General features: G+C 50.1%; 50 protein-coding genes and 1 pseudogene (1 of these 51 running past the window's edge). 11 read left to right on the top strand and 40 right to left on the bottom strand.

What is annotated here, in order from left to right; translation table 11 throughout:
• The 16 genes from IKQ95_00905 to tig form a co-directional block, all read right to left on the bottom strand.
• Nucleotides 1-271, bottom strand: the 5' portion of a protein-coding gene (locus IKQ95_00905) for a signal peptidase II (GenBank protein MBR4195253.1). Its footprint begins 113 nt before the window's first position; only the first 271 of its 384 coding nucleotides appear in the window; it begins with the start codon at nt 269-271; the stop codon falls past the left edge of the window.
• Entirely contained in the window at nt 253-1,086 is an 834-nt protein-coding gene (locus IKQ95_00900; protein MBR4195252.1) for an HAD family phosphatase, read from the bottom strand. The genes IKQ95_00905 and IKQ95_00900 overlap by 19 nt, the downstream gene beginning before the upstream one ends.
• Nucleotides 1,074-2,870 (bottom strand): oligoendopeptidase F, encoded by a 1,797-nt coding sequence (gene pepF, locus IKQ95_00895; GenBank protein ID MBR4195251.1) that lies wholly within the window; start codon nt 2,868-2,870, stop codon nt 1,074-1,076. The genes IKQ95_00900 and pepF overlap by 13 nt, the downstream gene beginning before the upstream one ends.
• Entirely contained in the window at nt 2,867-3,442 is a 576-nt protein-coding gene (gene coaE, locus IKQ95_00890; protein MBR4195250.1) for a dephospho-CoA kinase, read from the bottom strand. The genes pepF and coaE overlap by 4 nt, the downstream gene beginning before the upstream one ends.
• Complete coding sequence (locus tag IKQ95_00885; protein ID MBR4195249.1) at nt 3,402-5,429, bottom strand: UvrD-helicase domain-containing protein; 2,028 nt, start codon at nt 5,427-5,429, stop codon at nt 3,402-3,404. The genes coaE and IKQ95_00885 overlap by 41 nt, the downstream gene beginning before the upstream one ends.
• Nucleotides 5,422-5,784 carry a hydrogenase maturation nickel metallochaperone HypA gene (locus IKQ95_00880; protein MBR4195248.1) on the bottom strand — a complete coding sequence of 121 codons (363 nt, stop codon included), beginning with the start codon at nt 5,782-5,784 and terminating at the stop codon, nt 5,422-5,424. Before IKQ95_00880 ends, IKQ95_00885 begins: the two co-directional genes overlap by 8 nt.
• Nucleotides 5,785-5,790: 6 nt before the next feature.
• Complete coding sequence (locus tag IKQ95_00875; protein MBR4195247.1) at nt 5,791-6,594, bottom strand: protein-glutamate O-methyltransferase CheR; 804 nt, start codon at nt 6,592-6,594, stop codon at nt 5,791-5,793.
• A gap of 19 nt (nt 6,595-6,613) precedes the next feature.
• Entirely contained in the window at nt 6,614-7,168 is a 555-nt protein-coding gene (gene frr, locus IKQ95_00870) for a ribosome recycling factor (protein MBR4195246.1), read from the bottom strand.
• Nucleotides 7,169-7,173: 5 nt separating this feature from the next.
• Nucleotides 7,174-7,890 (bottom strand): UMP kinase, encoded by a 717-nt coding sequence (locus IKQ95_00865; protein ID MBR4195245.1) that lies wholly within the window; start codon nt 7,888-7,890, stop codon nt 7,174-7,176.
• Between the two features lie 70 nt (nt 7,891-7,960).
• The gene (locus tag IKQ95_00860; GenBank protein ID MBR4195244.1) at nt 7,961-8,833 is read right to left on the bottom strand and encodes an elongation factor Ts; all 873 of its coding nucleotides are present in this window, start codon (nt 8,831-8,833) and stop codon (nt 7,961-7,963) included.
• 5 nt (nt 8,834-8,838) lie between these two features.
• Nucleotides 8,839-9,654, bottom strand: coding sequence for a 30S ribosomal protein S2 (rpsB, locus tag IKQ95_00855; GenBank protein ID MBR4195243.1), 816 nt, complete (start codon nt 9,652-9,654; stop codon nt 8,839-8,841).
• A gap of 188 nt (nt 9,655-9,842) precedes the next feature.
• Nucleotides 9,843-10,763, bottom strand: coding sequence for a GNAT family N-acetyltransferase (locus tag IKQ95_00850; GenBank protein ID MBR4195242.1), 921 nt, complete (start codon nt 10,761-10,763; stop codon nt 9,843-9,845).
• Between the two features lie 154 nt (nt 10,764-10,917).
• Entirely contained in the window at nt 10,918-11,544 is a 627-nt protein-coding gene (locus tag IKQ95_00845; protein ID MBR4195241.1) for a YihA family ribosome biogenesis GTP-binding protein, read from the bottom strand.
• Nucleotides 11,537-12,898, bottom strand: a complete 1,362-nt coding sequence (gene clpX, locus IKQ95_00840) for an ATP-dependent Clp protease ATP-binding subunit ClpX (protein ID MBR4195240.1) — start codon at nt 12,896-12,898, stop codon at nt 11,537-11,539. The genes IKQ95_00845 and clpX overlap by 8 nt, the downstream gene beginning before the upstream one ends.
• 3 nt (nt 12,899-12,901) lie before the next feature.
• Nucleotides 12,902-13,486, bottom strand: a complete 585-nt coding sequence (clpP, locus tag IKQ95_00835; GenBank protein ID MBR4195239.1) for an ATP-dependent Clp endopeptidase proteolytic subunit ClpP — start codon at nt 13,484-13,486, stop codon at nt 12,902-12,904.
• A 6-nt stretch (nt 13,487-13,492) separates the two neighbouring features.
• The gene (gene tig, locus IKQ95_00830; protein ID MBR4195238.1) at nt 13,493-14,875 is read right to left on the bottom strand and encodes a trigger factor; all 1,383 of its coding nucleotides are present in this window, start codon (nt 14,873-14,875) and stop codon (nt 13,493-13,495) included.
• Nucleotides 14,876-15,051: 176 nt separating this feature from the next.
• Here tig and IKQ95_00825 point away from each other — a divergent pair, with 176 nt between their 5' ends.
• From IKQ95_00825 to IKQ95_00810, 4 genes are read left to right on the top strand one after another with little or no spacing between them, the layout of a single operon-like run.
• Nucleotides 15,052-15,735 (top strand): precorrin-2 C(20)-methyltransferase, encoded by a 684-nt coding sequence (locus IKQ95_00825; protein ID MBR4195237.1) that lies wholly within the window; start codon nt 15,052-15,054, stop codon nt 15,733-15,735.
• Nucleotides 15,732-16,607 carry a hypothetical protein gene (locus IKQ95_00820; protein MBR4195236.1) on the top strand — a complete coding sequence of 292 codons (876 nt, stop codon included), beginning with the start codon at nt 15,732-15,734 and terminating at the stop codon, nt 16,605-16,607. Before IKQ95_00825 ends, IKQ95_00820 begins: the two co-directional genes overlap by 4 nt.
• Nucleotides 16,604-18,145, top strand: a complete 1,542-nt coding sequence (locus IKQ95_00815) for a diguanylate cyclase (GenBank protein MBR4195235.1) — start codon at nt 16,604-16,606, stop codon at nt 18,143-18,145. Before IKQ95_00820 ends, IKQ95_00815 begins: the two co-directional genes overlap by 4 nt.
• Nucleotides 18,146-18,196: 51 nt before the next feature.
• Nucleotides 18,197-19,486, top strand: a complete 1,290-nt coding sequence (locus IKQ95_00810) for a cation:proton antiporter (protein MBR4195234.1) — start codon at nt 18,197-18,199, stop codon at nt 19,484-19,486.
• Nucleotides 19,487-19,543: 57 nt separating this feature from the next.
• Here IKQ95_00810 and IKQ95_00805 read toward each other — a convergent pair whose 3' ends face one another.
• The 16 genes and pseudogenes from IKQ95_00805 to IKQ95_00730 form a co-directional block, all read right to left on the bottom strand.
• Entirely contained in the window at nt 19,544-21,667 is a 2,124-nt protein-coding gene (locus tag IKQ95_00805) for a glutamine synthetase III (GenBank protein ID MBR4195233.1), read from the bottom strand.
• A gap of 172 nt (nt 21,668-21,839) precedes the next feature.
• Nucleotides 21,840-22,061, bottom strand: coding sequence for a DUF2922 domain-containing protein (locus IKQ95_00800; protein ID MBR4195232.1), 222 nt, complete (start codon nt 22,059-22,061; stop codon nt 21,840-21,842).
• A gap of 35 nt (nt 22,062-22,096) precedes the next feature.
• On the bottom strand, nt 22,097-22,321 hold the full coding sequence (locus IKQ95_00795) for a hypothetical protein (GenBank protein MBR4195231.1): 225 nt from the start codon (nt 22,319-22,321) through the stop codon (nt 22,097-22,099).
• A gap of 201 nt (nt 22,322-22,522) precedes the next feature.
• On the bottom strand, nt 22,523-23,827 hold the full coding sequence (locus tag IKQ95_00790; GenBank protein MBR4195230.1) for an NCS2 family permease: 1,305 nt from the start codon (nt 23,825-23,827) through the stop codon (nt 22,523-22,525).
• A 39-nt stretch (nt 23,828-23,866) separates the two neighbouring features.
• Nucleotides 23,867-25,594: an adenine deaminase gene (gene ade, locus IKQ95_00785; GenBank protein MBR4195229.1), complete on the bottom strand. Its 1,728-nt coding sequence runs from the start codon at nt 25,592-25,594 to the stop codon at nt 23,867-23,869.
• On the bottom strand, nt 25,585-25,989 hold the full coding sequence (locus tag IKQ95_00780; GenBank protein ID MBR4195228.1) for a GtrA family protein: 405 nt from the start codon (nt 25,987-25,989) through the stop codon (nt 25,585-25,587). The genes ade and IKQ95_00780 overlap by 10 nt, the downstream gene beginning before the upstream one ends.
• 37 nt (nt 25,990-26,026) lie before the next feature.
• Nucleotides 26,027-27,124: a DNA-processing protein DprA gene (dprA, locus tag IKQ95_00775; GenBank protein MBR4195227.1), complete on the bottom strand. Its 1,098-nt coding sequence runs from the start codon at nt 27,122-27,124 to the stop codon at nt 26,027-26,029.
• A gap of 44 nt (nt 27,125-27,168) precedes the next feature.
• Nucleotides 27,169-28,254, bottom strand: coding sequence for an amino acid ABC transporter ATP-binding protein (locus IKQ95_00770; protein ID MBR4195226.1), 1,086 nt, complete (start codon nt 28,252-28,254; stop codon nt 27,169-27,171).
• On the bottom strand, nt 28,247-35,020 hold the full coding sequence (locus tag IKQ95_00765; protein MBR4195225.1) for a transporter substrate-binding domain-containing protein: 6,774 nt from the start codon (nt 35,018-35,020) through the stop codon (nt 28,247-28,249). Before IKQ95_00765 ends, IKQ95_00770 begins: the two co-directional genes overlap by 8 nt.
• 201 nt (nt 35,021-35,221) lie before the next feature.
• Nucleotides 35,222-36,289, bottom strand: a pseudogene (locus IKQ95_00760) (transposase).
• On the bottom strand, nt 36,286-36,678 hold the full coding sequence (gene tnpA / locus IKQ95_00755) for an IS200/IS605 family transposase (GenBank protein MBR4195224.1): 393 nt from the start codon (nt 36,676-36,678) through the stop codon (nt 36,286-36,288). The pseudogene IKQ95_00760 and the gene tnpA overlap by 4 nt, the downstream one beginning before the upstream one ends.
• A 230-nt stretch (nt 36,679-36,908) precedes the next feature.
• The gene (locus IKQ95_00750; protein ID MBR4195223.1) at nt 36,909-37,664 is read right to left on the bottom strand and encodes a hypothetical protein; all 756 of its coding nucleotides are present in this window, start codon (nt 37,662-37,664) and stop codon (nt 36,909-36,911) included.
• Nucleotides 37,664-38,461, bottom strand: coding sequence for a hypothetical protein (locus IKQ95_00745; protein MBR4195222.1), 798 nt, complete (start codon nt 38,459-38,461; stop codon nt 37,664-37,666). Before IKQ95_00745 ends, IKQ95_00750 begins: the two co-directional genes overlap by 1 nt.
• 15 nt (nt 38,462-38,476) lie before the next feature.
• A complete protein-coding gene (locus IKQ95_00740) occupies nt 38,477-39,865 on the bottom strand; it encodes a hypothetical protein (protein MBR4195221.1) in 1,389 nt (462 codons plus the stop codon).
• 6 nt (nt 39,866-39,871) lie between these two features.
• Nucleotides 39,872-40,915 (bottom strand): hypothetical protein, encoded by a 1,044-nt coding sequence (locus tag IKQ95_00735; protein MBR4195220.1) that lies wholly within the window; start codon nt 40,913-40,915, stop codon nt 39,872-39,874.
• Nucleotides 40,912-42,099 (bottom strand): hypothetical protein, encoded by a 1,188-nt coding sequence (locus tag IKQ95_00730; protein ID MBR4195219.1) that lies wholly within the window; start codon nt 42,097-42,099, stop codon nt 40,912-40,914. The genes IKQ95_00735 and IKQ95_00730 overlap by 4 nt, the downstream gene beginning before the upstream one ends.
• Nucleotides 42,100-42,382: 283 nt before the next feature.
• On the opposite strand from IKQ95_00730, the gene IKQ95_00725 reads away from it, so the two are divergent.
• Together IKQ95_00725 and IKQ95_00720 are read left to right on the top strand one after the other, a co-directional pair.
• The gene (locus IKQ95_00725) at nt 42,383-42,607 is read left to right on the top strand and encodes a thioredoxin fold domain-containing protein (GenBank protein MBR4195218.1); all 225 of its coding nucleotides are present in this window, start codon (nt 42,383-42,385) and stop codon (nt 42,605-42,607) included.
• Nucleotides 42,608-42,610: 3 nt separating this feature from the next.
• Nucleotides 42,611-42,952: a thioredoxin family protein gene (locus IKQ95_00720; protein ID MBR4195217.1), complete on the top strand. Its 342-nt coding sequence runs from the start codon at nt 42,611-42,613 to the stop codon at nt 42,950-42,952.
• Nucleotides 42,953-43,410: 458 nt separating this feature from the next.
• Here IKQ95_00720 and IKQ95_00715 read toward each other — a convergent pair whose 3' ends face one another.
• The 4 genes from IKQ95_00715 to IKQ95_00700 form a co-directional block, all read right to left on the bottom strand.
• On the bottom strand, nt 43,411-43,740 hold the full coding sequence (locus tag IKQ95_00715) for a DUF1622 domain-containing protein (protein ID MBR4195216.1): 330 nt from the start codon (nt 43,738-43,740) through the stop codon (nt 43,411-43,413).
• Between the two features lie 147 nt (nt 43,741-43,887).
• The gene (locus IKQ95_00710) at nt 43,888-44,028 is read right to left on the bottom strand and encodes a hypothetical protein (GenBank protein ID MBR4195215.1); all 141 of its coding nucleotides are present in this window, start codon (nt 44,026-44,028) and stop codon (nt 43,888-43,890) included.
• A gap of 156 nt (nt 44,029-44,184) precedes the next feature.
• On the bottom strand, nt 44,185-46,260 hold the full coding sequence (locus IKQ95_00705) for a sel1 repeat family protein (GenBank protein MBR4195214.1): 2,076 nt from the start codon (nt 46,258-46,260) through the stop codon (nt 44,185-44,187).
• Nucleotides 46,261-46,296: 36 nt separating this feature from the next.
• Complete coding sequence (locus IKQ95_00700) at nt 46,297-47,592, bottom strand: hypothetical protein (GenBank protein ID MBR4195213.1); 1,296 nt, start codon at nt 47,590-47,592, stop codon at nt 46,297-46,299.
• 65 nt (nt 47,593-47,657) lie between these two features.
• On the opposite strand from IKQ95_00700, the gene IKQ95_00695 reads away from it, so the two are divergent.
• The 5 genes from IKQ95_00695 to IKQ95_00675 all read left to right on the top strand — a co-directional run bounded on the left by IKQ95_00695 (nt 47,658) and on the right by IKQ95_00675 (nt 52,726).
• Nucleotides 47,658-48,185: a cupin domain-containing protein gene (locus tag IKQ95_00695; protein MBR4195212.1), complete on the top strand. Its 528-nt coding sequence runs from the start codon at nt 47,658-47,660 to the stop codon at nt 48,183-48,185.
• 111 nt (nt 48,186-48,296) lie between these two features.
• The gene (locus IKQ95_00690) at nt 48,297-49,220 is read left to right on the top strand and encodes a sugar ABC transporter substrate-binding protein (protein MBR4195211.1); all 924 of its coding nucleotides are present in this window, start codon (nt 48,297-48,299) and stop codon (nt 49,218-49,220) included.
• A 68-nt stretch (nt 49,221-49,288) separates the two neighbouring features.
• Nucleotides 49,289-50,803: a sugar ABC transporter ATP-binding protein gene (locus tag IKQ95_00685; GenBank protein ID MBR4195210.1), complete on the top strand. Its 1,515-nt coding sequence runs from the start codon at nt 49,289-49,291 to the stop codon at nt 50,801-50,803.
• Nucleotides 50,793-51,764 carry an ABC transporter permease gene (locus IKQ95_00680; GenBank protein MBR4195209.1) on the top strand — a complete coding sequence of 324 codons (972 nt, stop codon included), beginning with the start codon at nt 50,793-50,795 and terminating at the stop codon, nt 51,762-51,764. Before IKQ95_00685 ends, IKQ95_00680 begins: the two co-directional genes overlap by 11 nt.
• A 647-nt stretch (nt 51,765-52,411) precedes the next feature.
• Complete coding sequence (locus IKQ95_00675) at nt 52,412-52,726, top strand: SHOCT domain-containing protein (GenBank protein MBR4195208.1); 315 nt, start codon at nt 52,412-52,414, stop codon at nt 52,724-52,726.
• Nucleotides 52,727-52,847: 121 nt separating this feature from the next.
• On the opposite strand, the gene IKQ95_00670 is transcribed toward IKQ95_00675, so the two are convergent.
• Genes IKQ95_00670 through IKQ95_00655 form a run of 4 tightly spaced genes read right to left on the bottom strand, consistent with a single transcriptional unit; the run spans nt 52,848 to nt 57,599 of the window.
• Nucleotides 52,848-53,063, bottom strand: coding sequence for a type II toxin-antitoxin system YafQ family toxin (locus IKQ95_00670; protein ID MBR4195207.1), 216 nt, complete (start codon nt 53,061-53,063; stop codon nt 52,848-52,850).
• Nucleotides 53,026-53,325 carry a hypothetical protein gene (locus IKQ95_00665; GenBank protein MBR4195206.1) on the bottom strand — a complete coding sequence of 100 codons (300 nt, stop codon included), beginning with the start codon at nt 53,323-53,325 and terminating at the stop codon, nt 53,026-53,028. Before IKQ95_00665 ends, IKQ95_00670 begins: the two co-directional genes overlap by 38 nt.
• A 16-nt stretch (nt 53,326-53,341) precedes the next feature.
• Nucleotides 53,342-54,109 (bottom strand): DUF1275 domain-containing protein, encoded by a 768-nt coding sequence (locus IKQ95_00660; GenBank protein MBR4195205.1) that lies wholly within the window; start codon nt 54,107-54,109, stop codon nt 53,342-53,344.
• On the bottom strand, nt 54,081-57,599 hold the full coding sequence (locus tag IKQ95_00655; GenBank protein ID MBR4195204.1) for a UvrD-helicase domain-containing protein: 3,519 nt from the start codon (nt 57,597-57,599) through the stop codon (nt 54,081-54,083). The genes IKQ95_00660 and IKQ95_00655 overlap by 29 nt, the downstream gene beginning before the upstream one ends.
• Nucleotides 57,600-57,671 lie beyond the last annotated feature (72 nt).

Genomic DNA, 57,671 nt, shown 5'->3' with positions numbered 1-57,671 from the left:
GAATTAATTTCTCCGCGCAGTTCGACAAAGCCCCGCCAAGCATGACAGAATACCCGACACGCTCGCCCCTGCTCAGGTCAACAAACAGCAGCACCGCAATAATCATCAGGCAGGCTATCCCCGAAAGCCACGCCGCTAATGACGGATAACCGCTCAACATGCTGAAGGCCATTCCGTAATTCAGGACGATGGACACAGGGTCAGACAGCAATATCCGCCCGATATGCTCAAGATTGATACAGATTGCCGTGATTATTGCCGACTGAAGCAAAATTCCTTTATCCCTTCCGCGACTCCGTTGTGATTGTTGTCCGGGGCGATGTAGTCCGCTATGGCTTTAAGTTCCGGGACTCCGTTCGACATGGCCGCGCCGATCCCCGCATACTGTATCATTGTCATGTCGTTCAATCCGTCCCCGAACGCTAACACATCTCCCATATCAATGCCGAGATGAGACGCAATAAATTTCAGCCCCCCGCCTTTATTGGCTTGAGGGTCGTTGATTTCTATGTTGTTCGGGACTGATGACGTAAATAACAATTTAGGGAAGACAATCGGCAATGACTTCAGGAGATTTTCACGCAGGGCAGCGTCAAGCGTATATATCTGCATTTTCTGAACACCTCCGGCATTCCTCACAGCCTCATAGACATCATCAACAGGCGAGCGCATATCACGGACAATTTTCACCTGCCATTCGCCTATCATGACATCCGCGAGACGTTCATATAAATCCCGCCTCATGTAACCGTTTCCCCCCGCAACAAAGTCATAAATCACGCCCAAATCATCAAAGACACGGCACAAAGTCTCAGCCCTCAAAGCCGGAATCGCAAACTCCGCAATCGTTTTCCCGGCCATGACATCAAATATTGCCGCTCCGTTGAGAGTCAGCGCGTAACGTACAAATTTCAGGCTCTTGATACTTTCGGGGACAGCGTTCCAGAATCGTCCGGTTGACGGCACAATCTCAATTCCCATATTTGCGGCACGCTCAAGAGTCGCGAAAGTCTCAGGGGTAATTTCCTTATTGTCGTTGAACAAAGTCCCGTCCAAGTCAAACGCAACGAGCTTTATTTGTCCCATGCGTCTAACCTCTCATCAAAAAATTTCATTGTCCTCTCGAACGGCTCATCACTCGTTAAATCAACACCTGCACGGCGCAAAATATTCAGGCTGTAATCACTTCCCCCGCTCTTGAGGAATCGCAAATATCTTTCTACCGCTTTTTCCTCCCCTGAAAGTATCGATGACGCAAACGCATTAGCCGCCGTGAACCCCGTAACATATTTATACACGTAAAACGCCGTGTAGAAGTGAGGAATCCGCGCCCATTCCGCGCAAAGCTCCGTGTCAATCACCATTTCCGGCCCGTAATAGTCCGCGTTCAGTTTCTCCCACAAAGAGCAGAGATAATCCGGCGTGAGGACTCCGCCCCCCTCAGCGTATGAGTGAGTCTCCCGCTCAAATTCCGCGAACATTGCCTGACGGAAGAACGTTGCCCGAACCATGTCATAATAGTAGCTCAGAAGCCATTTCCGATTTTCGGGACTGGGCGAATTTCTGAGAAGGTACTCTAACAGCAGGGCTTCATTTGTTGTTGACGCGACTTCAGCCAGCAATATCGTGTAATCGGCGTAAACCTGCGGCTGAGTCTTTCGTGAATAATAGCTGTGCATACTGTGTCCCATCTCATGGACGAGCGTGAAGACATCGTGAATTGTCCCGTCATAGTTCAGCAAAACATACGGCTGTGTACCGTAAGCACCCCATGAATATGCGCCCTTGCGTTTGCCCTTGTTCTCGTAAATGTCGATCCAACGCTCCGAAATCCCGCGCTTAAAGTCAGCAATGTACTCATCACCGAGCGGGGCTAATGCTTTCACGGCAATGTCAACAGCTTCCGGGAAATCGATTCGCGTCTCAGGCTCTGCGGTCAAAGGCGCGTTCAAGTCGTAGAAGTGAAAATCGCTGAGTCCCAAAACTTTTTTGCGGAGTGCTGCGAGTCTGTGCAGTGAGGGCGAATATTTCCGGGCTGTGTCTACAACATGGCCGTAAACATCTTCCGGGACATTCTCCGCGAACAGTGCCATGTCGAGCGAGCTTGCGTACTTTCGCGCCTGTGATGTGAATATGTCCCCCTTCACCGAGCCGGAATAAAGCGCGGCGATTGCGTTCTTGAATTTCGCGTAAGTCCCGTAAACACCCATGAAGGCATCATGACGCACCTGCCTGTTACGGCTCCTGCTGAACCTGTACCATCTTTCCTCTGTAAGCTCTGACGTATTGCCGTCCTCGTCCGTGATGTCGGGGAACTTCATATCCGCGTCAGTAAGGAGGGTGAATGCGTTTGACGGTGTAGACATGACTTCCCCGGCTTGGGCTAAAAGTATTTCCTGCTCATGCGGCAAAATATGCTCACGTTCGCGCAGTAACTTGCGGAAGAAAAATTCATAGCGGGTAAGCTCATGCTCATTCTTTATGCAGTCATTTATATAGTCATGCGGGAGGGCTAAAATTTCCGGCTCAAAGAACGCCACAGCCGCAGAATATTTCACCATGAGGGACTCGGCCATCCCGGCAAGCTCCATAGGCTTTGCCTCGCGCAGGTCTTCATGGCTCTTCATGTTCGCGTAGACGTAAAGCCGCTCAAGCTCAAGCGATACTGCCTCATCTGCCTTAATGAACGCAAGAAGAGTCGCCGACCCTCCGCCGAGTTTCCCGGCGTAATCCTTCAGGGCTTCAACTTTTGCTGACGTGTCATCGTATGATTTCTGCCATGCGTCAAAATCGGGGTATATAGCCTCAAGATTCCATCTGAATTTTTCGGGAATGTCTTTCCTTTCGGGAACTTCGTTTTTGTTGTTCATGTTTCAATCTCCTGTAATAACTTCACAGCCTGAGCGCGCAAATCTGACAGGCTGCCTTCTGTCCGTATAACATAGTCGCAAACCGCAAGCCTTTCACTTTTCGGGAGTAAAAATTTCTCGCGCCGCCTCAGCTCGTCATAGCTCCATCCGCGGGACTTCCTGCACCTTTCAGCCCTGACGACAAAATCAGCCTCAGTATAAATCACACGTGAAACCCATTCAGGCCGCCCGGCTTCCGGCAAAAGGGGAATTTCGGCTACAGCGTCAATATTTTCTGTGAGACGGTGAATCTCAGCCATCACAAGCGGGTGAATCACAGAGTCGCAGAATTTGTGCTCTTGGTCGTCCGTGAAAATGTGCTGCGCGATTACTGGCCGGATAATATTTCCGTCAGCGTCAAGAATATCACTGCTCCACCTGTCAGCAAAAATCCCAATAACGTCCGGGCGAGTCCAAATTTCAGCGGCGATTTTGTCCGCGTCAATCACAGCGCACTTCATGAGGCGTGATAATATCCGTGAAAGGGTAGATTTACCAGCTCCGATTTCCCCTGTAACCGCCGTAACCGCCATATTTCCGCCCCCGTTGGTAAAATGTCCTGGTATTGTCCCGGAATGATGAGCTTCTGCCCCTGTCATCGGTCTGCTTGCATTCGTCCGGGATCTCAAAAAGGAAGCGCGACAATTCATTATGCTGAACACCGCCGTAAAGCCCACGCGAACGCGCCGCCGTAAGGTAGAGCCTTTCTTCCGCCCGTGTCATTCCGACGTAGCACAGCCGCCGCTCCTCTTCTAGTTCGTCTTCATTGTCCTTTGAGCGCGAGTGAGGGAAAACATCTTCCTCCATTCCGACAATGAACACAACGGGAAATTCGAGTCCCTTTGAGGCGTGGAGGGTCAATAGTCCTACAGCGTCATTGTCTGCGGCTTCCTTGTCCGCGTCCGTGAATAGTGCTGCTTCCGCGAGTGTCTCGGACAAATCACCGTCAGGCACAATAGATTTCAGCTCCCGGACATTTTCGAGCCTCTCACGGTAATTCTCAGGGTCATAATTTTTGATGTACGCTTCATATCCCATGTCTGCGAGAACGTAATCTATTGCAGGCTTTATGCCGTCTCCGGCCATATCAACAACCGCGCACATGTGGGACGCAAACACCCTCATGTTTTCCCCTAACGCACCCTTAATCGGCCATGCTCCCCCGGCAGTGAGGCTCCATACTTTAGCGGGGTCATCGCGGACATCTTCAGGCAGATCCGCAAGCCACTTGTACCAGTTTTCACGCCGCGCCGCTCCCATTCCCTTAATGCTGAAACCTGCCGCCCTCGTGAATGCAGGATTGTCGAAAGGATTAACCGCCGTCCGTAAAACCGACAGAACATCGCGGACTTCCATGCGGTCATAGAATGACAGCCCACGTATGATTCTGTAGGGTATATCCTCCTGGAGAAATTTGTTCTCGTAAACCCGGCTCATAGCATTAGCGCGGTATAGTATCGCTATGTCGCTGTAGCTGTAACTGTAGACTTTTACGAGGCGTTCTATTTCCTGAACGAGAAAATCGGCCTCCTGAAAGTCTGACTGCGCCATGAGGGTATAAATCTTTTCGCCCTTACCTTTTGCCGTGTGAAGATTTTTCTTGAGGCGGGCTTTATTGTTTCGGATTAATGCGTTTGAGGCCGCTAATATGTTTCCTGTTGACCTGTAATTTTCATCAAGCACAATCGTTTTCGCGCCGTCAAAATCTTTCGTGAAGTTCAGAATCATTCCGATTTCCGCGCCACGCCAGCCGTAAATTGACTGATCCGGGTCTCCCACAACATTCACGACACAATTCGGCCCGGCAAGATAGCGAATCAGCAAATACTGCGGGTGATTCACATCTTGGTACTCATCGACAAGAAGCCATGATATTCTCTCCTGCTCGCGCCTGCGTGTGTCAATGTCCTGTTTCAGAATCTCAAGCGGGAGAATCATCAAGTCGTCAAAATCCGCCGCGTTAATCTCCCGGAGCCGCCTGCGGTATTCTTTCGAGAGTTTGTAGACGTTCTCATCTTCAAGCGTGCTGTCGTGCGGGATTGGAGTCCACGTCATATAGTCGCGTGATACAAGCTCAAGCATTGCGCCGGGCGTTGTCTCTTTCTCCGGGAAATTCATTTCTCTCATAATCTCCTGCACAAGAGAGCGGCTTTCCCCCCGGTCAAGAACCGTAAAATCCCGCCTAAGCCCGGTAATTTCCTCTGTCTGTTCCGGGTGCCTGAACAGGAATTTCAGCCCGTAAGCGTGGAATGTCCCGGCGTAAATCCCTGCTGCGTTCGGGACAAGGGCATTAATTCGGGACTTCATTTCGCCCGCGGCCTTGTTGGTGAAAGTTACGGCCATGATGCTATGAGGGTCAGCGATATTTTCCGCCGTAAGCCATGCTATTTTGTGCGTCAAAACACGGGTCTTGCCGCTCCCGGCTCCCGCGAGAACAAGCAAAGGCCCGTCAACATACTGCACCGCGTCCCGCTGAATCTTAGAGAGGGAACGCAGTATATTTTTTCCGTTTTCAGTCATCGTTGAAATTATTGCTTTCTACTTCGAGGGCTTCAATGTTGAGTTCAAGCCCTGACAATATCTGAACATTTCCGCTTCCGCAAAGTGGGCATACAAAGTCTGAGTCCTCACGTGTCGAAATTTTCCCGCATGAATGGCACTTCACCGTAACAGGAAGGAGCATCACCGACAGCAAAGCACCTTCAGCGGGAGTATCTTTCGAGACAGCCGAGAATATGAACGACATTAATTCAGGGTTGACATTTCGGACACCGCCGACTTTCACCATGACACGGCGGATTTTCTTCCACCCGGTTTGCCGGCATAACCTCTGAATAGCGTCATTCACGGAATTTGTGAGGGTGAACTCAAACATTGCCCGCTAGTTTTTCGTGTAAAGGAACGGGCCTGCCGAAACAAATCCGATTTTCTGATAGCCGAATATCTGCTCAGTTGAGCCGACAAGGAAATAACCGCCGGGGGCGAGAGCGTCATAGAATTTGTGATACAGCTTGTCTTTTGTCTCAGCCGTGAAATATATTACGACATTCCGGCAAAGTATTATGTCGAAATTCGCGCCGAATGCGTCCTCTATCATGTTCATGCGCTTGAAGGTTACGCGGCGTTTGATTTCGGGGCTTACATCGTATGTTGCTCCCGCGTCCCTGCTGGTGAAATATTTTGCGAGATATTCTTTCGGGACGTTGAGAAGCTGCGCTTTGCGGTAATTGGCCTTCTGAGCGAGTGAGATTGCGCCCTGATCAATGTCGGCGGCGAGAACGGGATTCATTGTGTCGAGTCCGCAGACTGCCGAGAGAATCGCGAGTGAGTACGGCTCTTCCCCTGTGGCACATCCCGCGCTCCACAGCTTGAGGCGTTTTGTCTTGCGCTTCTGTATGAGTTCGGGAATGATTTTGTCGCGGAGCTTCCACCACTGAGAGTCGTTGCGGAAAAACTCTGAGACGTTGATTGTGAGGTGGTCAAGGAACTCGCGCAACTTCTTCTCGTCCTTGCTCATCATGTCGTAATACTCATCATACGTCTTGCAGCCCCAGCGGGACATAAGCTCGTGAGTCCTGCGGTGAATCTGCTCTTTGTACGAGTTGAGATCTATGCCGATTAGCTTCTTCAGCTTCATTTTGAACGTTGTGTAACCGGGTGAATTGTACTGGCTGACTTCTTCCATTTATGAAATTTCCTCCTCTCTAATCTTCAAGCACTTCTTTTTCTTTGACCTTGTAGACCTCATCAATTTTCTTGATATAGCCGTCTGTTATGTCCTGAACGTCTTTTGTTGACTTCTTGAGGTCATCCTCTGTGATTTCTGAGGCTTTCTCCTGCTTCTTGAGGGCCTCTATTGCATCGCGCCTGTAATTTCTGATGACGACTTTCGACTCTTCTGCCTTCCTCGCTAGTAATTTCGTCAGCTCAACGCGCCTGGCTTTAGTGAGTTCGGGCAGTGTCAGGCGAATCACAGTGCCGTCATTCTGCGGAGTCATTCCGATATTGGCGGCGAGAATGGCTTTCTCCATCGCCTTTAACACAGTCTTGTCGAACGGGGCAATCTGAATCGAGCGGCTTTCGGGGATTGTTACGTTCGCGAGGCTCTTTATCGGCGTGGGTGTTCCGTAGTAGTCAACTTTGATGTCGCTGACGAGTCCGGGGTGCGCTCTTCCTGTGCGTATCGAGAGAAATTCATTCTGCAAAAACGATACTGCCTTGTCCATATTTCCGCGTAACTCCGATAATACATCCGGCATGATGATTAATCCTCCTTTACGATCGTTCCGACATTAACGCCGTCAATGATATTCCTTACCCACGCGCCCGAATCCTGTACATTCATTACCCAGACGGGAATCCTGTTCTCGCGGCACAAGGCAAACGCGGCTGTGTCCATGACATTGAGATTCCGAGAAATAGCCTCGCTGTATGTCAGCTCCGGGAAAAATTCTGCGTCCGGGAATTTCACCGGGTCTTTGTCATAAATCCCGTCAACCTTTGTCCCTTTGATTACGCAGTCAAGCCCTAATTCTGACGCTCTCAGAGCCGCGGCTGTGTCTGTCGAGAAAAACGGATGACCCGTTCCCGCACCGAACATCACAATATTCCCGGCCTTCAGGTATTCACGCGCTGTTTCACGGCTGTAAAGCTCCGCAATCGGTGATATTGATACTGCTGACAGGACTTTAGCGGGGACATTGAGACTGTCGAGGGCAGTTTTCACCGCAAGTGCATTCATGACGGTGCCTAACATGCCGATACCGTCAAGACTCACGCGGTCAAGCCCGTAATCCTCAGAGTCGCGCCCGCGAATCATGTTCCCGCCTCCGATGACCAGCGACAATTCGATTCCGGCGTTGCGAATCTCAGCAAGTTTCACCGCAAAATCTCTCACAGTCCCGAAATCAATCCCGATATGCCTATCGCCCGCAAGGACTTCCCCCGACAGTTTCAGAAGCACACGCTTGTATTTGGGCATAATATCGCCTCCGTTATAAGAAAATACCCCCGGCGCAAAGTTATTCACACCGGGGATATTGCGTTCTTGATTACTCGCCTATTGCGAAACGCTCAAAACGCCTCACAGTAATTTTTGTGCCGAGCTTTTTCCCGGCTTCCGCGATTACGTCCTTCACCTTTTTGTCGGTGTCGCGGATATATTCCTGCTCAAGAAGGCATACTGTCTCAAAATACTTCCTGAGCTTGCCGGGGATAATTTTCTCTACCTTGTCGGCGGGCTTTCCCTCGTCAATAAGCTGCTGGCGGTAAACGGCCTTCTCACGGTCTAAGACATCCGCAGGGACATCATCAGACACTAAATACTGAGGAGCGGCGGCGGCAATCTGCATACAAATTTCATGGCCGAGTTCGTCAAATTCAGCTTTCGACATCGCGGACTTGTCATCGGCTTCAAGCTCAAGAAGTGCGCCTACTTTGTAGTTGCTGTGAATGTAGCAGAAGGCTTTACCGTTAGCGGCATCATAGCGGGCAAATCTCTTCAGCACGATATTTTCACCGAGCTTTGCGATTATCGCCGTAACAAGGTCATTAACCGTGCTTCCTGACTCGTGAACGCTGGCAAGCAGTGAAGGAACGTCATCATATGATTTAGCGGCAAGGTGAGCGGTGATTTTGTCGCCGAGTCCGTTAAATTCGTCAGTCTTTGCAACAAAATCGGTCTCGCTGTTAAGCTCAATCATGACTCCTAATTTGCCGTCTTTGCTCAGAATGTGGAAGATCCTTCCATCAGCGGCTGTGCGTTCTGCTTTCTTTGCGGCTTTTGCGAGTCCCTTTTCGCGGAGGTAGTCAATTGCTTTCTCCATGTCCCCGCCGGTCTCAGCAAGTGCCTTCTTGCAGTCCATCATTCCTGAGCCTGTGCGTTCGCGTAATTCCTTAACCTTTGCGGCTGTAATTTCTGCCATTGTAATTAATCCTCTCTAGTTTCGTCGTCAATGTTGCCTTCGTATTTCTCGTAGAGCCTCTCGCTTGCGGCTATAAGCTCCTCGTTGCTGATTGCTTCCGGCTCGCTGAGTTCCTGAACGGGGATAATCACAGCGTCCTCGCCCTGCCTGCCCTCGATTACGGCGTTTGCCATAAGGCCGGTGATGAGCTTGATTGCGCGGATTGCGTCATCGTTGCCGGGAATCGGGTAGTCTATCATTTCGGGGTCGCAGTTGGTATCGACGATTGACACGACCGGGATATGAAGTTTGCGTGCTTCTGCGATTGCGTTTTCTTCTCTGCGGGGGTCAATGAGGAATATTGCGTCAGGAACTGCGGCCATGTTAGCGATACCGCCGAGATATTTCTCAAGTTTGAGCTGCTCTTTCCTGAGCGCGGCGATTTCTTTCTTGTTGAACTCTTCCCATGTCCCTTCCTCATCGTATTTCCTGAGTTCAAGCATACGTGAAATCCTGCGCCTGATTGTCGGGAAGTTCGTCATGAGTCCGCCGAGCCATCTCTGATTGATGTAGTACTGCCCGCACCTTGTCGCCTCATCGCGGATTGTGTCCTGAGCCTGTCTCTTTGTGCCGACAAAAAGAACATGCCCGCCCGCCGCGGCTGTCTCGCGGATGAAATCATAAGCGCGGTCGAGTCCTTTGACGGTCTTCTGAAGGTCGATGATGTAGACTCCGTTGCGTTCTGTGAAAATGTAGGGTTTCATTTTGGGATTCCAGCGGCGTGTCTGATGTCCGAAATGGACTCCGCATTCGAGCAACTGCTTCATGCTTGCTACTGCCATAAAGTATAAATACCTCCTAAAGGTTGAAATCTTGCGCTCAAAAATAAATCACATGAACAATCATATGACACCTTTACGATAAATTGAGCGTGTGAGATTAAAGCATGGTTAGTATATCACAAGGGACTGCAAAAGTTTTCCGGGCAAAAAAAATCAGCCCTCCCATTTCTGAGAAGGCCGACAATATTTTACAGGCTGTATTTTAACTTTGTGCCGCGCTTTACTGACCTTATGACGGCTACAAGTTTCCAAGGAAGGAGTGCCTTTATGAACATCCTGAAGGCGTGAGCGGCTTTGCGCCTGATGTGCTCCGTGAAGCTCCTGTATATTATTCCGTTGTAGGCTGTCTCCTCTATGCTATTGAAATGCTGTTTGTATGTCCGCTGACCCGTATAGCTTGAGTCGCCGAGATAAAGTTCTGCCTTTCCTTTCTTGGTAAGCTCTGATAATAAAGTGTACTGCATAATGATACCAAGATAAAATTTTGCGTAGTCTATGCTGTAACTTGTATTTTCACCGCCGACTATCGGGCATTGTTTGCACGAGAGCTTCACCGCTATAATTTCCCCGTCACAGCGGAGTGCGTAAATATCTGAGACTTGGTAGACCTGTATATACTCTTTGGGTGTGAGATTGTAATTTTTGCCGTGGGTGATTTTCTTGAACTCAAAAAATTTATTAACTGCATCGACTGAATCAGGATTATTACAGTCTGCTTTGTAGTCGTGAAGGGTTATATTTCCTGCTTCATTCAGCCTTCTTTGACGGTTATTCAGTTTTTTGCGTTCATGCTTGGACATCCTTGCTAATATTTCGTCCTGCGTTCCCGGCAATTCTATCCTGAAATGATTAGTCCTCGTATACACTCCGAGAGGCACCCGGCTGTACCTGTAACCTATTCGCCTGACCTCGCTGTGAGTCCTGAATATGAATTTCACCGCCTCAAGAAGAACTGTGCGCGGAATATTACTCAGCCATATTCCCAGCTTTGCATTATCAGCGTTGTACAGAACCTCGAAATAGTAATCATCATCCCCGCATTTGGCGTGAAGAGTCTCACATGTCCCGTCCCTGAGACAGTAATCACTCCAACTGTAAGGACGGCTCATCAATTCGGGGTCGCATTCCGTCCACAGGTCAAAGCGGTTGTATATCAGATTGGGTTCAACAAGGTGTGATTTGTCATTCTCAACGGTAATAGTTATGCATGGCTCGTGGCTTGGTTATGGCCGCCATTTTGGAAATTGTCAAGCTCCTTTCTGCTTATTTTTCCGAGATTGTATCATAATTTTTCACGAACTTCACGAGAGACTCCGCCAGCGCGTCAATGCCTTCCCGTTTTTCGGCTGACGTTATGACGGGAACATCATACGAGTACATTCCATCACGTATATAGCTTTCCCGTGTTGACCGCCATTTTCCCCGCGAAATCTTGTCGCCCTTCGTGAAGACTACGAGAATATTTCTCCCCTCAGCCCGTATCCACTCCTGAAGCTCCCTGTCATTCTTCAGCAGGCCATGTCGGAAATCGACGAGATGACACACAAGCCGCAGGGATTCACGCCCGGACATATACGCCCCGACAAGCCGCCGCCATAATTCGCGCTCGTCCTTGCTCCTTTTCGCGTAACCGTAGCCGGGAAGGTCGGCAATCCTCAGAGTCCCTGCGGGAGTCTCTGCCCGGTAAAAGTTTATGCTGCGAGTCTTTCCGGGAGTCTGTCCTGTTTTCGCGAGGCGAGTCCCTAAAAGCGCATTGATGAGCGAGGATTTTCCCACATTTGAGCGTCCTGCTATCGCTATTTCGGGAATGTTATTATCTCCGGGAATGAGCTGGCCCGGTGTGAAGCATGTCGCCTCAAGCCGGGCTTTTGTGATTAATTTCTCAGTCATGCAATAATTCTTTCAGCGGGGTAACAGGATTGTTGACGTATTCAGGAGTGATGATTAATTTCCGGCCGGATTTCTCCGCGTCAGGGATTGACGGAAGCTCAAACTCAATATCAAGCATCATGTTCTCCATTATTGAGCGCAGACCCCTCGCGCCCGTCTTGCGTTTCACGGCCAATTCAGCGACTCTCTCTAGGGCTTCCGGCGTGAATGTGAGCCTCACTCCGTCCATCTCAAAAATTTTCGTGTACTGCTTGACGAGGGAATTTTTCGGCTCCTGCAATATTCGTATGAACGCTTCCCGGTCTAATTCCTCTAGGCTGACGATTACGGGAATACGCCCGACAAGCTCCGGGATAAATCCGTATGTTACGAGGTCTTCCGGCTCTGTCTTGCTGAGAATCTCATAGCCTCCCGATTTCCGCGCCAATTCTCCGCCGAATCCCATCGACTTTTGCAGCTCTCTTCTTGCGACTATAGGCTCTAATCCGTCAAACGCCCCCCCGCAAATGAACAGTATATTTTCCGTGTTAATCTGTATGAAGTCCTGATGAGGGTGCTTGCGTCCTCCTTTCGGGGGAATGTTGGAGATTGTCCCCTCAAGAATCTTCAGTAGTGCCTGCTGTACCCCCTCGCCTGAAACATCGCGTGTTATTGACGTTGACTCGGACTTTCGCGAAATTTTGTCGATCTCGTCAAGATATATTATTCCGCGTTCGGCAGCCTTCAAATCATAGTCAGCCGCCTGCAGCAGCCTCACCAAAATATTCTCGACATCCTCGCCGACATAGCCCGCTTCCGTCAATGTAGTAGCGTCAGCAATGGCAAACGGAACATTGAGCTTCCTCGCCAAAGTCTGAGCTATAAGAGTCTTCCCTGAGCCTGTCGGGCCTAGAAGTAACACGTTGCTTTTCTGAAGCTCTACATCCGCGTTTTTCTGGTCAAGATTATTCCGTACACGCTGATAATGATTGTAGACGGCGACAGACACGACTTTTTTCGCACGGGACTGCCCGATAACATACTGGTCTAAATACTCGCTTAACTCACGGGGCTTTATCGGGGCGGGAGGAATTTTGGCGGACTGAGTTTTTCCGGCTGACGCTGGCGGAGTCGCTCCGGGGTTCTCCATGAGAATGCTGTTGAGATTGGCGAGGGGGTCAGGGTCGTGATAATCCTGCTGAACGGGCATATTCTGCCGCGGCTTTCCTGCCATCATGATATTGCAGACGGCTATGCACTGGTCGCAGATTCTGACATTTCCGCCCGGCCCCTCGAAAAGGTCATCAACCATTGAGCGCGGTTTTCCGCAGAAAGAGCAGCGTTCTTCCTCCGGGGGATTCTTTTTGCCTGGCATCGTCTATCTTGCCTCTATTATTTTGTCGACAAGGCCATACGCTAACGCCTCGTCCGCTGTCATGTAGTTGTCGCGGTCAGTGTCGCGGGCTATTGTCTCGTAGTCCTGGCCTGTGTGGGACGCTAATATACGATTCATGCGCTCTTTTGTCTTGATGATGTTCTTTGCCTGAATCTCTATGTCGCTGGCCTGGCCTCTTGCGCCTCCTAGGGGCTGATGTATCATCACTTCAGCATTCGGGAGCGCGAGACGTTTCCCCTTTGCGCCTCCTGCGAGGAGTATTGCTGCCATGCTTGCGGCGAGTCCAACGCAAATTGTTGACACCTGCGGCTTTATGTACTGCATTGTGTCATAAATCGCAAGCCCTGCCGTAACGCTTCCGCCGGGGCTGTTGATGTAAATGTTTATGTCCTTGTCGGGGTCTTCACTCTCAAGAAAGAGCATCTGCGCGACAATGGAATTTGCTACGTCATCTACAATTTCTGAGCCGAGGAATATTATTCTGTCCTTCAGCAGACGGCTATAGATGTCATAGCTTCTTTCACCGCGCCCGGTCTGCTCGATTACGTAAGGTATATAGTACGCCATGAGGATTTATTCTCCCTGATTCTGACTCTCTGTTTTCTCTTCAGGCTTTGAGAGTTCTTTGACTTCCTTCACGGCCATGTGTGAGAGTGCTGCTTCCGCTGTCTTGTCCCATCTCATTTGATCCGTGAGTCGGTCAAGCTGATTCTTGTTCTCGTAGAAATATTTTGCCACGAATCCTTTTGACACATGGAGCTGTTCAGCACGGCGGGCAAATTCGGCCTCTAAGTCTTCCTGCTCTATGTGGATGTCATACTTCTTGGCTAATTCCTCGATGACAAGGGCTGTCTTCACTGCTGTCTCTGCGCGTGATTTGAGGAGAGCCTCATACCCTTTGCGGCCTTCCTCCGTCCCAATCCCGAACGCCGTATTAAGGTCTATCCCGTTCGACTGCGCCCAGTTTGCGTCTTCCTGCCTCATAGAGACTATCTGCCGGGCTATGAATTTGTCGGGCAATTCTACGGCTGACTTTGACGCGATGAGGTCTATAGCGCGGTTCATAAGGTCGGACTGATTTTCCTGCGTAACCTCGCCGATTATGTCCTGCCTGAGCCTTTCGCGGTATGCGGCCTCGTCCTTTATGTCAGTGTCCTGCCCGAAAACATTGCGGTAAAATTCCTCGTTCACTTCCGGCAAAATGTATTCTGAAACTGTGTCAACCTTCATTTTGTAGCTGACATGTTTCCCCGCTAATGCTCTGTCCGCGTGTCCTTCCTCAACGTCAAACACCGCTGTAACTTCCTCGCCTTTCGTTTTCCCGATGAGAGCCTCGCGCACTTCTTTCCGCACGGTCTCGTCTGCAAGGTTGATTTTCTCGCGGGTTGTTACGGGCTTGGGCTGCTCTTGCGCTTCTGTGCCGTCGGGATTGAGGACTCTTATCGTCAAATCCATGTCGACTAAATCGCCGTCCTGAATGGCTCTGTCAGCCTCTTTGATGTCGGCGAGCTGTACGCGGATTCTTTTGGCGAGCTGGTCAACTTCAGCATCTCCGACTTCAGTAACAACTTTCTCGATTTCCATCCCGTCAATTTCCGGCAGGGTAACTTCCGGCTTGACCTCGAATGTAAGCTCACAGACAACGGGCTTTCCTTCCTCGATTTTCTCGGTTACATTGAGAGTCGGTGTATCGATTAAATCAAGCTCGTAGTCGGTTACAATCTGCTGTAATTCCCCGCCCATAAGTTTCTCGATTGCCTCATTGTAGAGTGCCTCGCGCCCGAAACGCATTTCGACTATCCTGCGGGGTGCGTGTCCTTTCCTGAAGCCGGGAAAATTTCCCTGCTGTGATAATTCTGCGATTGTCTTGTTGAGTGCTTTGGTGAAATCGGCGGCTTCTATTTCGGCTTTGATTCTGACGATATTTTTCTCCTGCCCCAGCAATTCTGTTCTCATTGTGAAATCAGGACTCCTTCTGTGAATTGTGAAATGTAAGATTGCCCTGAACCACTAAAGCAGGGCGTAATTACGCGAAATTCTACCACAAAAAGCCCTCAAAGTGTGAACCGCCGCGCTTGTGAGAGGGGACAGCCCGAATGATATAAACGCCGTATGATATTATTTCTGTCATTATGACAAACCTGACTATAGCCGGAGTCGGTCCGGGGAATCCTGAGCTTGTTACGCTTGAGGCACTCCGCGAGGCTGAAATCTCCGATGTGATTATCGCTCCGCGTTCGCGCAGGGAAATCCCCGGAATCGCCGAGGGGATTATGTCTCATCATTTCCCGGAAAGAATCATAACCCCGGTATATTTTCCCATGACGAAAGACGAGAGTCGCCGCGACAAAATCATACGTCAGCAAGCCGAGTCCATGAAGGAAAATTTAGAGGGCAGGAGGATATTTTTCCCCGTAATCGGAGACTCGGTATTATATTCGACAGGGGCATACTTTCTTGACGCATTGAGGGAGTTTATGACGGTCAGAGTGAAATTTGTCCCGGGAATTTCGGCTCATTCTCTCGCGGCCTCGTGCGCCAAAAGATTCCTGGCCATGTCCGACGAAATACTAGCCATAATACCCGGCACAGCTTCACCCGAAAAAATCAGCGCGGCAATCCGTCATTCAGACTCAATAGCAATCTATAAGCCGTCAGCAATTCACGACATACGCGCCCTCATTGCGGGCGAAAATTTCGGGACAGTAATACGTGTTGACCATGCTGGGAATCCTGAGCGCGAGAGGATACACGAGGGATTAGCGGCACTTGATGATATTGATGAATATTTGTCGGTGATACTTCTGCACAGATGAGCGGGCTTCTGAAGGGTGAAATTCTGCTTACGGCTGATATATTTCTCGGCCTGATTATCGCTGAAATCATCATACGTCTGAGACTGCCCGAAATCCTCATGAAACGCATTATTCCCCGGAATATTCCTGCAGTTACGGCTATGGCTGTGGCGGTTAGCGCGGGATCGTCAAAGGCCGGGGCGGCTGTCCTCTCGTCAGCACTCTCACGCGGTGAAATCTCTGAACGCTGTGCGGTATGGTCGGCACTCATGCTCCCGCTACCGTCATACCTGCGGCGATGGCCTGCGACTTTCGCATTGTCCGTGAGCATGGCCGGACTCGCCGGGGGAATTTTCGCCGTCTCTCTCATAATTCGGAGCATAATGCGCTTCATGTTCGCGATGTCCATGGCAGGGCGTGAGGGGTGCGAATCATCATCACAGCGCGAAATTTCCGGGAAGACATACGGCGGCGGAGTGTGGCGGAATTTTCTGCGGACTCTTCCGGCGGCGTGGGTCATGTTCGGGATTGCGTATAGCGTAGTGCCATATGCTGAAGGATTCCTGCGGGGAGCCTTTGCGGGGGGATTATTGCCGCTTTCGGGGTGGACTGTGGCGGCGGCGAGTCTGGGACATGTTCGGGGTGCGCTGGCTCTTGCGGGCGGGTCAATAGAGGCCGGGACTCTGAGCGTCAGTCAGGGAGTGTTCGCGCTGGTATTAGGGTCAGGGCTTGGGACTGTTACGCGGGTATTGCGTCAGGACGCGGGATATTATTTCGGACTTTTTCCGCGCTCAACAGCCGTAAAATTATTGCTGATGAATATTGCTACAATACTTCCGTTAATCATGATAAATTTGCTTTTTGCCGGATTAGCTTTATTATTATCGTCATGAACAACTCCATAAATATATATGTTGCAGGAAAGAATATCGCGGGCATTCTCGAATCTGTCGCCTCTCCTCCGGGGATAAGCTGCCGTGTTTTTGCGCTTGAGACAGGAACGCGCATAACCCCTCATGCGGTCAATGTCTTCATACTCAGGAGGCTTCCCGGAAAAATCATTAGCGGCGCGAAATATATACTATGCAGCAAGAGTCATGATTCGCTCACGCCTGAGACACTCGGCACTCTCTATGATTTGTGGCCTGAGCCGATGACACCCTCCCTGCTGAGATTCCATTACGCGAAATTATTGGAGCGGATAGCACTTGAACAGCTCACAACGTCTGAGGAAACAGAACATCAGAAACGCATTCTCGAAATGGCGAGGCAGGATTATCTTACGGGGCTTGCTACAAGATGGTATCTACAGGAATATATACGCCGGAATCAGGACGAGCAGAATGTTACGTGCATATATTTAGACCTCGACAACTTCAAGAAAGTGAATGACACCTACGGGCATCAGGCGGGCGACAGGGCATTGGCGGCCACAGCGGAAATGATGCAGCAGAAATTCTCGGACGGCTTCTGCGCTCGAATGGGCGGGGACGAGTTCATGATTGTATTGCTGGGAATGCGTGAAATCTCAGACGTTGCGGAGAAAGTCAGCACCTTCATGGCCGGATTGATGGAATATTACGCAGGCACAAAAACTATGCGGGCTTTGTCCGTCAGCGCAGGTATCTCGCAGAAGACTCACGGGGACGGGAAATCTATCGACCAGCTTATTCACGAAAGCGACATGGCACTGTACGAGGCGAAAAAGTCCGGGCGCGCCTGCTGCAAGGTCTACAATCCTTCACTTGAGGAACGCAATAATGATGAGAGTGATACGGAGGGCAGGAAGTATTATCTTGTTGACTTTGAGAATGTACACTCGGCTGGGCTTGACGGGATTCACAAACTTGACGCAGACAGCACCGTTTGCATATTCTACAGCCGTAATGCAAGCAATGTTACATCAGGGCTAAATTTTGGGATGATGGAGTCCAAAGCCGAAATAAAATACCAGCACGCCGAAGCCGGAAACAAGAACGCACTAGATTTTCAGCTCTCGTCATATTTAGGGGTAATCATCACGGAAAACGCCGGGAAAAACTGCAAGTATTACATTGTCTCAAGGGACAGCGGATATTCAAGCCTGATTCCGTTCTGGAAGGACAAAGGGATTACCGTCGAAATAATTTCGGACATCTCCGGCCGGGGTCTTTTCGCTCAAAACTCACTGGCGCATAAAGTCTCAATACTCACCGGGGAAATGCAGCTTGCCCCTCAGATAGCGGGAATAATCCGGCACTGCAAGACGAAAATGGAAGTCAATCACGCACTGCAGAAATTATGCCGGGGGACAAGGAAGAACAGCCATATATACCGCGCAATAAGGCCGCTGATTGACGACAAGCCCGGAGACATCGCAAAGCCCCGCGAAACTCAGCCGGCAGAAATCACGACAAAGGAGGCAGGGCAGGAGTCTCAGTCTCAGGAATAGTGCTATAATCCGCGACTGTAACAACAATTCACGGAAAGAGGCATCATTCTTTTGACATTACTACTCAGCACCGCTTTTGCATTGTCAGCCGGGCTTCTCATGACACGCGTATTCAAATACACGGTCGGCAGAAGGGGAATAATGTTCCCGGATGTTACAGCGTTCCTTGTAGCGGGGGTTATTGTCGGGCCTTACGCGCTCGGAAAATTCGGTATCGGTTTCGGCTCACCGTCAGAATTATCATCAGTCAATATACTTTCAAGCATTGCGCTGGGATTTATCGCGTTCGACATCGGCAGCGAATTTCGTGCGGCAAGCCTCAAAGAAATGGGAAAGTCAGCACTCTTCATCGGAATATTTCAGGCTGTTGCGGCGACAGTTTTTGTTGACGGGGCATTAATCCTCCTGAGCGTGAAACTTGGCGCGGACGTTCTCCCGCTTCCTGCGGCTGTAACTTTAGGGGCTATTGCGTCTGCCACTGCTCCTGCGGCGACCCTGATGGTAGTCAGACAGTTCAAGGCAAAAGGCCCTGTAACGGATTTGCTACTTCCGATTGTCGCGCTTGATGACGCTGCGGGGCTTGTGATTTTCGCCGTCTCTATAGGAATCGCGCAGGCCATGACGGGCGGGGCATTGAATCTCGTCTCAGTCGTAATAAATCCCATTGTTGAAATAATATGCTCTGTCGTTCTCGGCTCATTGATGGGATATGTTCTTACCATGCTGGAAAAATTGTTCTTCTCCAATTCCAACAGGTTATCCATGACAATATCATTTGTGCTTATGACGATAGCCCTATCATCGCGGGAAATGTACATAGGGCAGGTGAGAATAGCTTTCTCGTCCCTGCTTGTGTGCATGACGCTGGGAACAGTTTTCTGCAACATGTGCGAATATTCCGGGGACATAATGGCGCGTTCACAGAGATGGTCGGCACCTCTTTACGCGGTGTTCTTTGTGCTTTCCGGGGCGAGGCTTGAGCTTTCTGTTCTTGCTGACAGCGGGGTGATGCTCGTGGGAATGGTGTATATCCTCGTGAGGTGCGCGGGGAAATATTACGGTGCGCGTTTAAGCTCTACGATGATGAAATGTTCTGAGAATGTGAAAAAGTATCTCGGCATAACTTTATTCCCGCAGGCTGGAGTTGCTCTCGGAATGGTGGTATCGGCGCAGAGTCTCGGCGGTGAGATCGGCGGGCTGATTCGGAATATAGTCCTGTTCAGCGTGTTAGTGTATGAGATTGCCGGGCCTATGCTGACGAGAATGGCATTGACGGCGGCGGGCGAGATTGAGCAGAAACAGCCGGAGCATGTGAACCGGGCGAGATTCCAGAAGAAATAGAGTCAAAAGTCAAAAAAAATCCCCCCAGCCATTTTCGACAAGGGGGGAATATTTTTCTTACGCCGACAGTGAAAGAAGATTCCTGTAAATCGGGTACGGCCAAATGTCAGCCGCTATAGTCAGCTCGGCCATGTCGCATTTTGCGCGTATCTCATCCATAAGGGGAATGATTGTCCCTGTGAGGAAGTCAGAACGCTCGCGGGCATTCATTCCGGCGAGTCGGCCTTTCAGCTCGTACAGGTGATTCGCGTCCCGGATGAGCGCATTTTTCGCCCGTCCGAGTCCGCCGACATAATCGCGCCACGGGGTCATGTCGCCGAAATCGACATTCTCGAAATACAGCATTGACTCGCGCTCTAACGTGAGCTGCTTTGAGATTGCCGGCAAAACTCCTTCCCACAGCATGTCATAAAGCACAGCCGCTTCAACCTCAAGCCCTGTGGCAAAACTTTCCATCCTCACCGCCCGTAGATTCTCAAGCTCATGCGCCCGGTAAACTCCGAGAGACTCTAACATCTCTTTGTTCTCCGGCTTCATGAACAAGTCTATTCTGTCGGGCATAGTCTCAGCCTCAACAAGTCCGCGCTGCCTGGCCTCGCTCTGCCATTCCGCCGAATATGCGTCGCCCTCAAACAGGACATTTCCGCCCATCCTGAACGCTTCTTTTGCCGCCTCAAGTACCGCGTCAATGGGATCTTTTCCCTCTGCGATTCGTGCCTCCGTCATGGCCGTAACCTGGTCTATTCCCCATGCCCAGAGAGACGCGAACATCGTAACGGGAAGTGCTATGCTCTGGCTTGCACCGGGGGCGCGGAACTCGAATTTGTCGCCCGTAAACGCTACGGGACTCGTCCTGTTCCTGTCTGAGTCGAACGGGATAATGTCAGGAAGTTTCGCCAGTCCCAGATCCATGACTCCTTTTTCCGGCAGTGAGACATCAGCATTATCGAGCCTGCGTATTAAGTCCGTGAGGGCGGAGCCGAGATACACGCTTATGATTGACGGGGGTGCCTCATGTCCGCCGAGCCTGAAGAGATTTCCGGCTGTGGCGACTGAAGCCTGCAATAAGCTGTGGAATTTCGACACTCCCAGCACTACAGCCGACAGGAACGCAAGAAAGACTACATTCCGACGGTGAGAGTTTGACGGCTTGAGGAGGTTGCGCCCCTCGCTGTCGACAAGCGAAATGTTCGTGTGCTTTCCGCTTCCGTTCATGCCCGCAAAAGGCTTCTCATGGAACAATAAGCGCAATTCATGCTGACGGGCTAATTTCCTCATAGTTTCCATCAAGATTTGATTCTGGTCGCAGGCTCTGTTAGCGTCTGAATAAAGGTGTGCGAACTCAAACTGACACCGGGCAACCTCATTGTGCCGTGTCATGACGGAAACGCCGAGCCGGGCTAAATCCCTCTCTACGTCCTCCATGTAGCGCAGTACACGGCCATGAATCGCGCCCATATAGTGATGGTCTAACTTCTGATCTTTCGCAGGCTGTGCGCCGATTAACGTCCTTCCGCAGAAACGTATATCCGGCCTCAGCTGCGCCCGCGGTCTGTCAAGAAGGAAATACTCCTGCTCCGCCCCGACTGTCATTTTCACGTAGCGTATTCCCCTCTGTCCCAGTGTCCGCAGAAGTTTGAACGCTCTGCCCTCCACAGCGTCAAGAGCGCGCAATAACGGCGTTTTCAGGTCTAACGGCGTTCCGTCAAACGAGAGAAATACAGACGGAATGAAGAGAGTCCCGCCCTTGGGAGTCTTCACGATGAACGCAGGACTCGAAATGTCCCACGCGGAATAGCCGCGAGCCTCGAACGTTGAGCGCGTCCCGGCTGAGGGGAACGATGACGCGTCCGGCTCACCCTGTGAGAGGTTATGCCCCCTGAATGTCTCGATAGGATTTCCGTCCGTGTCAGAAACGGTGAAGGCTAAATGCTTCTCGGCGGTTAATTCTGTCTGAGGCTGGAACCAGTGAGACCAGTGAGTCGCGCCTTTGGCGATTGCCCAGTCTTTCATAGCGTTTGCTACAATGTCTGCGGCCTCTGCGGATAAGTGCTGGCGGCCCTCCATAGCGTCAATGACCTGCGCGAAAATATCAGGATTGAGCTTTTCCCTCATCACGCGCCTGTCAAATAGCATTGAGCCGAATATCTCATGCACCGTCTTGTACTCTTTTTCCGGCATTATGCAGTACTCCCTTCATGTTTAAGCGGTAATTTCGTGTATGAATTTTGCTTGACGGCGGAATATTCTAGCTTATGAATGTTAATGTGTCAATTTTTGCGGAAAATCAAACATGCAGAAAAAATCCCCCGGGAGTATAATTCCTCCGGGAGATTCTGTTATGGGTCTCTGCTTATGCGCTGAGGTCGTAGACGTTCTCGCTGGTCGTTACGGTCTTTGCGCTCTTTGCTGTCAGCGGCACATTCTCGTAGATTGCGCCGTTTACTATTATCGCTGTCATCAGGGCTTTCACGCTGGCCAGTGTCGCGCCCGATTTCGCGTAATTGAATGTTAATGAAGCTGTCTTGTCGCCGTTTGTCCCGAATGTGCAGACTAATTTTGTTCCTGCCGCCATATTTCTCACCTCCTTTCATGATATACCCTGTCCGCCTACGCCGCCGCTATCGTGCTGGTTTCGGTCTTCTCCACCGTGCTTACTGTCTTGCTGAGGCACGGTTCTAACGCCGCTACTACCGCTAATGCCTTGTCAGCGTCAAAATTGTCCTTGCTGAGTGTTCCCAGTGAAATGCTGACTGTTCTTGCTCTTCCCTCAGTGTCGATTCCGTTGTCGAGCTTGATATTCACGCTGACTTTTTTCAGTGTCGTTGTCGCCATATTTCGGTCTCCTCCTTTCTTTGTCGTTTTCTTTGCCGTTTTTGTCTCCCGCGTTCGACAGTGAGAATTATACAGCATAAATGATTTATGTCAAGCATAAAAATAAAATCAATCATAAAGCCTTTATCACCGCTCAGATTTCAGGCAACAAAAAAACCGCCCGCATGTTTCACGGACGGCCTTATATGCTGTAATGCTGTGTTATACGAGTAATTCTTTTGCTATGAACAGGGCAGAAAGTGCGACCATCAGGAATGATATATCCTTCATTTTTCCTGTCAGCAGTTTTATTGCGACGTAAAGGACTATGGCGAACTCGATTCCCGTAGCAATGCTATACGCGAAAGGCATCATGAAGAATCCCACGATTGACGGGATTAATTCTGTCCAGTCGTCAAAATTCAGGTCTCGCAGACTCATCATCATGTACACGCCTACGATAATCAGCGCGGGGGCTGTAGCGTAGCCGGGGACGATCTTCACAAGCGGCGTGAAGAATATCGCAGCGACAAAAAGCAGGGCTGTTACAATTGCGGTTAATCCTGTCCGGCCGCCTTGGGCGACTCCTGATGATGACTCAACGTAGCTTGTTACGGTTGACGTACCCATAGCCGCGCCCGCCATTGTCGCGACTGCATCAGCCATCAGCGCACCTTTTGCCCGCGGAAGGTTTCCGTTCTCGTCAAGAAGCCCGGAGCGGTTGCAGACTCCTACGAGAGTTCCGAGAGTGTCAAAGAAGTCAACAAAGAAAAATGTGAACACGACAACCCAGAACTCAGGGGACTTTATGAGGGAGAAATCAAGCTGTCCCACAAGAGGCATTATTGACGGAGGCTCTGACACAAATTCGTTGGGCAGCTCAACGAGTCCCATTGCCGCGGCGATTCCAGTAACAGCAATTATCCCGATGAGGAGTGCGCCTTTCACGTTCCACGCCGTAAGCACCGCCATAATCAGCAGGCCGAGTAGAGACAGCACCATGGGCATATTCTCGCTCAAATGTCCGAGTCCGACTAATGTTGCGTCATTCTTGACGATTATTCCGGCTGACTGTAGGCCAATGAACGCAATGAAGAGTCCTATTCCGGCGGAGATTCCTATCTTGAGGGATTTGGGTATGGAGTTCATTATCTGCTCGCGAATTGAGGTCAGTGTCAGCACCGCGAAAATTGCTCCCTCGATAAACACCGCCGCAAGAGCCATCTGCCATGTTACGGGCGCACCGTTGATTTTCATGTTGAGGACAACGCCGAACGCGAAAAATGCGTTTAATCCCATTCCCGGAGCGAGGGCTATAGGGTAGTTGGCGAATACTGCCATGCAGAATGTACCCAGTGCCGACGCAAGGCAGGTTACAACAACGAGTGCGTCGAAATCCATTCCCGTGCTGCTGAGGATTCCGGGGTTCACGAATATGATATACGACATTGTTACGAATGTGGTTATTCCCGCAAGGACTTCTGTAATGAATGTGCTTCCGCTCTCGCGTATCCTGAATAATGACATGTCTGTAATTCACACTCCTGTTGGAATATTGAGGCTATATTATCTCACAAAAATTTTCTGCCTTCCCCCGCGTGTTATGTCTGTATATCCCTGATCCGTTATTCTCAGCTCAGGTATGACGCTCAAACACAGGAATGACAGTGCCATGAACGGATGAGCGATTCTCACGCCCAAATCACACGCGGCATTCTCCATGTCAGCAAGATTCCGGGAGACTTCCTCCGGGCGCAGGTAGCTCATGAGTCCGCCGATAGGGAGCGCGAAAGATGCCTTGACCGTTTCGCCGTCCGTAACAGAAAGCCCCCCGCCCATGTCAGCAAGAGTCCGCAGAGCCGCGGCAATGCTCACATCATCAGCACCAGCCACAACGAAATTATGCGCGTCATGTGCGACTGATGAGCCGACAGCACCGCGCTTAATGCCGAGTCCCTTCACGAAACCGACAGAAAACCGCCCTGTGTCCCGGTGGCGTTCAAGCACTACGATTTTTGCGATGTCATTCTCAGGGTCTGCGACTGCGTACCAGCCCTCTATTTTGGCGGGAAGAGTCAGCGTCCGCGTTATCACTGTGCCTTCTGTTACGCCGATAACGTTAATTGCGCGCCCTTCAGCTTTAACGCGAATCTGCTCGGCTGTCGGGACTTTCGTAACCTTCACGCGAATCGCCGGGGCTAAATGCTCAGACTCACTCACCGAGAATACATCATCATCCCTGACTGCCTGCCGTCCGTTTTTCCAGACAGAATGAATCCTGAAATCAGGAGTCATTTCCTCAGCGTCAAGAACCGCGAAATCCGCGATTTTTCCCGGAGCTATTATCCCTCTGTCATGAAGGCGGAAATACTCGGCGGGGGACAGCGTAACCATTCTCAGGGCGACAAATGGATTCAGCCCCTCGCCTATCATGATTCTCATTTTCTCGTCCATGTGTCCGCGCTCAAGAAGGTAACGCGCTGTTATGTCATCGCTTACGGCCATACAGCGGGCGGCGTTGAGGGGATTTTCTTTCACCAGCGGCAATAACGTTTTCAGGTCAAGAAATGATGCACCCTCGCGAATCATCAGCCACATTCCCCGCGAAAGTTTTTCCCGCGCCTCGTCAAGCGTCGTGCATTCATGATCCGAATCAATCCCGGATGACATGTACGCGCATAACGCCTTGCCCGTAACCCCCGGAGCGTGTCCCGTCAGCGGAACATTCCCCGCGGCCATGATTTTGCCCCAGGCTTCAGAGTCGCCCGCGATAACAGCGGGGTAATTCATCATCTCCCCTAAATGCTGAGTCATATTCCGGTCAAACATTGATTTCACTGCGGCCATGTCTAACTCCTCGTAGGGTGTCTCAAACTCTGAGGCAGGAACGCATGAAGGCGCACCGTAGAATATATCTACCGGGAGTCCCTGAGAGGCCCTGAACATGTACTCAAGCCCCGACATTCCGAGAGCGTTCGAGATTTCGTGAGGGTCAGCCATTACTGTAGATGTGCCGTGAAGCGCGGCTGTCTGCGCGAATGCCGGCGGGGTCATCATTGTGTCCTCGATGTGAATATGTCCGTCAATCATTCCGGGAATAACGGCTCTTCCCTCTGCGTCAAATTTCACATGGCCGGAATAATTATGACCTATGCCCGCGATTTTCCCGGAATATATTGCGATGTCGGCGGACTCGTATTCCTGCGTGAAAATGTTTGCGATACGTGCATTATGTATCACTATGTCGGCGGGGATGTCCCCTCTTGCGGCGGCGGCGAGTCTGTTCATGATGATTTTTCCTCCCTGAATATGAAGTATCTGCTTGCTATGAAGTTAAGCATTATCGCTATTATATTTGATACGGCTTTTGTGATAACGTCATCGAATTTCAGAACGTCAGCAAAAATATACATGAATGAGACCTCAAAGACTCCTGTAGCTATTCTGCACATGAAAAACTCTGAAGCCTCGCGGAACATTCCGGCCAATGTATGAGTCTTAGCGGTGAAGACAAAATTACGGTTTGACCAGTAAGCGAACGATACAGCGATTACCCAGGCTACCGCGGCTGAAGGGGCTATACCCAAGCCTGCATAGCGTGAGACCGCCCAATATGCGAAAATGTCGATGGCAGTCGTAAGGACTCCGAATATCCCATAAAGCGCGAGCTGTTTTACGGATTGGAACAAACTATTTTCCCCTTTGCGTGTGATTTCGCGAATCATATCATGTTGCGGAAAAACGCCCGGCATTGTCGGCAACAAGCCCGCAGGACTGTAGAGTCATCAGTGCCATGTTCACCGTCATGAAATCAAGCCCCGTAACCGAAATTATTTCATCGCTAGTTATTCCGCCCTGTCTCTGAAGGAGTGAGTATATTATTTTCTCATTGTCTGAAAGCTGGCCGGACTCCGCTGTATTCTCTGAAGTATCATCATCACCGCCGAAATCAATGGAAAGCTCCCGCCCTGCCGTTATTGTGCTGATAAAGTCGGGAATGCTGACGAAAATCCCGGCTCCCTCGCGCATTAGCATGTTTGTTCCCGCGCTGGTCTCGTCCGTGATTCTTCCGGGTATTGACCATACATCGCGCTTCAGGTTCAGAGCCTCGTGTGCTGTGTGCATTGCTCCGCCGTCCTGAGGTGATTCGGCTATGACTATGTGCGCTGAAATTGCCGCTATTAGCCTGTCCCTTTCCGGGAATCTCCATGAGTTTCCGTCAGTGCCGAAAGGATACTCGCTGACCCACGCGCCCCGCTCAAGTATGCGTGAAAACATGTCTCTGTTCTCCGCCGGATATGTCTTGTCGAGTCCCGTCCCGAAAATCACAACCGTAATTCCGTTCTCAGCGAGAGTCCCGCGGTGGCCTGCCGAATCGATTCCCCTTGCGCCCCCGCTAACGGTGATTATTCCCGCCCGTGCCAATGCCCTGCCGAGATTCGCCGCGACATTTTCCGCATAGGCCGAGCATTTCCGGGTTCCTACAATTGCGACAGAGGGCAGCGAGAGATTCACGCCTCCTTTGACGTAGAGTCCTACAGGGGGATTCTTCAGCTCCGACAGTCTCACAGGGTAATCAATGCTCTTTGAGGTGATGAATTTCGCGCCGTGAGTATAGAGTCTGTCGTCTTCACTTTCTGCCCATCCTGACGAAAGATATTCCGCAAGACGCTCCATCATTCTGTCGGTGAGTCCAAGCTCCTGCCATAATGAGCGGGAATGCCACAATTCCGCCGGGTCATAGTCCGAGCATAAGCGCGTAAAAATTCTGTCCGGGACTCTCACAGCGTTCATGAGCATGGCCGCCTTTGTCATATCGTCCACAAAAAAAACGCCTCCCTTGTATGTCTGCCGGGGTGCTTTACTGCCTACTGTATCAATATCCTGACCCTGTTCGTGAAGCCGTCTGCCTCTTCCGCCGTGTGCTGAATGTCGGACGCTTCAGCCTTCACCAGAGAATATGACACCGCGTCGCCCTCAGCAGGACTCATCAAAGCCCCGTCATATCTCACCTCAAGCAGAATTTCTCCGCTCTCCTCTGAATGCTCTATTGCCGCGTGAATGTTCCTGACTCCGGGTACGGGTATCAATATCCCCTGCATTAATTCCTCAAAGACGAGCTGAAGTTTCATTGCCTGCTTTCCGCCGATCATATTTTTCTGGCAGAACGTATCAATTGCCGACACTGCACCCGGAAAATCAAACATTCCATCTTTCACCCTGAACTCCGTAACATGAAGGTGCCGTATGAATCTGCGTGTCTTTTCGCGTTTCGGGGACGTGAAAATCTCAGCGGGAGTCCCTTCCTCGTATATTTCGCCCTCGTCAAGATAGAACACCCTGCTGCATATCGCCCTGGCAAAATTCATCTCATGCGTAACAATCATCATCGTTTTTCCTGAACGCGCTAATTCCCGGATAACGGCTTGCACCTCTCCGACCATCGTGGGATCAAGCGCGCTCGTAGGCTCATCGAGGAGAATCACATCAGGGTTCATGGCAAGGGCGCGGGCTATGGCGATTCGCTGCTTCTGTCCGCCGGATAATTCATCGGGGTAATTCAGATACTTTTCCGGGAGTCCGACCTGCCGCAAAAGCCTCATGCCGTTTTCGTACGCTGACTGCCGCGACTCTCCTTTGAGCCTCACGGGGGCGAGCATTATATTTTCGATGACAGTCAGATTCCCGAACAAGTTAAACCGCTGGAATACCATTCCCATTTTCTGACGTATCTTGTAGATGTTGCACTTTGGACTCGTGATTTCCTCGTCCCCGAAATATATCTTTCCGCCGTCAGGACGCTCAAGCATATTTATGCACCGCAGAAGCGTGGATTTCCCCGTTCCTGAAGGCCCTATCACCGAAATTACATCCCCGGCTTTAATCTCGGCGTTCACATCAGAAAGCGGCGTAACATTCGGGTAAGCCTTCCTCACATGCTCAAGCCTAATCATGATTTTCACCTTCCTTTAACGTGTCTATTCCCCGCAGAATGTCTCCGGGCTTCCTCTTTGAGGGCGTTATTCTGACATGAATAATGTTGACGATGATATTCAGCATTCCCGCAAGGACGAAATATATCACCGCAACAGCTATCAGGGGGAAGAATGCTTCATAGGTGCGGCTTCTCACTATGTCGCCCATTTTCGTCAAATCCTGCACCGCTATGTATCCCACAACTGATGTCGACTTTATGAGCATTGTTACTTCTTCTTTGAACGATGGCATGAAATGTAGTGCCGCTTGAGGAAGTATCACCGTGAAGAATGTCTGCATGTCCGTAAAGCCAAGTGCATAGGCCGCTTCAGTCTGTCCCCTGTCAACCGCACCCGTCCCGAAAGTAAGCATTCTGTAGACCGATGTCCCGAATGTCAGAGTGAACGCGATAATTGCTACTACGATTCCGCTTATGTTGACGCTGCCGAAAATGATGTAGTACAAAATCATGAGCAGTACGACAATCGGAGTCCCCTTTATGAGCCACACAGAAAATTTTGTGATGATGTTGGCGGTTATGCTCCCTGTACGGCAGAACATGAACGCCGCGAATCCAAGCAGCATTCCGCAGAATATTGACGACACCGTGATTATCATCGTGTTCATTATCCCCTCGGCAAAGAGCTTCCATCTGTCCTCGCGGATAAAGGTCTTCCTGAAACTTGACGCAACATCGTCCCAGAATGACGGCTCATCAGGCGCGTTATTTTCCGTGTGTACGGCCTGCACCGGGGGAGGCGGTGTTTTTGCTGACGGCTTGAGGACAACGAGAACGTTATCGGCCTCGACATTCGGGACTTCCGAGAAAAGCACGGACTTTGCGCGCTCGGCTGTGTATTCCATCGCGTAAGAAAAATCACACTTCCCGGACGCTACAGCACCAAGCACACCGGAATGCGACATAGGTACAACTTCAAGTCCGTAGCCTTTCGCACGGCAGAACATCACAGCTATATCAATGTCATAACCGATAATCTTATTGTTCCTGACGTAAACGAACGGAATCATTGCAGGGTCAGCGGCCATTTTCAGAGTCCCTTTTTCTGACGGAAGATGTGAATAATCCTCGCCCTTTGTGTATTCGTCATTGTTCATTATCCACTTGTCATAAAGTCTCTTGATTGTACCGCTGTCCCGTAACTCCCGGAGAAATTCGCCGTATTCACTGCGGAGATCCCGCCCTTTGTCTGACGAGACGAACGCGGCAGAGTGATAATTTTTCTGCAAAGGCTCTGAGACTCTCGCGAGGCCGTCATTCTCATTAATCACGAAAACGGACGTAGCAAGACCGCATGACAGAGCGTCAATTTTCCCCTGCTTTAGAGCCATGAGAATATCAGCGGGCGACTCATAGTAGGCGAGAATCGCGGAGGGTATTTTCTCCTTCACGATTATTGCGTTGTTCGTGCCTGTAACGACTCCGATTTTCTTTCCGACGAAATCTGACAGCTTCATATTCACGGAAGGAATCACGGCTGAAGGCTTCATGACGACAATAACGTTTGAGCTTTCTGTGTTGGGAGTCTCGGACAATAACAGGCTCTTGTCCCGTTCATCGGTGTATTCAATGCCGTATGAGAAATCACATTTTCCCGTCTCAAGCGACCCTAACACCCCGTTATGACTCATCGCTTCAACCTTCAGCCCGTAGCCTTTTGCCTTGCAGAATCTCACGGCTATATCAATTTCGTAGCCCAAGATTCTTTTGCCTTTCGTGTAAACGTAGGGAGTTACGGACGGATCTACGGCCATTGTGAGTATGCCGTTAGGGTGCGGGAGATTGGAATAATCATCAAGTACGCGCTGTGAGTCGTCTTCTCCGTCAATCCATTTGTAGACTAGCGCGGCTATTGTGCCGTTGTCCCACAGAGTTTTGACGAAATCAGAATATTCCCGGCAAAGTTTCCGGCCTCTTTCGGTGTTGGCGAAAGCTGCCTTGCGGTGAGTTTTTCCGAGCTGCTGAGGAAGATACGTAACGTTATGGCCTTCTCGTATCATGAAGAGTGCTGTTGAATGCCCGCATGATATAGCGTCAATTTTTCCTGCTATCAATGCCGGGAGAATATCGCTGTTTGAGTTGAAGTATACGATTTCCGCGCCTGGGATTTTCTCCTTTGCGAGCTGGCCGTTCATGGAGCCTACAGCGACTCCGATTCTTTTCCCGTTGAACTGGGACAAGTCAGTGTAAAATGCGGGCGGGGTTTTTCGCGGGGACTTCATGACGAGGAAGACATTTCCTGTTCTGCCGTTGGGATATGAGAATAATACGCTCTGTGCGCGCTCCTCAGTGTATGCTATTGATGAGGCGGCAAAATCGCATTCCCCGGACTCAAGGGCGGGTATTATCTCCCCGAAAGGCATCGGCACAATCTCAAGCCCGTAGCCGTAAGCCCGGCAGAATCTTCCGGCAAGCTCAACATCATAGCCCATGATTTTCCCGTCCCTCATGAACGCAAACGGCATAACCGACAAATCAGCGGCCATTCTCAGAGTCCCGTTGGGATTCGGGAGCGATAAATAGTCATCCGCAGCCTGCTCGCTGTCGTTCCTGCTGAACCATTTTCCGTCAAGCCAGTGAAGAGTCCCGTTGTCCCACAATGGCTTGATGAAATCTGTGTACTGTCCGCGCAGCTTCTCGCCTTTCTCCGTTTTCGGGAATATCGGCCCTATGTTGTAATTTGTGAGCTGTTCTCCGCAGTAATCAATATCATAATTATCGTGCATCATGAATCTTGCGACAGGAACAGGAACGCATATAGCGTCAACATTGCCGGATTTCAGTGCGAAAAGCGTTGCGGCCATGCTGCTGAACTCTACTATATTTGCTGACGGCACGTTTTCCCTTGCGATTTCAGGATTTATTGTGCCGAGCATAGCTCCGATTCTTTTCCCGGCAAGCTGTGATTTGTCGGTGTACATTGCTGATGACTCTGCGCGTTCGTATTCGGCTTTGAATGTGAGAAGGACATTGCCGGATTTTACTGCGGGCGTTTCTGTGAAGAGGGTATTTTCTGCGCGTTCGGGCGTTTTGTTCAATGACTGTGTGAAATCGCTCTTTCCTGTTTTCACTGAAGCTATTGCTCCTGTCAGCGGCATATTCTGAACTTCAAGCGCGTAACCTTTTTCCTTGCAGAATCTCACAGCTAAATCAATATCATACCCGACAATCCTGTTATCCTTCACGTAAGCGAAAGGCACTAATGATGTGTCGACAGCCATAATGATTCTGCCGTTTGTCGCAGGGAGCTGTGAATAGTCGTCCGTAATCTTTTTGCTGTCATCATGGCCGAGCCATTTTTCATTGAGAGCGTCAATTGTCCCATTGTCCCATAAAGTTTTGAGGAAAGCGGAATATTCAGCGCACAGTTTCCGGCCTTTGTCAGTCTGCGAGAAAATCGGATAAAGATATGTTTCGCGCAGGGGAGGATTAATGCGGGCGAGTCTTGAGTCTTCATTCTCCGCAAAAATCGCCGCGGGCAGTGAGCAGCATATCGCGCTGACTTTCCCGGCCTTTAGCGCGGTCAGCTCGTCAGTCAGTGAGTCATAGTACGCTAATTTTGCTGACGGAATTTTTTCGGGGACGAGTTCGGCGCAGGTTGTCCCGGTCTGGACTCCGATAATTTTTCCCGCAAGTGATGGATAAGCCTCGCTGACTTTCTGCGGGCTGTCGTCTTTCAGGCAGGCCATTACCGAGCGTGCGTTGCAATAAGTCTCAGAGAAATACACGGCTTCTTCGTGTTCTTCTGACGGAGTGAAGTCCCCTGCAAAATCTACTTTTCCCGAATTGATAGCAGGAATCGTAGCGTCAAACAACATCGTCTGAACGTCGAGTCCGTAACCGTATGCCCGGCAAAATTCTACAGCAATATCAATATCAATTCCGGCTAACTTCGTCCCTTTGTAGTAGTTGAACGGCGGATAACTTCCTTCAGCCGCGTATGTCAATGTTCCGTTTTTTGCGGGAAGACTCTTGAAGTCGGGCGGAATTTTTGCGGATTCGTCTGCTCCCTGCCATTTCGAGAGGATAGCGTCAAGTTCACCGCTTGCCTTAATTTTGCGTATATACTCGCTCATCTCATCACATAATTTTTTCCCCGCTTCTGTCTGCGCGTAAAAGAATGAATATCCGAAAGGTTTTCCGACAGGCTCATCAATATACGCAAGCGTGTTATCCTCAGCGGCCATGAGAGCAAGAACGGGAGAGTCAACGAGGAATCCTTCAATCTTGTGAGTCTTCAGGGCTGACACTAAATCGGGGTACGTGCTGTAGTATTGTACTTTCGAGAGGGGGAGAGTTTTGGCGGCCCATTCCTCCCAGTCGATTATCCCCGGCTGCATTCCGATGGGCTTCCCGTTAAGCTCGGTGAGGTGCTTATATTTCGGCACTGTCCTTCCTGTTACGGCAGGGGCGGGAGCGGGTGAGTCATCAGCTTTCAGGCAGACCATTACGGAGCGGCTTTTAGCGTAAGGCTCGGAGAAGTATATTTGCTGTAGATGTTCATCGGACGGAGTCAGAGCGTCAGCCGCAAAATCACATTTCCCGGAAATCACAGCCGCTATTATCGCGTCGCATGTCATGGACGAAACGCGGAGTCCGTAGCCGTAAGCCTCACAGAAACGGGCGGCAATGTCAATCTCATATCCGGCGATTTCGTTTCCCCTGTAGTAGTTGAATGGGGGGTACTCTCCTTCAGTCGCCATAGTCAGAACACCATTAGGCGCGGGGAAATTTTTATAGTCCGGGAGAGTCTTGGCGGATTCGTCAGCCCCTTCCCATTTCGTTATTATTGCGTCAAGTTCTCCGCTTGCTTTTATCTTTCGGATATACTCGCTCATTTCGTCGCGTAATTTTCTGCTCTTGTCATTTTTCGGGAAGCCGTAAGCAAGGTCATATGACTTGTCTATTTCCCCGTCAATTTTCGCTATGTTCTCATCTTCCGCCGCTAAGAGATTGAACACAGGCTCATCAGCAGGGAAGCCTTCAATCTTGTGATTTTTCAGAGCCGTCAAAATGTCGGTGAAAGTGTTGTAGAAAATGACCTGCGAATGAGGCAGAAGCTCCCTTATGAAAGAAGACCACTCATAAACGGCGGGCTGCATTCCGATGGGTTTTCCGTCAAGCTCGGCGAGAGTCGAATATTTCGGTCTGCGTGATGTTTCGGCTTTTGCTGACGGCTGAGTCTGCCCCGGCGATTTCAGGAGCAGGACGCTCTTCAGGGTGCATACAGGCTCGGAGAATCTCACGGACTCGGCGCGTTCCGGGGTCATTGTGATTCCGCCTATGCCCATGTCGCATTTCCCGGAGTTTACGGCAGGAATCACCCCGGTGAAATTTATCATGCTGAAGTTGGGACGGTAGCCTTTCTCCCGGCAGAAGCGGACGATAACATCAATGTCATGCCCTGTGAGTTTTCCGTCTTTCATGTATGAGAACACCGGGGCCTCATTGTCGGCGGCGATTCGTATTGTGCCGTTCGTGTCAGGAAATTTGCTGTAATCTGGGATAATCTTTTTGCTTTCGTCCGTGCCTGTCCATATTGCGCTGATCTGCTCAAGTGTCCCGTCAGACTTTATCCGCCGTATATATTCGTTAATCTCATCAGCGAGGGGATTATTTTTCGGGGACTTGGGAAAAAGGAAGGCAGCATAAGAGTTTCCGAGAGCTTCATTCATGTGTGTCAAATCGCGGTTCGTCCTCTCAGCCTCAGCCGCTATAGTCTTGTCAACCGCCGCCGCGTCAATTTTTCCTGACACCAGCGAGCCGATTATGTTTGCCAGGGAGTCGAAATACAGAATATCCGCGCCGGGTATAGAGTTCTTCACCATGTCATGCTGTACTGAGCCTGTGAACACTCCGATTCGTTTTCCCCCGAATGCCTCAAAATTTCCTGTCTCACGCTCAGGGATTAGGGGTGTTTTTCTGTCATCATAAACAGCTACAATGCAGTTAATCGGGAAAACTATATCGGAAAAAATAACGCTCTCTTCAGTTTCTTGGGTTACATAGAGATTCGACAGGGCAATATCAATAGCACCGCTTTTGAGAGCCTGCAGTATGCTTCCGAATCCGTACATCTTGAACTCAACCGTTGCCCCGATATAAGCCGCAAATCTCCGCCCAAGCTCAACGTCAAAGCCTGTAACCGTGCTGTTGATGAAGAAACTGAACGGCATAACGACTCCCGTAGTGCCGACAGTGAGATGAATATCTGATTTCTCCGGGACATCAATCGCGGGCATATTATGATTATTGTCATCTACCCAGCGTTTGTACATGGCCGCTAATGTTCCGTCAGCCTTCAGCCCCGCTATGAATGCGTTGAATTTCTCCCTGAGTCCGGGAATCTCTGAGACTTCCGAAATCCCCGCGGCAGTAGGCACAGGGCTGCCCAAGTAGCCGGGAAGGATTCTGACATGTTCGAGTCCGTTCTTGATGGCTGAAATAAATTCGGACTCGTTTGCTGTGAGAGCGTCAATTTTTCCTGTCTGAAGCGCAAGATACTCGCTCAGGAAGTCGTTGTACTTGAGGATTTGCGCGTTCGGCAGATTTTCCCGCGCTCTTTCGAGAACAGGCCCGTCGGAGTCAGAGCCGACTCTGTAACGGGGATCATTGAGCTGTGTTATTGATGTGATTTCGGAGGGTGAACATAAGCATATTTCCGGGAGAAAAAAAATTATTGCCAGTAATACGGGAAGATATGAAAAGATTTTGCGGACAGTCATTGAGACCACCTTTCATTGTGTAGGGATTAACACGGATATTATACACGCTGGGAAAAAAGTGAACATACCTTCGCTTTAAGAAGCGGGAGCTTCCTGCTTCACCGAAGACCGCGCTATTTCCTTATATAGGTTATAGTGTCTTACACCCTCTCCACAGGCGTTACTTCCTGGATGACCTACGGTAGCTCTTGTTATTCGTTTCCCTTCCTCGCGGATATTTATCGCTGCATTTATATCTCGGTCATGTTCCGCTCCGCATGAGGGACATTTCCATTCTCGGATTTTCAGGTCTTTCACTTCCATGTTCCTGTAACCACATTCATGACAGAGCTGGCTTGACGGATACCATTTATCTACTTGCAGCAATCGTTTCCCGCGATAATACAATTTATATGACAGCATTTCTCGCAATTTTCCGAAGCTGTTATCCGATACTGATTTTCCGAAACGCAATAATTGGCTCATTGTCCGCATGTCTAGTGTTTCTATACATACAGCATCATATTTTTCCGCTAAGTTATATGATTTCTTGTGAAGATAGTCGCTACGCTGGTTCGTTATTTTTTCGTACTCCAGACATACCCTCATTCGCATTCGTTCTCGGTTCTTGCTACCTATTTTTCGTCTGGAATGCCATCGGCATAGTCGCGCTAATTTCCTTTCATGCTTGCGCAAATATCTGGGATAATTCGCTCGTTCTCCCTCTGAGGTTACGTACAAATCGTGCATTGAGTAATCCAGTCCGATAAATTTATGAGCCTCTACTTCAGGTACTTGGCTTTCGTACTCTACAAGTATGCTTACATAATATTTATTCGTTGACGTTTGCTCAATTGTCGCACTCTTTATTACTCCCATCATCGGGCGATGCTGAACTATTTTTACATAACCAACCTTCGGCAACTTAATTTTTCCGTTTTCCATTCTTATGCTCCCATGCTGGTTATTGGTCGTGTATCTCTTGCGGGTTTTCTTTTTGCTTTTGTACTTCGGAAATCCGGCTCGTTTCTTTCGGAAAAAGTTTTTATATGCCGTCTGCAAATTTAACTGCGCGTTGGCTAGGGCTAAACTGTCTACTTCCTTCAGCCATTCATACTGGTTTTTATATCTGGCTGGTGTTACTGACAAGGATTTTCCTGTCTGCTGGTAATGCTTGATTTTATCTGCCAGCATTAGGTTATAGATAAAACGTACACAGCCAAATGTCTTGGCAAACATTATTCGCTGTTCCTTATTCGGATATATTCTGAACTTGTATGCCCGGTTCATTTGCTCTGCCCTTGTTTTTCTATATATTTTCTTATTACTTCTATCGGTGCGCCTCCTGTCGTAAGCAAACAGAAACTTCTTGACCAGAACATTTCTTTCCAAAGTTTTCGCCGTACAGCAGGAAAATTTTTCTTTATCAGGCGTGATGAAACACTTTTATATGCGTTTATGAACTTGGATATTTCAGTATTGGGATGAGCGCGGAACATTACATGAACATGGTCTTTGTCATGCTTCCATTGCTCCAAAGTAATGTTATGAAGTTTAGAGATACGGAGAAAAATATCTTTAGCAAACTCACTCATAGTATCATCGAAAACCTGACGGCGATATTTCACGACAAGAACTAGATGATAATATAATAAGAATACTGAATGATTATTGATTATTAGTGTCTAAGTTCATGATATTACAGCCTATAAGAAGGATGACAACTGAATTATAACTTATCAAGATAAGTAGGCACAATTCATCTCACCGCTTACGCTACGGTTAGAGGCGGGAGACTTCTTGCGCGGTTATGTTAAAGCCGTATGCGTAAATTCCCGGCAAGGAATCCGGGCGGAGGGTTGATATTGTATGCTGTTTCCTCCGCCGCAATAATTCCTGCGCTGTATCACTAGTTCTTTATGCTTATCTCTCCTAGCCAGTAATAGCCCCATGCCTTTGCCTGCTGTGCCAAAACGGGCGTGTCCTGGGCGTACCACTTGAAGCCCGACTGCCTAACGAGCCTCTGAACCTTGCTGTAGTTCCGCGCAAAGACTCTTTTCGGCGACCTAACATCACCCGTATCAAGCTGAGTCCACATTGACCCCGTCCACACGTAAATCACTTTCGGACTCCCTCCAAGCCACGCCGCAGGAACTCCAAGCTCCGACAATACGCACATGCGGTCAACAGTACCCCGCCAATTTCCCGCGGCCATAAATGACGCATTGAATGTCCAGTCAGGGATGTACGTGGAATATTTTTCACCTTTCGACATCTGATTGCGGGTGAAGCCTTTCTGTCTGACCGCTTGAATTTCTGCGTTATTCGGATATTTCCTAAGCTCTGAGATTTGAACGTCAGAAATCCATTTCGTTATGCCCGCCATTGAAGGCACTATTGAGCCGACGACATAATTTGTCGGTACAAGGTTAGGCCCTTCCGCTGTGCCGTATACCCACATCCCGTCATCGTTTCTGTGCACCGGATAGCCGTCAAGCGTGATATACCATCCCGGGGGCATGTCATACGGTCGGTAAACATAGAAAGTCATTCCCGCGTAGGGCGACTGAGGCACTAAAAGCGGCTCCGTAACGTAGCGTTTCGCGTGGGACTCTGAACACAGAAGCAGCAGCGCGAAAACTGCAAGAGTTATGCGTCTCATCATCAATAAAAGTCCCTCCCTAAAATAATATGGCCGACCCATTCATAGCCCCACATGGCCGCAAACTGTGCCAAGACGCTGGAGTCGTCATCCGTCCAATGAAGGCGGTTTGTCTTGTTTGTGCTGACGGTCAAATCATATATTTCACGGCGCAGGATATTTCTTGCGGTTGAGCCGGGATTCTTTGAGGCGAGCTGAATCCACGTCATTCCGTTCCATGCGTAGACTGCTTCAGGAAAATCACCCTTCCACGCGACCGGGATTTTAGGGCGGTAAAGGACTCCCATTTTCGTTATGCTCTTCTGCCATTTTCCTACGGCCATGAAGTTAGAGTTCTGCGTCCAGTCTGAAGCGTTAGGGCTGAAATGCTGAGGGGTATAAATTTCCGCGTGCATTTCCGGCGGCATGTATACAACGCGGCTTGATTTCGGGTCAGTTTTTGCTGACGGGGGATCTTTTACGCGGTCTCCTCCCAGTATGGGCGCGACTGATGATATTTTCGCGCTGTACGGCTTGAGCCTCACGACATAGGGCAGGACTGAGCCGACAACGTAGCCGGTTTTAGCGATGCCGGATTTCTCCGCAGTGGCGTAATGCCAGACTCCCTTCTCGCCTTTGTACACTAAATAGCCGTCAAACGTAACGTAAAAATCTTTCGGGAGATTCGCGGGCTTGTAGACGTAGAAATTCATTGAGTGATACGCGGGCTGATTTACCCGTATGGCTTTCTCCGCGGCAAGTCCTTCAGCGCATATCACAGTCAGCAAAAGAATCATCCCGGCAAAAATTTTCCTCATCATCAAATAATCACCTCGCTAATTTTGTCCCTGTCCGACCGGGGGAATCGGCCTGTCTGAAATTGTCCCCGGGTCAGGTGCATATTGTCCCACAGGGGGGAGATACTCATTCTGCCGTCTCGGAGCTGTCTGCGGTTCGGGCTGAGTCTGCCGTGCGGGCGGCGGAACAGGAGTCGGAGTCTGCTGTCTCGGTGCCGGAGTCGGAGTCTGACTCTGATTCTGCTGCCGCTGTGTGCGAGGCTGAGTCCGTGTCTGCGGTCTTACGTCCTGCGAGGCGGGAGTCTGAGTCCTAGTCTGAGATTTCCGGGCGGTCTTTGCGGGAGTCTTTGCTGTGGCTTTCGCGGGCTTCTTCTGAGATTGACGGACTACCCTGCTTTCCGGGACTGTCGCGGACTTCTTGCCCTGCGCGGGCTTGGCCTGAACGCTTGCTGATTTGTGGGGCTGTTCGGTCTGATTCTGTGCGGGGCGAGTCTCGACTCTCTGTCCTGGTTCGGGCGGAGTGTACAGCGGTTTATCGGCTCTCTTCTGGACTCTCATTATCTTTTCCCTGTCCGGGATTATCTGGTCATTCTCCGGGCGGGACATAGTGATGTCCGTATTGTATGCGGGAAATTTTATCGTCTGCCGTTCGTCAGCCTCAACGGACTCAGCGTCAGGCGGAATATACACAGGGGACTCGCCTGTTTCTGTCAGCTCTTCCGGGCTTGGCGGGACATAGACAGCGGGATTCCATGAGTCTCCGTCAAGCGGGGACGCTCCCGGCTCAGGGGGAGTATACACGGGTACCTGCGGAATTTCGGGGTCATTGGGCGCATTCGGGAATCGTGAGACATTGAGCGGTACGGAAGCTGTTTCGACAGGGTGGACTCTCGCGGGGCGTTTAGGATCCCACAGGGGAGTTTTCTCCGGGTCATCGGGGTAAAACACGACTCGCGACAATGGCTCAAACGCCGGATCAATCGTTATGGCTTTCGTGTAGAAATACTGAGCCTGATAGAATCCGCCGGTCTTCTCGTGATATACCCCGTACCAGTACCACGCGTTAGGGTTGTTGCGTTCCTCCTGAATGGCTTTGAGGAGGTACGGTTTTGCCTGCTCGTATCGATCCTGCTGCATAAGCTCTATGCCCTTCTGAAGTGAAGACTGCCTCACGGGCGCGGGCTTTCTGCGTGATGAAGTTTTCGCGGGGGGCGTTTTTCTCGCGGAAGTCTTCTTTTGGGGAACGGGCTTTTTCTTTGCGGGAGTCTTTTTGGGAGCGGGCGCGGGCTTTGGAGTCTCCTGCTGTGCCGGGGGCTGTTCATTGTACGGGGGATATATTGCGCTGTCATCATCGGGAATGATTGAGGCGGCGTATAAACTTTCAGCAAACATCAGAATTGCGGTCAGTGTCAGAAATATTTTCCTCATCATTTATCACCTGCCTGTTATGCCTGTTTCTTTTACGACTAAATCCTTCAGGGTTACGGGTTCTTTCTTGTTATCTTTTACGACTCTGACTATTGCATTGTCATCGTAGACTTTTATCACCTTTACTTTTCCGACAACTTTCGGCAATACTACAACAGGCTCATCCGGGACGACAGTAACATACGTGTCCGCCCTCACAACGTCAAGAACCTCGCCGACTCTCACACCGTCATTGCTTCCGTCAGGGATTCTTCCCAGCGAGATTATATAGTCGCGGCGTTTGCGTGTTGATGTCGCTGTAGGGGCTAAGATTCTGCCGATTGTCCTGTACTTGTCCGAGAAATTATCACGTCCTGCCATCATTGCGCCGGGGTCATTGGAGCGGATTACGTTGCGGATTTGGTCAAGTGACTCCCGGTGGGCGTTGGCGATTGCGTTCTTGATTGCCTGCCAATATGCTGTGCCTTTGAACTGATCCCAAGTCGGGCGGCTCATCTGTTGTCCTTTGTATTTCCCCTGAGTCAGCCCGAAAAGGTCAAAGCCATTCTCAAACGGCACGCCCAATCCCGCCACAGCCGCGTCAAACCAGAATATAGAAGCCTCGTCATCAAGCGTGAATCTTGAGCTTTTGCCGCGGACATTACGCACGGAAATTTCGCGAACCCTCGCACGGTCAAAGACTCTAATCCGTACAAGCACCCTTCCTGAAGTCGATGTGCCTATAATATGTTTGTCCTTCATGACCGCCGAATACAATTCAAGCTGAACGGCCATGTCATCGCCCTGTCTTGACCCGGATAACCATCGATTCATGGCGGCCTCGTCGAGGACTCTCGCGTCAATCATCGGCGAAGTTTTGTAGAGGGATTCAAGGTAGTCCGACATTTTTTCCTCAAGCACGTTATACGGGTAATACTTGCTCTGCCAAATCTCAAGCTCGGTGCTGTTAATTGTCGGGAAAATTACGACTGAAAGCCGCCTCTGCTGCCCGGCCTCCGAGATTCCGCAGAGTGTCAGCAAAAGAAGCGCGCACAAAAATTTACGTATCATCCTTCAATCAGCCCCGCGAATTTCTGCACATAAGGCCGGATATTTCCGTACCATTCAGAGAACTCCCTAGCCCACAAAAGCCGCGTGAGCGTGTAGAACTCATTGCCGGACACGCCCCCGATAGTGTCATCATTCATTGCCTCCGTGAAAATTTCTGTCGGAATCATTATTACCATGTCGCCGCGGTGCTTTGCTGTCTGCATTCGCGGGTTACAGCCGAAAGCCGTCAGCCTGTCGCGCTCGTTTGCGTAGAAAGTAACCCTGTAGGGAACATCGCCGATTGTCCCTGCGTTGAAGTCAAAACGCCTGTTTCGTGTGAAGCCTGAGTCCTGTAATGATTTCTCGCTGTCGTCTGAGTACGATATATCGACCTCATTCGCCCGGTAAATGTGGCGTATATATGCCGTGAGCTTGTAGCCGAGACGGGCTAATTCAGCGTCATTGATTGAGAGTTTTTTGACGGGTGCTTTCAGGACTGTAACATTTGGGTTAAGGTTTACGGGTTTTTCTCCGGCTGTCCAAAAGTAATCGGAAGTCTTCGAGCCGTCCGCCCCGCAGTAAGAGAAGCCCAAGAGCATGGCCGCGGCTGTAACCCTCAATGTGTTGTGCCATCTCTCCGGGTTAGCCTGCTTGAGAGCGTCAACGACTCCGAGGCTGAAGAGTCCTTCCGTTGTCCTCATCTTGAGGCTTGCGATTCTGAGTTTGTCTTCCGTGAGTGATTCGGCCTCCTGAGAATTTGCCGGGAAAAACGGACGGAACACCCCCGAATTTCTGTCCCCCTCGGAGCAGTCAGCAATCCACAATGAAGAGCGTTTCTCCTCAGTCATCATGGCAAAGTCCGACTTGCTGGAGAAAGGCTCAGGATGATGGACGGCCTTCTCCAAGTCAAGAAACAGCTTCAGGAACTTGACCTTGAAATTAGTCCGTGCGAAATATTCGGTTAAGATTCTTGAGACTGCCGGGCCTAAGTCGCTCACGGTGTAATTGAAATTCTCGCCGGGTTTTTTCCCGCTGATAGAAAGAGTGCGTGATTTTTTCTCTATCCATGATATATGAATCAGCTTGCGGGAATTTTTCGCCTTGTTGAGGACTGAAAGCCGGGGAGTTTTTCCGCGTGTCCAAATTTGGAGCGCAAGGTTTGAATCAATGTCGCAGGAACTGATTATTTTTCCCTGTTCTTCCATCTTGAAAATTTCTCCCTTGTTGTATTAATGAATGCCGAAATTATAGCGCAAGTGAAATTAGTTATTATTAGGGATTGAGATTGCCTGCATAAATTTTATACAATCTGCATATAAAATTACCCGTAAAAATTTCGTGAAGGTGGCGCGTAACATGAAGGCTAAAATTTTGACGGCGATAATTTTTGTGACGGTGCTGTGTTCGGCGGCATTTGCTGACTCGCTTCCTTCCGTGATGATGCTGTCGACAAAAACATGACCTGCCTGCGCTCAGATGGCCAAAGTTTTGGCTCAGATAGAGAAGGAATACGGCGGGAAGGTCTCAGCGTCTCACATATATCTTGAGGACAGCCCCGAACTGGCAGAAGAATACCGGGTGCGCTATGTTCCCATGCTGATATTCAAAGACGCGGGCGGAAAAGAGATAGCGCGGGAAATAGGCTACATGCCAAAAGACAACGTGCTGAAAGTTTTTGCGGACAACGGCATAAACATAGAGGGAGCGGAGTAATTCATGAAGGCTAAAATTCTGACGGCGGTAATTTTTGTGGCGGTGTTATGTTCGGCGGCGTATGCGGCTCTTCCTTCTGTAACAGTGTTGCTGAAGAAGAATAGCCCTGAGTGTGAAAAAATGCTGTCAGTTCTCAGGCAGATAGACTCGCAGTACGGCACAAGAATCGCAACTAGCTACATATATCTCGATGAGCATCCCGAAACGGCAGAAGAGTACAAGGTTCGCCACATTCCTATGATGATATTCTGGGACGCTGACGGGAAAGAAAGAGCGCGTGAAATCGGGCCGAGAACATTGGAGCAGGTGCTTGCGGTTTTCGAGAAGGTCGGCATAAAGATATAGCCGCAATAAACAATTTCTGCATCATAATAAAGTCTCCTTAAAGATTCCGGGGCTGCCTTTGAGAGAGGGGCGGCCTCGGTTTTAATGTCAGGCTACTAAAAAGAGCTGAAATCCTTTGAGGGGATCACAGCTCCAAAAAACTCACGGCTACTACAGTTTAATTGTTATGACGTACTCACCATGAGAATACTTGATCGCGACATCTTTGTCGTCAAACCACACGACATAAAGTCCGAAGGCCATTGCAATTAATTTCAAGATTTTTCTCTTCACGTCCATTTCCCCCCTTGTTTGGCTGGGAACGGACATATTCTTGTCCTCATGGGCAATCACCACCTTTCGTATAATTTTTGCCATTGATAGATTCAATGAACGATAAACATTTTACCTCAAAGTCGCATTTTAGCAACCTCCAAAACAGTGAGATAACACCCCCCACTGAGTCTCTTTTCTGCCCGCTATTTCAGGCTGGCTTCCTCCGTCTTTATTTCCCAGTGTATCAGGAACGTAAGCGCACCCCTAAGCACGATTATCGCGCCGAGTATCGCAAGCTCTGACCATTCACGGACAATTACCGTCCTCAATACCTCGCCGCCGAGCTTGAACTCAAGAGACAGTGCTATGCCCTTCGCGAGAGTGAGCCTAACATGTGAGTCGCGCATGATTATTCCGCAGATTGATTTCACCGCCGTGAACAGCAGTATCGTTACGCCAACGCACTCCATCAATAATATTCCGTACTGCACAACGAGCTTGAAGACTCCTTCAATCTGAGTCAGAAACCCCATGATAAATTTTCCCCCTTTCGTGATAGCAATATTCTACACGAGAGGAGGCCGTTATCTTTTTATCCGTCTTGGGAACTTATGTCGCTTTGTTATAGTCTAAATTGACTGGTTGATATTACTGGCAAAATCTTTCATACATGCTGCCTGTTATTTCATCAGGCTCGATTTCTTTATGCTTACGTTAAACCGGGAATGTTTCGCGCCGTCCGCGTCCGTAAAGGTGTCAATCTCAAATTCCGCGTAGAGGCTTATGAACAATATCGACAGAACAAGTGCAGCCTGCCACATGCTTTTTCACCTCCTTCGCCACGTATTTTTTTGACTGCCGCCTCCTTGGGATTATTTTTCCGCCGTGAGATTACGGGGTGCTTATTTTAGCACTGAGGGAATTTCAGCGCAACAAAAACAGCGGGACAAGAATCGCCCCGCCGTATGTCTCTCTTGCTATTTTCCGTTCCTGTTCAGGTTATCGAGCTGTTGACGTGCGTCTCTATCCCCTTGATTCGCCGCCTGCTGATACCAGTAACGCGCTTTCTGCAAATCTTTGCTGACTCCGTAACCGTATCTATAGCAATGCCCAAGCAAACGCTGGGCTTCAGAATGTCCGTTTTCAGCAGCGATTGTGAAAAGTTCAGCGGCCTTTGCATTGTTAGGGCCGAAAATGCCGTAATTTTTGTAGCCCTCCTGGTATATCCTTTCGAGTTCCTGCGGGGTGTATTTCTTCGGAGCTTCGTATTTCTGCCCGGCAAAATGACTCTGCACAATCACAAACTGCGCGTAAGCATTCCCGCTCTCGGCAAGCCCCGTGAAAATCTCTTCCGCCTTCTTTGCGTCCTGCTCAATTCCCCAGCCGTAAAGCAGCGAGTCGGCCATGAAGATTTTTGCGCTTACAGAGTCCGCGCTCGCACAGCTCATCACTACAGGCATTACAGCGGAGTAATCACCGTAAATTTCGTCCCTGAGTCCGTCATGAGCCTTCATGAGTCCGACAACCTTCCCGAAATCCTGAGTGCCTCCCTTCATCTGTTCAGCGATTCTCAGAGCGTGGAATATTGACGGGCTTCCTGCTGACCTGCTTAGGCTTTCGAGATTCTTCACGGCACCGTCAACACCGTCAAAGAAATCCGCCAATGCCGCCGCCCTCGCTCGAACGTCATCGCTCATTCCCTTCGTGAGTGCGCCGAGCCTGAGAGATCGTGAGACTTCCTGCGCTGATTCGGAGTCGAGCCTGCCCTTTTTCATTTCTGCGAGCAATGCCCCGCTAATATCTGTCTCGTACTCAAAATCAACATTAAGCTCTAAGCATTCAACGCCCTGCTCTTTGTCGCCCATCACAAAAAACGCGACTCCGGCAAAAAGGTTATTCGCCCAGTCATCTTTGGGAGTGTTTGAGCGTATCACTTCGAGAGCGTCAAGAATAGCGCGGGAATTTTTCTGCGGGTCATCGTCAGCAAGTTTCCTCACGCGGTATTTCTCTGCCTCGACTTTGTAGGGGTCTCTTCTGAGGACTGGCCGCCACACTTCGCCGAACCTCTTGAAACTTTTTTCAGCTTCGGAGGCATTGCCGGATTCCTCTGCTGATTTTGCGCGGTAATACCAGTAGGGAGGGTACACCGAAAACTCGTCCTCAATCGCGCGCAGCATACGGAGCTTTTTGGCGGAGTCCTGCTCGTTCAGTGCCTTGTAGTAGAAGCTGAGAGTCTTTTGAGTGAGACGGTAAGAGTCTGGGAGGCTGTATTTTCTGAGGAGATTCCATGAGGCTGTGAGGAGTCTTTGCTGAAGAGAGTCGCATTCGGAAATTTCCTGACGGTCTAAGAGCCACTGCGAATTTCTCAGCTCCTCTTTGAGCATGGCCGAGTCGTGTTTGAGTTCGTCCCTCAAGCCGGAGATTTGAGCGCGTGAGATTTCAGCCTGAGAATTTGCCCGCTGTCCTTCCGACTCGTAATATCCGCGCATGAACTCTAAACGCTGATATGAGTCGTAAGCATTCACGGTGTCATCGAGGAGTTCCGATGAGCTGAATATTCCGCCGAAGAATGACGAGACGCACGAGACCGCCATGTTTCCGAGCCAGCCTGCGATTATTGCGTTCTGCTCCGAATTTACGCGGGCGATTCCCTGTGATGAGGCTTGCGCTTCATTTTGTGCTGACCTTAGCCGGGCTTCGTGAGTACGAATGCTTGAGAGTGCGTAAGATACGAGTCGTTTCTCTGCTGTGTCGTAATACGTGAGGAATCTCCGCGAGTCTTCCGACCGTAGACGCTTGCTTGTGATTACGGTCATCAAGTCCCGGTAAAGCGCGGTCATTTCGGTGTCGCTCTCAATGTTTCCGAGACTAAGGTTGTTGATGATACTGCTGTATTCCTGCTCAAGTACTGCTCTGCTTTCCGCCGTCAAAATTCGGTTGACCGAGACAATTGCCATGTTGAGGGCTAACATTGTGTGCTGAGGGTCATACTCTGCGTGAAGTGGCGATGATGAGAGTATGAGAATGATAATTAGTGCTGAAAATTTCTTCATGCTGAATGCTCCTTTGTGTTTGGGAATGGGAATATTCTACACGAAATTCATGGCGCAAATCGCGCAGCCTCTGGCGGCTTCCTCCTGGTATTTCGGGACTCTCACCTCAAGCCCGAAAATTTCGCCCGCAATCCTCCGCATTATCTCATTTTTCCGCAGGCCGTTCCCGGAACCCACAAGGACAGCGGCATTCCTTCCCGTCAAATTCTTCATGGCCGTGTACATTCCGTGCAATTCAGCAATAATCCCCCGTATGACTCCGACCGTGAACGCTCCCGGCGTGAAGTTGTCCGATGTGATTCCCGTTACGCTCCCGGTGATATTGGGATTGGAGCGCGTACCCTGAAATCTTGTGTCGACATTCCACGCATGAGTCAGACCCTGAGTCCGCAAAAACTCTTCAGCGTGCCGGCTCATCATGTCATAGCACGGACTCCCGCAGATTTCCCGGTAGAATCCTTCAAGCATGGCATAAGCCCTCCCCCCGCAAAGTGCCGCACCCGCAAGAATATATTTCTCACCGTATGGCCGAAGCTCTATGTCTCCGTCAGTCTCAACGAAATTTTGAGTCATGAATGAAACCTGCGATCCCGTTCCGACATTAAGCAGGAGGGTATTTCCCTCGTCGTCAGCAGAACCCATGAAGCTGGCCTGATTATCTCCCATTGAAGTTATGACAGGCACATTATTTCCCGCATGGCCAATTAACGCATAGCCTTTCACATTTTCGGGAAGGAATAAGACATCAACGCCCGCAGATTCGAGTCGGTCAATCATGAACTCACGCCGCTGAAGGTCAAAGCCTCCAAGCCCCGCGGCCATCTCAGCGGAAAGAACCGGGGAATTTTTCCCGCAAAGTTTCATTGCTATATAGTCGCTGACTGTCGAGAGCCTCACCGCCCCTGCAGGAATTTTCCCGGCCCGCTGAAGGTAGAAATGAGTCGCGACTCCGTAGCCCGCTGAACATTTCACGCCGTGAGAGCGCAGAATTTCGAGCGATGATTTTCCGTCAACAGGAATATTCGCGCTTGGGTCTTCCCATGTGTAGAGGGGGGACAGGGGATTTCCGTCTTTGTCGAGGTATAACACTCCGTGCATTTGGCCTGTGAAGCCGATTGCGGAGGGTGCGCCGTATTCCTGCGTTATCGATTCGAGTCCGGCCATGACCGCCGAGAGAATTAGCGCGGGATTCTGTACCCGTGATTCGGGGAAATCGCCGGGGATAAATGCGCCGTGATTGATTGTCCTGCTGGCTACAAGCTCGCGGGATTCATTGATTGCGGCTAGGCTGACTGATGTTGTGCCTGTATCGATTCCGATGGTGTAATTCATGCGTGATTGCCTCCTGTTTGTTTGGGATGGCAATAGTATAATCAGCCTGTAAAGGAGGAAGCATCATGAAAAATTTGCTGATGTGCGCTGTGATTCTGGCTCTTTCGTCCGTAAAAGCTCATGCACTTTCACGCGCTGACGAACTCAGGCAAGCCTATAATCTTTCGGGACATTCGGAGGGCGGCTCATTCGCTGAGGTCTACACGTCATCTTCAGAAACAGACGGGCGGCCTTCAGCAGGAAGCATATACTTTTTGCTTGGCGCGGGCGAAATATCACACTTCCACGAAATAGACTGCGAGGAAATCTGGTACTATCATGAGGGCTGTGGCCTCAAAATCACAGTGCTTGCTGACGGAAAAATGACTCAATATCTTCTCGGCGCGGACATTCGCAAAGGACAAAGGCATATGGCGGTAATCCCTAAAGGCGCAATATTCGCGGCGGAAAATCTCAATGATGACGGCTTCACTTTCGTGTCATGCGCGACTTCTCCGAAATTCAGGTACGAGGGCTTCAGGCTGGTGGGCAAAAAGGAAATCCGCGAGAGATTCCCAGATGTTGCAGATGATATAGATTACCTTGCGTATTAGGGTGCATACTGTGTAATTTCGGTATTCAAAAAATGTGCGGGGACTGTATAATTACCTCATCCAAAATTTTTTGCGTACAAAATTTATATCATAGGAGGAAGTCTCTTAATCATGAAGAAACTTTTTGTATTACTCCTCGCAGTATCCCTCATTATCGGTTCGGTCTGTGCAGCAGGCGCTCAGGGCAGGAAATTCGGCGCAACCTACATGACGATGAACAATCCGTTTTTCGGAGTCATGAACGACGCAATCAAAGCGGCTGTTGAGGCAAACGGCGACACGCTCATAACGCTTGACCCAGCACTTGACCCCGTGAAGCAGATCTCACAGATTGAAGACATGGTAGCGCAGGGCGTTGACGCAATTTTCCTTAACCCTGTCGACTGGCAGGCAGTTGCCCCCGGACTCATGGCCGCCCACGAAGCAGGAATCCCAATCATCAATGTTGACGCGGCTGTCTATGATGAGGACTACGTAGCCTGCATAGTCGCTTCTGACAACCTCGCCGCCGGACTCGTCTGCGCTGAGGACATGCTCAAGCGTCTTCCCAAAGGCGGGAAAGCCGTAATTCTCGGACATCCCACAACAAAGACAGGCATCGACAGAATCGCAAACTTCAAGGCTACAATCGAGAAGCACCCGGAATTTACGATTGTCGCGGAGGACAGCTCAGAAGGTCAGCTCGAAATAGCCATGCCGAAAATGGAGAACATCATTCAGGCTCACCCGGATATGAACGTTGTTATGTGCGTCAATGACCCGACAGCACGCGGCGTAATTCAGGCACTCAAGGCCGCGAACATGAAGGGCGTATTGATTTACGGCGTTGACGGCTCACCCGACGCAAAGAAGGCCATAAAGGAAGGCGACATGACCGGAACAGCGGCGCAGTCCCCCATCAACATCGGCAAAATCGGCGTAGAGATGGCCTATAAGATTCTCGCGGGCGAAAAAGTCGAGAAGCATATCCCCGTACCCGTACAGCTCATCACAATCGAGAACGTTGACTCATTTGGCGTTGACGGCTGGCAGTAGACTATGAATGACGGAGGGCAGGAGCGTTTGCCTCCTGTCTTCTTGTTTTTATGGAGGTGAAAATTTTTATGGCAGAAGAAAATATTTTGCTCCAAATGAAACACATTCACAAGAAATTCCCCGGCGTTTACGCGCTGAAAGATGTAAATTTTGAGCTGAGAGCCGGAGAAGTCCACGCGCTTTTAGGCGAGAACGGAGCAGGAAAATCTACCCTCATCAAGTGCCTTGCAGGTATCTATATCCCCGAAGAAGGAGAAGTAATCGTAAAGGGCGAGTCCCACATCATGAAGAGTGTCGCTGACTCACAGGCTCACGGAATCAGCGTCATTCATCAGGAATTGTGCTTAGTGCCGTACTTGTCGATTGCTGAGAATATGTACTTAGGCCGCGAACGTAACGTAGCCGGAATCATCAAGCGCGGAGAAGAGAACGAAGCCGCCCGGAAAATGCTTCAGCGTCTCGGCCTCGACTTTGACCCGAACACGCTAATCAAAGACTTGAGCATTGCCCAGCAGCAGATGGTAGAAATCGCAAAAGCGTTATCAGTAAAGGCTGACATTCTCGTGATGGATGAGCCTACAGCGTCTTTGACGGACAAAGAAACGGAAGTACTTTTTGAGACGATGAGACAGCTAAAGGCTGAGGGAATCGGAATCATCTACATCTCCCACAGAATGAGCGAGCTATTTGCGATAACAGACCGCGTAACTATCATGCGCGATGGTCAGTATGTCGGCACAGTCAACACACGCGAGACTACGAACGATCAATTAATCGCAATGATGGTAGGGCGAGAATTGACTCAGCTTTACTTCAAGGACGAGGTGAAGCCGGGAAAAGTCGTTATCGAAGTGAAAGACCTAGTATCGCCTCCGTTCGTCAACGGCGTATCGTTCGCAGTGCGTGAGGGTGAAATTGTCGGAATGTCCGGGCTTGTCGGCGCAGGAAGATCTGAAACGGCACACTGCATTTTCGGGATCGATGACAAGTACACGGGGCAGATTCTCATTGACGGGAAGCCGGTGCATATTCGCTCAGTGCGTCAGGCAATGAACAACGGAATCGCGATGGTTCCTGAGAACCGCAAAGAGGAAGGACTCGTGCTGATTAATTCCGTCGGCTACAATCTTACATTGACGGTACTTCACGAAATCTTCAGGGGGCGGCCATTGGGCAATCTCGCAAAAGAGACCGACACAATCACGCGCTACATTAAGGAACTGGCGATAAAGACTCCTTCAGCCGAACAGCTCGCGGAAAATCTTTCGGGCGGAAATCAGCAGAAGATAGTAATTGCAAAATGGCTTGCGACAAAACCGAAACTCTTAATCCTCGATGAGCCGACAAGGGGAGTCGACGTAGGAGCGAGGGCGGAAATTTACGGCTTCATGAATGAGCTTGCGAAACAGGGAGTCGCGATTCTCATGATAAGCTCAGATTTGCCGGAAGTCATCAACATGTCAGACCGCGTATTAGTCATGCACGAGGGAAAAGTTACAGCCAATCTCAGCAAGAACGAACTGAGCCAGGAAACAATAATGCGTTATGCGACAGGGACAGGAGGAAATATCTATGCCGCTTGAGAATCAGGTTAAGGCGCAGAACGGATTTACGCGCTACTTCAAAGAAAATATGGGTACGCTTATCGGGCTTCTTGCGATGTGCGTAATATTGTCGCTCACAACAAACGGAGTCTTCTACTCACAGCGAAACTTAGTGAACGTATTGCGGCAGGTGTCATCAAATGCCTGTCTTGCGTTCGGAATGACATTCGCAATCATCACGGGCGGAATTGATTTGTCTGTCGGGTCAATTCTGGCTCTGTCTGGGACTCTCAGCGCGGGCTTCATCGCGTTCAACAACATGCCGGTGGCGCAGGCTGTAATACTTGCTATCGTAATCGGTACGGCTCTCGGACTCTTCAACGGATTCGTAATCGCAAAGACAACAATCCCTCCGTTTATCGTAACTCTTGCGATGATGCAGATTGCACGAGGCGCGGCGTATATTTACTCCAACGGCCAGCCTATACGCGCAATGTTCCCGGACTATCAGATAATCGGAACGGGCTGGCTTGGGCCGATACCCTATCCCGTAATCTACATGATTGTGTTCCTGATTGTGTGCGTGATTCTCCTCAGCAAGACTCGTTTCGGCCGTCATGTTTACGCGGTCGGAGGAAACGACAAGGCAGCAATATTTTCCGGCGTGAACGTTGCGCGGACAAAGATACTTGTCTACACGATGAGCGGATTTCTGGCGGCGTTTACGGGCGTTGTACTGTGCGCGAGAATGGCATCAGGTCAGCCCACAGCGGGACAGAGTTTCGAGATGGACGCGATTGCGGCTACAGTTTTGGGCGGTACGTCAATGTCAGGCGGAGTCGGTAAAATCGGCTCAACAATGATCGGCGTGTTAATCATCGGAGTGCTGAACAACGGCTTGAATCTTCTCGGACTCAATTCCTTCTGGCAGCAAATCGCAAAAGGCATAGTGATATTGCTTGCGGTTTATGTCGACATGCTGAAGAAGCGCAGAAAGTAATCAGACTACACACGGGGGGCAGAAATTTTGTCCCTCGTTTTTTTATGGGAGGCGATTTTGAGATGAGGAGAATATTTTGCGCGGTTATAATTCTGACTCTGCTGTGCGTTTCTGCGTCTGCTGAAAATGATTCGTCATCCGTAATGCACTTCAGCGACTCGATTTTGCGCGATGAGGCCGGAATCAAATGGGAAGCATTCGGAGACCCGGTGCTTTCGTCAAAAGAATCTGTAACGGGAGGAAAATCGCTTTACCTTGACGGCGACTCGTATCTTCAGACCGAGAACAAAGAAGCGTTTGATTTCCCGCGTGAGTTTACGATGGAAACATGGGTATACCCGGTTGAATACGTAACTGACCGTTATCCCACGACAACATTCACTGTATTCAGCAGATGGCTTCACGGCACGAGGACTCTTTACAACGTGAACCTCGTAAAGGAAGCGGGCGGGGACAACAGCAAACTTTCTTTCTACTCCGACTTCAGCGGCTCAGTGTCGGTTGAAACTGAGTCCGAAATACCCATAAGGCAGTGGACTCACATAGCAGTAACAAGAGACTCTGAAAAGGTAGTGCGCTTGTTCATCAACGGGAAAATGAAGGCCGAGAAAAGAATCACGCTGAACTTCACGAGCGATGAATACCCCATGACAATAGGCGCGTCATCAAATGCAATGCGTAAATCAATCGGCTATATTGATGAGTGGCATGTGTATAAACGCTGTCTGTATACGGGAAATTTTGAGCCTTCACGCGGAAAACCTTCAAGCGCAGGGAAGCCGGAAAATTCACAGAGTATAGAATCTTCACGGGGCTTTTCGAATCGTGCGGAAGAGTCATTCGGCTGTCATTGCGGATATTCAGCAGCGGACGAAATAAGGAAGTTCAAGAGTCTTCTTGATGACGGAATAATAACGAGAGAAGAATTTGACGCAGTGAAGAAAAAATTGCTTGGCCTGTAAAAGAAAATCCCCCTCCGAATTTCTGAAGGGGGAAATTTTTTTGTTACAGCCCGAAAATTTCGGAGTGAGTTCCGAGCCTCTCAAGCCAGAGAACATCATCATCAACATACGCATAAATCAGCTAGAAATCAGGCCGTATATGACACTCGCGGAAGCCCTCCCAGTTGTTATGAAGCGCGTGATCGTGATACCGTTCGGGAAGGGATATGCCATTCTCAAGCGCATATATAATCGCCCATAACTCGCCTTTAGGGTGAATGATAATATTTCTGTATTTTCCGCCTAGTACACGTTCGTAATCACGCTTGAATTTCCCGCCGTGCTTCGCTTTCCTCAAGGTCTGCCTCCTCGCGCCATTTGTCAAATTCCGCGAAAAGCTCATCAATTGTATACGGCCCGTAGCCTAAATTGTGGTCGGTCTCGTACTTGGCGCACAAAGTCCCGTATGTCGGATTACCGTACCTGTCATAAATTGCAGCCTCATACGCAGGATCATCATCAACATAATCCGGGTCATACTCGAAACGCTCCCAAAGCTCTTCCATTGTCATTTTGCGGTCAGGCTTAACCCAAACTTTTTTCTTCTCCGTAACAGCCATAATTTTCACCTTCTCACTAATGACCGTGCGGCGTAATATCCAGCATTGCCCGTTCATACACTAAATCAGACTGCAACAGAACGCAGAAACACGCACTCAGCGGAATCACCGCAAGCCATATAGTTTTCTCCTTCAGGACGGGGGCGAGTGCCGTAACGCTTATCCCCCCGATCATAAACGCGAGAATGATTTTTACGTGCTTCAGCATTTTTGCGCGGGCTTCTTTTTCCTGCTCGTGATGCCTGATGATTCTTGCTACTGAGATTCCTATCTGCCTTACGTGATTTGTTACGAACGTCGTAGCCATTGGGACTCCTTCAGCCTGCCGGAACGTGTTAAACTGCATGGCACAGAGGAAATTTATTATCACCTGCGCTATCTGATCCGGCCATGAAAACGGAATGAATCCCACAATGAACAGCGTTACAATCTCAATGCCGACAAGCAATGTGTCCCAGCGTATGAAGTGAGCCTTTCTGACTTTCTCCGGGAGAATTTCAGACAATATAGTGCCGAGTATGTACGCCGTGAAGGGAATCAGGTAGTACAGCGCGACACTGTAACGCCCCCAGCCTATAGCCGCCGCCATCTTGACGATGTTCCCGGTCTGGGCGTTGCTGAAGACCTGCCCCCGCAAACTGTAAGTGTAAAGTCCCATCATACCCCCGGCGACCGTCAGAAGCTCAAAGATATAATACTTCTCGCACGTCAAATAATGCTCCCGGTGAAGCTCCCTGTGAAGCTCCTTCTGTTTCTCACTCGCTCGCTGAAATTGTTTCTGCAATTTTCGCACAGCCTTTCTTGAACGGACATTTTCCGCAGTGAGCGTGATTAGCCGGGTATGACTCATTTTTCCCGGAAGCGCATTCCGCCGCGGCTCTCTCTATTCTCTCACGTATCGGGGCAAAGTCTGTAATTGTCCGTCCATATACTGTATTTTCCCGGAGAAACGCTATTTTAGCGTCAACGCTTTCTGCTTTCGTCTTCTCGTGAATCACATACGCATAGAAATCGAGCTGTGAGTCGTAGAATCCTTCAGGGACATTATCGACAGCCGTTATTTTGTAGTCAGCTACAATATTTTCCACAACAGCGTCAACAGCTCCGGCCATGACGGTATTATCATCAAGCGGAATCCTGAACATATATTCCCGTTCCGCGTCCGGCGAATTTCTCAGGGTCATTCCGAGAGGACTCCGGGCAAAATCCATCAGCCATTTACGGAGCGTGTTTTTGTCGCAGTGCCTCCACGTGTCGCGCAGGTAACCCGGAAGCCTGCCCAGCGTATCACGGTCATAAAGCAGCGTGTCAATGTCCGACTCGTAATCATCACTGACAGGCCGCCGCGACAGTATCCAGTGTGCAAGACTCCCAAGTGCCGCCCCGCCGACCGCTGAAATATCATCGTCAGAATCATTCCCCATATCAGGAAGCTCCCATGTCAGAGTCCGCCCCTGTCGGTATTTCCGCCTCCACGCATACGCGCACCACTCATACAGCGCGAATGATGTCGCCGAAATCTGACGCAGTGCCCGCACAGCCTTCACCGTTTCGACAGCCTGAATGACTTTCTCCGCGTCATCATGGCCGGAAATTTCCGGGACGTTCCCGCCGTCAGCCGTAATGATTTCAGGAGGCTCACTAAATCCTGGTATGCTCCTCAGCAGGAAATCTGACCACGTATCAGGATAGCCTCTCGGAGTCGTGTCCCCTGTCTTTTTGTCGATGGGCTTAATCAGTCCGCAGAAAATCAGACTGTCCTGCGCCCTTGTGCAGGCAACGTAGAATAGCCGCTCTTCCTCTTCCGTGTCGCCCTGCCCTGACAATAAATTGTGCCAGCCGGATAATTTTGACCTGAAATCTTTTGCGGGTGAAATCTCATCGGGAAGCCTGCTGAAAACGATACCGAGATCCCGCGAGGGCTTGAGGGGATTTGAGTCGGGCTTTCTGCTTACGGAGTCGGCAAATACGACTGTTACGGGGTATTCGAGTCCTTTGGCCGAATGGACTGCGCCGAGCCTCACCGCGTTTTCGTCCTCATTATGCCAGGCGGGTTCCTCGTACTGTGATTTGTTCCTGACTGAGCGAGTCATGTAGTCCGCGCATGAAATGAGGCTTGATGTTCCTGACGACTGAAATTCGCGGGCAATCCTCAGAGCGAGCCGGACATTACGCAGGACTCTGAGCCTGTCTTTTTCCGGGTAACACGAAAGCCAGTCCCTTTTTCTGTCGTAGAACGAAATAATCCCGGAAGCTCCTTCATTTTCGCCGACAACAGAAAGATATTCGAGCCGTGAATATGCTTCCGGGAAATTTTCGCGGATAAGGTCTGCGGGCTTGTGATTTTTGTCCGGCAAGGCGAGGCATTTTGCGACTGCGTCATCTTCCTTCACGCCTGAGAACGGAGACATAAGCCAGCCCATTACGGAGAAATCATCGCCGAAATCAGCGGCCGCCCTGAGTGTGCATACTACATCGCCGATTTCCCCGCGGCTGAAATAGTCGTTGCTTCTGTCTTGGACTGAGGGAATCCCGTAACGCTCTAATGCCTCCTCAAGTATCGCGAAACATCCCCGGCTCCGTGAAAGTATCGCGAAATCCGAGAATTTCACCGGGCGTATATGCTGCTCTTTCTTGTCCCAAACTGTTCGGCCTTCACTGACCCATGACAATATTTTTCCGGCTAAGTCATCGGCGAGGATCTTGCGGCTTTCCTCCGCCCCGTAATCATTCCTGAGAAGATACACCCCGAAATCCGGCATTGTCCCGGACTCCCGGCCGTCAATATTATTCGCCGGGGACAAGGCGTTGTACTTCACATTCTTCATGGACTCCTGTCGGCTGATTCCGTCCGGCCACAATTTTGCGAACATTGAATTTATACGGGACAACAATATTTCGCGAGTCCTGAAGCTGGTATCAAGAGAAATTTTGCGTGTGTCATTGCGTGAAATGACATCGGCGAATAGTGCGGGGTCTGCGTGCCTAAACTTGTATATTGACTGCTTAGGGTCTCCCACAGCGAAAAGCCCGGAGCCGTCATCATAATTCCTGAGAGACTCAATCATCCCGAACTGCAAGGGGTCTGTGTCTTGAAACTCGTCAACAAGAATATGCCTGAACGCCCGCCGGATTCCTCTGCCTTCAATTGTTCGCTTTGCGTGAAGTATCATGTCCGAGAAAGATAGAAGCCCGCGCTTTGACTTCATCATGTCCCAGATTGCCCGCGAAACCGCGCAAAATCTCATGAGGGTACGGCGCATTTTCTTTTCCTCGTCTGTTACGGGCAGGAGAAAACTTGCGGTGATTTTCCTGACTGCTGAAGGCTGTTCACCTCTCCATACTGACAGAGTGCTTCCCACAGCGGTGTTACGCAATGCGACAAGGGCGGCACTTCTCCCGATATAGGCGGGATTATTCGCTATCTGGTCATAAAAATATCTCAGCTCGTCATCATTCGCCGGGGGATTGGCTCTCATTCCGTCAAGAAAATTCTTGAGGGCATTCCCGGCCATGTCTGAAGATTTCACGCCGTCAACTGTGATATTCTGCCACAAAGCCCACGCCCTGCGCCATTCCTCCCGCAATACGGCCATGACCCTGCGCCCGGACTCCTCAAGCAATTTTGAGTCATCATCAGCCCATTTCATCATATCCTGCCACGAAAGCCCCGATGACGAATGAAGGTCAGCGGCATTCCGCGCAAACGAGGCGAGATTCCCGGCTCCCCATTTCCCGACGGCGGCATTCATGTATGGGTCATCATCGAGAGATTTTGCGGCTACAACAATTTCACCCTTTGCGTAATTCTGAGCGAGCCGCCCGAGCCGGGCAAACTCCGCGGCGTTGCGTACGTCCTCCCAGAATGCCTGCTCCTGATACGCCGAAATCACCGAGGCCATCGGATCAATGTCGAGCGACAGCCCCGACTCGCGTATAAGCCTCGTGGAAAATGAATGTATTGTCGAAATCCATGAATCACTCAGGCCGTCAAGAATATTCTGCTTCCTCTCGTGATTCGGGTAATCCTTCAGGGCTGACTCTATGAGGGACTCTATGCGGGCTTTCATTTCTCCGGCGGCGGCTTCCGTGAAAGTGAGCGTGAGAATGTCGGACGGCAATAAATCATCATCATCAAGCAATAACCGCAAATAACGCTGAGAAAGCACCCATGTTTTTCCCGTGCCTGCTCCGGCCTCAACTGTTATGGTTTTGTCGTTGGCTGTGATTGCGTCTCGCTGTCCTTTCGGGGTATCTTCTGAAAGCGTAAGCATAAGCATAAAGACTCCTCTCTGTGAAAATGTAAATGACAATCATAATATCACGCGGCAAAAACGGGCTTAATT

It is taken from the genome of Synergistaceae bacterium (assembly GCA_017540085.1).
Lineage (GTDB): Bacteria > Synergistota > Synergistia > Synergistales > Aminobacteriaceae > JAFUXM01.
The sequence above is the reverse complement of the archived record's forward strand: the minus strand, read 5'-3'. Positions and strand labels throughout refer to the sequence as shown.

What these genes read in the sequence shown, in the direction of transcription:
- IKQ95_00665 (MBR4195206.1), bottom strand. Translation starts at nt 53,325, where the DNA reads ATGGCTGTTACGGAGAAGAAAAAAGTTTGGGTTAAGCCTGACCGCAAA.
- IKQ95_00710 (MBR4195215.1), bottom strand. Translation starts at nt 44,028, where the DNA reads ATGTGGCAGGCTGCACTTGTTCTGTCGATATTGTTCATAAGCCTCTAC.
- IKQ95_00705 (MBR4195214.1), bottom strand. Translation starts at nt 46,260, where the DNA reads ATGAAGAAATTTTCAGCACTAATTATCATTCTCATACTCTCATCATCG.
- IKQ95_00730 (MBR4195219.1), bottom strand. Translation starts at nt 42,099, where the DNA reads ATGGAAGAACAGGGAAAAATAATCAGTTCCTGCGACATTGATTCAAAC.
- IKQ95_00850 (MBR4195242.1), bottom strand. Translation starts at nt 10,763, where the DNA reads ATGAGCCGTCCTTACAGTTGGAGTGATTACTGTCTCAGGGACGGGACA.
- IKQ95_00900 (MBR4195252.1), bottom strand. Translation starts at nt 1,086, where the DNA reads ATGGGACAAATAAAGCTCGTTGCGTTTGACTTGGACGGGACTTTGTTC.
- IKQ95_00805 (MBR4195233.1), bottom strand. Translation starts at nt 21,667, where the DNA reads ATGCCGGAAAAAGAGTACAAGACGGTGCATGAGATATTCGGCTCAATG.
- IKQ95_00740 (MBR4195221.1), bottom strand. Translation starts at nt 39,865, where the DNA reads ATGAGGAAAATATTTCTGACACTGACCGCAATTCTGATGTTTGCTGAA.
- IKQ95_00750 (MBR4195223.1), bottom strand. Translation starts at nt 37,664, where the DNA reads ATGATGAGACGCATAACTCTTGCAGTTTTCGCGCTGCTGCTTCTGTGT.
- IKQ95_00735 (MBR4195220.1), bottom strand. Translation starts at nt 40,915, where the DNA reads ATGATACGTAAATTTTTGTGCGCGCTTCTTTTGCTGACACTCTGCGGA.
- IKQ95_00720 (MBR4195217.1), top strand. Translation starts at nt 42,611, where the DNA reads ATGAAGGCTAAAATTCTGACGGCGGTAATTTTTGTGGCGGTGTTATGT.
- IKQ95_00680 (MBR4195209.1), top strand. Translation starts at nt 50,793, where the DNA reads ATGCCGCTTGAGAATCAGGTTAAGGCGCAGAACGGATTTACGCGCTAC.
- IKQ95_00865 (MBR4195245.1), bottom strand. Translation starts at nt 7,890, where the DNA reads ATGCCCAAATACAAGCGTGTGCTTCTGAAACTGTCGGGGGAAGTCCTT.
- IKQ95_00695 (MBR4195212.1), top strand. Translation starts at nt 47,658, where the DNA reads ATGAAAAATTTGCTGATGTGCGCTGTGATTCTGGCTCTTTCGTCCGTA.
- clpP (MBR4195239.1), bottom strand. Translation starts at nt 13,486, where the DNA reads ATGGCGTACTATATACCTTACGTAATCGAGCAGACCGGGCGCGGTGAA.
- rpsB (MBR4195243.1), bottom strand. Translation starts at nt 9,654, where the DNA reads ATGGCAGTAGCAAGCATGAAGCAGTTGCTCGAATGCGGAGTCCATTTC.
- coaE (MBR4195250.1), bottom strand. Translation starts at nt 3,442, where the DNA reads ATGGCGGTTACGGCGGTTACAGGGGAAATCGGAGCTGGTAAATCTACC.
- IKQ95_00715 (MBR4195216.1), bottom strand. Translation starts at nt 43,740, where the DNA reads ATGGGGTTTCTGACTCAGATTGAAGGAGTCTTCAAGCTCGTTGTGCAG.
- IKQ95_00825 (MBR4195237.1), top strand. Translation starts at nt 15,052, where the DNA reads ATGACAAACCTGACTATAGCCGGAGTCGGTCCGGGGAATCCTGAGCTT.
- clpX (MBR4195240.1), bottom strand. Translation starts at nt 12,898, where the DNA reads ATGCCAGGCAAAAAGAATCCCCCGGAGGAAGAACGCTGCTCTTTCTGC.
- IKQ95_00880 (MBR4195248.1), bottom strand. Translation starts at nt 5,784, where the DNA reads ATGTTTGAGTTCACCCTCACAAATTCCGTGAATGACGCTATTCAGAGG.
- IKQ95_00765 (MBR4195225.1), bottom strand. Translation starts at nt 35,020, where the DNA reads ATGACTGTCCGCAAAATCTTTTCATATCTTCCCGTATTACTGGCAATA.
- IKQ95_00745 (MBR4195222.1), bottom strand. Translation starts at nt 38,461, where the DNA reads ATGATGAGGAAAATTTTTGCCGGGATGATTCTTTTGCTGACTGTGATA.
- pepF (MBR4195251.1), bottom strand. Translation starts at nt 2,870, where the DNA reads ATGAACAACAAAAACGAAGTTCCCGAAAGGAAAGACATTCCCGAAAAA.
- IKQ95_00815 (MBR4195235.1), top strand. Translation starts at nt 16,604, where the DNA reads ATGAACAACTCCATAAATATATATGTTGCAGGAAAGAATATCGCGGGC.
- IKQ95_00655 (MBR4195204.1), bottom strand. Translation starts at nt 57,599, where the DNA reads ATGCTTACGCTTTCAGAAGATACCCCGAAAGGACAGCGAGACGCAATC.
- IKQ95_00820 (MBR4195236.1), top strand. Translation starts at nt 15,732, where the DNA reads ATGAGCGGGCTTCTGAAGGGTGAAATTCTGCTTACGGCTGATATATTT.
- frr (MBR4195246.1), bottom strand. Translation starts at nt 7,168, where the DNA reads ATGCCGGATGTATTATCGGAGTTACGCGGAAATATGGACAAGGCAGTA.
- IKQ95_00885 (MBR4195249.1), bottom strand. Translation starts at nt 5,429, where the DNA reads ATGACTGAAAACGGAAAAAATATACTGCGTTCCCTCTCTAAGATTCAG.
- IKQ95_00700 (MBR4195213.1), bottom strand. Translation starts at nt 47,592, where the DNA reads ATGAATTACACCATCGGAATCGATACAGGCACAACATCAGTCAGCCTA.
- IKQ95_00800 (MBR4195232.1), bottom strand. Translation starts at nt 22,061, where the DNA reads ATGGCGGCAGGAACAAAATTAGTCTGCACATTCGGGACAAACGGCGAC.
- IKQ95_00795 (MBR4195231.1), bottom strand. Translation starts at nt 22,321, where the DNA reads ATGGCGACAACGACACTGAAAAAAGTCAGCGTGAATATCAAGCTCGAC.
- IKQ95_00690 (MBR4195211.1), top strand. Translation starts at nt 48,297, where the DNA reads ATGAAGAAACTTTTTGTATTACTCCTCGCAGTATCCCTCATTATCGGT.
- IKQ95_00860 (MBR4195244.1), bottom strand. Translation starts at nt 8,833, where the DNA reads ATGGCAGAAATTACAGCCGCAAAGGTTAAGGAATTACGCGAACGCACA.
- IKQ95_00875 (MBR4195247.1), bottom strand. Translation starts at nt 6,594, where the DNA reads ATGGAAGAAGTCAGCCAGTACAATTCACCCGGTTACACAACGTTCAAA.
- IKQ95_00790 (MBR4195230.1), bottom strand. Translation starts at nt 23,827, where the DNA reads ATGTCATTATTCAGGATACGCGAGAGCGGAAGCACATTCATTACAGAA.
- tig (MBR4195238.1), bottom strand. Translation starts at nt 14,875, where the DNA reads ATGAGAACAGAATTGCTGGGGCAGGAGAAAAATATCGTCAGAATCAAA.
- IKQ95_00685 (MBR4195210.1), top strand. Translation starts at nt 49,289, where the DNA reads ATGGCAGAAGAAAATATTTTGCTCCAAATGAAACACATTCACAAGAAA.
- IKQ95_00845 (MBR4195241.1), bottom strand. Translation starts at nt 11,544, where the DNA reads ATGACTGAGAAATTAATCACAAAAGCCCGGCTTGAGGCGACATGCTTC.
- IKQ95_00675 (MBR4195208.1), top strand. Translation starts at nt 52,412, where the DNA reads ATGACAATAGGCGCGTCATCAAATGCAATGCGTAAATCAATCGGCTAT.
- IKQ95_00770 (MBR4195226.1), bottom strand. Translation starts at nt 28,254, where the DNA reads ATGATTAGGCTTGAGCATGTGAGGAAGGCTTACCCGAATGTTACGCCG.